The 56,355-nt window shown below is 64.8% G+C and carries 49 protein-coding genes and 1 pseudogene; 27 read left to right on the forward strand and 23 right to left on the reverse strand.

The features are described from left to right. Positions 1-133: 133 nt before the first annotated feature. From lepB (QZY67_RS02400) to QZY67_RS02425, 6 genes are all read right to left on the reverse strand, one after another. Positions 134-712, reverse strand: coding sequence for a signal peptidase I (gene lepB, locus QZY67_RS02400; RefSeq protein WP_295368367.1), 579 nt, complete (start codon positions 710-712; stop codon positions 134-136). Positions 713-724: 12 nt separating this feature from the next. Next, the gene (gene lepB, locus QZY67_RS02405) at positions 725-1,309 is read right to left on the reverse strand and encodes a signal peptidase I (protein ID WP_295368368.1); all 585 of its coding nucleotides are present in this window, start codon (positions 1,307-1,309) and stop codon (positions 725-727) included. A 156-nt stretch (positions 1,310-1,465) separates the two neighbouring features. Next, entirely contained in the window at positions 1,466-3,727 is a 2,262-nt protein-coding gene (locus QZY67_RS02410) for an AAA family ATPase (RefSeq protein ID WP_295368369.1), read from the reverse strand. Continuing rightward, positions 3,724-4,824 carry a DNA repair exonuclease gene (locus QZY67_RS02415; RefSeq protein ID WP_295368370.1) on the reverse strand — a complete coding sequence of 367 codons (1,101 nt, stop codon included), beginning with the start codon at positions 4,822-4,824 and terminating at the stop codon, positions 3,724-3,726. Before QZY67_RS02415 ends, QZY67_RS02410 begins: the two co-directional genes overlap by 4 nt. Before the next feature lie 28 nt (positions 4,825-4,852). Next, on the reverse strand, positions 4,853-5,632 hold the full coding sequence (locus QZY67_RS02420) for a TIGR00282 family metallophosphoesterase (RefSeq protein ID WP_295368371.1): 780 nt from the start codon (positions 5,630-5,632) through the stop codon (positions 4,853-4,855). After that, the gene (locus tag QZY67_RS02425; RefSeq protein WP_295368372.1) at positions 5,629-6,033 is read right to left on the reverse strand and encodes a PPC domain-containing DNA-binding protein; all 405 of its coding nucleotides are present in this window, start codon (positions 6,031-6,033) and stop codon (positions 5,629-5,631) included. The genes QZY67_RS02420 and QZY67_RS02425 overlap by 4 nt, the downstream gene beginning before the upstream one ends. 251 nt (positions 6,034-6,284) lie before the next feature. Between QZY67_RS02425 and QZY67_RS02430 the strand changes: the two genes are divergently transcribed. The 3 genes from QZY67_RS02430 (at position 6,285) to trxB (ending at position 10,200) form a co-directional block, all read left to right on the forward strand. Then, positions 6,285-6,977 (forward strand): response regulator transcription factor, encoded by a 693-nt coding sequence (locus QZY67_RS02430; protein WP_294533049.1) that lies wholly within the window; start codon positions 6,285-6,287, stop codon positions 6,975-6,977. A 43-nt stretch (positions 6,978-7,020) separates the two neighbouring features. Further along, on the forward strand, positions 7,021-9,165 hold the full coding sequence (locus QZY67_RS02435; protein WP_295368373.1) for a HAMP domain-containing sensor histidine kinase: 2,145 nt from the start codon (positions 7,021-7,023) through the stop codon (positions 9,163-9,165). 129 nt (positions 9,166-9,294) lie between these two features. Then, on the forward strand, positions 9,295-10,200 hold the full coding sequence (gene trxB, locus QZY67_RS02440) for a thioredoxin-disulfide reductase (RefSeq protein ID WP_295368374.1): 906 nt from the start codon (positions 9,295-9,297) through the stop codon (positions 10,198-10,200). 50 nt (positions 10,201-10,250) lie between these two features. Here the strand turns inward: trxB and QZY67_RS02445 are convergent, their stop codons facing one another. Next, a complete protein-coding gene (locus QZY67_RS02445; RefSeq protein WP_295368375.1) occupies positions 10,251-11,069 on the reverse strand; it encodes an SH3 domain-containing C40 family peptidase in 819 nt (272 codons plus the stop codon). Positions 11,070-11,301: 232 nt separating this feature from the next. Between QZY67_RS02445 and QZY67_RS02450 the strand changes: the two genes are divergently transcribed. Both QZY67_RS02450 and QZY67_RS02455 read left to right on the forward strand, forming a co-directional pair. Next, on the forward strand, positions 11,302-12,318 hold the full coding sequence (locus tag QZY67_RS02450; RefSeq protein ID WP_294533062.1) for a WYL domain-containing protein: 1,017 nt from the start codon (positions 11,302-11,304) through the stop codon (positions 12,316-12,318). Between the two features lie 62 nt (positions 12,319-12,380). After that, positions 12,381-13,073, forward strand: coding sequence for a response regulator transcription factor (locus QZY67_RS02455; RefSeq protein WP_295368376.1), 693 nt, complete (start codon positions 12,381-12,383; stop codon positions 13,071-13,073). Between the two features lie 63 nt (positions 13,074-13,136). On the opposite strand, the gene QZY67_RS02460 is transcribed toward QZY67_RS02455, so the two are convergent. Next, on the reverse strand, positions 13,137-13,916 hold the full coding sequence (locus tag QZY67_RS02460) for a helix-turn-helix transcriptional regulator (protein ID WP_295368377.1): 780 nt from the start codon (positions 13,914-13,916) through the stop codon (positions 13,137-13,139). Between the two features lie 182 nt (positions 13,917-14,098). On the opposite strand from QZY67_RS02460, the gene QZY67_RS02465 reads away from it, so the two are divergent. Beyond that, complete coding sequence (locus QZY67_RS02465; protein ID WP_295368378.1) at positions 14,099-16,813, forward strand: glycoside hydrolase family 3 N-terminal domain-containing protein; 2,715 nt, start codon at positions 14,099-14,101, stop codon at positions 16,811-16,813. A 52-nt stretch (positions 16,814-16,865) separates the two neighbouring features. On the opposite strand, the gene QZY67_RS02470 is transcribed toward QZY67_RS02465, so the two are convergent. Further along, on the reverse strand, positions 16,866-17,858 hold the full coding sequence (locus tag QZY67_RS02470; protein WP_295368379.1) for a biotin--[acetyl-CoA-carboxylase] ligase: 993 nt from the start codon (positions 17,856-17,858) through the stop codon (positions 16,866-16,868). A gap of 173 nt (positions 17,859-18,031) precedes the next feature. Here QZY67_RS02470 and QZY67_RS02475 point away from each other — a divergent pair, with 173 nt between their 5' ends. The 8 genes and pseudogenes from QZY67_RS02475 to raiA all read left to right on the forward strand — a co-directional run bounded on the left by QZY67_RS02475 (position 18,032) and on the right by raiA (position 23,118). After that, on the forward strand, positions 18,032-18,571 hold the full coding sequence (locus QZY67_RS02475) for a biotin transporter BioY (protein ID WP_295368380.1): 540 nt from the start codon (positions 18,032-18,034) through the stop codon (positions 18,569-18,571). A 64-nt stretch (positions 18,572-18,635) separates the two neighbouring features. Next, positions 18,636-18,923 (forward strand): sporulation protein YabP, encoded by a 288-nt coding sequence (yabP, locus tag QZY67_RS02480; RefSeq protein WP_148319769.1) that lies wholly within the window; start codon positions 18,636-18,638, stop codon positions 18,921-18,923. Between the two features lie 11 nt (positions 18,924-18,934). Continuing rightward, positions 18,935-19,195, forward strand: a pseudogene (yabQ, locus tag QZY67_RS11915) (spore cortex biosynthesis protein YabQ); the annotation flags it as partial. 232 nt (positions 19,196-19,427) lie between these two features. Further along, on the forward strand, positions 19,428-19,703 hold the full coding sequence (locus QZY67_RS02485) for a septum formation initiator family protein (RefSeq protein WP_006571067.1): 276 nt from the start codon (positions 19,428-19,430) through the stop codon (positions 19,701-19,703). 42 nt (positions 19,704-19,745) lie between these two features. Next, a complete protein-coding gene (locus QZY67_RS02490) occupies positions 19,746-20,198 on the forward strand; it encodes a S1 RNA-binding domain-containing protein (RefSeq protein ID WP_006571068.1) in 453 nt (150 codons plus the stop codon). A gap of 232 nt (positions 20,199-20,430) precedes the next feature. Continuing rightward, positions 20,431-21,588 carry an amidohydrolase gene (locus QZY67_RS02495; protein WP_295368381.1) on the forward strand — a complete coding sequence of 386 codons (1,158 nt, stop codon included), beginning with the start codon at positions 20,431-20,433 and terminating at the stop codon, positions 21,586-21,588. Positions 21,589-21,600: 12 nt separating this feature from the next. Continuing rightward, positions 21,601-22,443 (forward strand): fumarate hydratase, encoded by an 843-nt coding sequence (locus QZY67_RS02500; RefSeq protein WP_295368382.1) that lies wholly within the window; start codon positions 21,601-21,603, stop codon positions 22,441-22,443. A gap of 129 nt (positions 22,444-22,572) precedes the next feature. After that, positions 22,573-23,118 carry a ribosome-associated translation inhibitor RaiA gene (gene raiA, locus QZY67_RS02505; RefSeq protein ID WP_295368383.1) on the forward strand — a complete coding sequence of 182 codons (546 nt, stop codon included), beginning with the start codon at positions 22,573-22,575 and terminating at the stop codon, positions 23,116-23,118. A 50-nt stretch (positions 23,119-23,168) separates the two neighbouring features. On the opposite strand, the gene QZY67_RS02510 is transcribed toward raiA, so the two are convergent. Both QZY67_RS02510 and QZY67_RS02515 read right to left on the reverse strand, forming a co-directional pair. After that, complete coding sequence (locus QZY67_RS02510) at positions 23,169-24,620, reverse strand: hypothetical protein (RefSeq protein ID WP_295368384.1); 1,452 nt, start codon at positions 24,618-24,620, stop codon at positions 23,169-23,171. Positions 24,621-24,632: 12 nt separating this feature from the next. Next, entirely contained in the window at positions 24,633-25,097 is a 465-nt protein-coding gene (locus QZY67_RS02515; RefSeq protein ID WP_295368385.1) for an RNA polymerase sigma factor, read from the reverse strand. A 177-nt stretch (positions 25,098-25,274) separates the two neighbouring features. On the opposite strand from QZY67_RS02515, the gene QZY67_RS02520 reads away from it, so the two are divergent. Further along, the gene (locus QZY67_RS02520) at positions 25,275-26,141 is read left to right on the forward strand and encodes an NYN domain-containing protein (RefSeq protein WP_295368386.1); all 867 of its coding nucleotides are present in this window, start codon (positions 25,275-25,277) and stop codon (positions 26,139-26,141) included. A 336-nt stretch (positions 26,142-26,477) separates the two neighbouring features. Here the strand turns inward: QZY67_RS02520 and rny are convergent, their stop codons facing one another. From rny to hemW, 3 genes are all read right to left on the reverse strand, one after another. Continuing rightward, positions 26,478-28,034 (reverse strand): ribonuclease Y, encoded by a 1,557-nt coding sequence (rny, locus tag QZY67_RS02525; RefSeq protein WP_295368387.1) that lies wholly within the window; start codon positions 28,032-28,034, stop codon positions 26,478-26,480. Positions 28,035-28,364: 330 nt separating this feature from the next. Next, positions 28,365-31,553: a phosphodiester glycosidase family protein gene (locus QZY67_RS02530; protein WP_295368388.1), complete on the reverse strand. Its 3,189-nt coding sequence runs from the start codon at positions 31,551-31,553 to the stop codon at positions 28,365-28,367. A 118-nt stretch (positions 31,554-31,671) separates the two neighbouring features. After that, positions 31,672-32,901, reverse strand: a complete 1,230-nt coding sequence (gene hemW / locus QZY67_RS02535; protein ID WP_295368389.1) for a radical SAM family heme chaperone HemW — start codon at positions 32,899-32,901, stop codon at positions 31,672-31,674. Between the two features lie 188 nt (positions 32,902-33,089). Between hemW and QZY67_RS02540 the strand changes: the two genes are divergently transcribed. The 3 genes from QZY67_RS02540 to QZY67_RS02550 all read left to right on the forward strand — a co-directional run bounded on the left by QZY67_RS02540 (position 33,090) and on the right by QZY67_RS02550 (position 34,889). After that, positions 33,090-33,293 (forward strand): helix-turn-helix transcriptional regulator, encoded by a 204-nt coding sequence (locus tag QZY67_RS02540; protein WP_294535885.1) that lies wholly within the window; start codon positions 33,090-33,092, stop codon positions 33,291-33,293. A 217-nt stretch (positions 33,294-33,510) separates the two neighbouring features. Next, a complete protein-coding gene (locus tag QZY67_RS02545; protein WP_295368390.1) occupies positions 33,511-33,978 on the forward strand; it encodes a hypothetical protein in 468 nt (155 codons plus the stop codon). Positions 33,979-34,043: 65 nt separating this feature from the next. Continuing rightward, positions 34,044-34,889 (forward strand): RluA family pseudouridine synthase, encoded by an 846-nt coding sequence (locus QZY67_RS02550; RefSeq protein WP_295368391.1) that lies wholly within the window; start codon positions 34,044-34,046, stop codon positions 34,887-34,889. A 110-nt stretch (positions 34,890-34,999) separates the two neighbouring features. Here the strand turns inward: QZY67_RS02550 and QZY67_RS02555 are convergent, their stop codons facing one another. The 5 genes from QZY67_RS02555 to mutY are packed head-to-tail and all read right to left on the reverse strand — an operon-like array spanning position 35,000 to position 40,434. After that, positions 35,000-36,451 (reverse strand): MATE family efflux transporter, encoded by a 1,452-nt coding sequence (locus tag QZY67_RS02555; protein ID WP_295368392.1) that lies wholly within the window; start codon positions 36,449-36,451, stop codon positions 35,000-35,002. Between the two features lie 35 nt (positions 36,452-36,486). Beyond that, a complete protein-coding gene (locus QZY67_RS02560; protein ID WP_295368393.1) occupies positions 36,487-37,362 on the reverse strand; it encodes a 4Fe-4S cluster-binding domain-containing protein in 876 nt (291 codons plus the stop codon). A 5-nt stretch (positions 37,363-37,367) separates the two neighbouring features. Beyond that, on the reverse strand, positions 37,368-37,967 hold the full coding sequence (locus QZY67_RS02565; RefSeq protein WP_295368394.1) for a thymidine kinase: 600 nt from the start codon (positions 37,965-37,967) through the stop codon (positions 37,368-37,370). A gap of 36 nt (positions 37,968-38,003) precedes the next feature. Beyond that, positions 38,004-39,368 carry an aldehyde dehydrogenase gene (locus tag QZY67_RS02570; RefSeq protein ID WP_295368395.1) on the reverse strand — a complete coding sequence of 455 codons (1,365 nt, stop codon included), beginning with the start codon at positions 39,366-39,368 and terminating at the stop codon, positions 38,004-38,006. Then, positions 39,358-40,434: an A/G-specific adenine glycosylase gene (mutY, locus tag QZY67_RS02575; RefSeq protein ID WP_295368396.1), complete on the reverse strand. Its 1,077-nt coding sequence runs from the start codon at positions 40,432-40,434 to the stop codon at positions 39,358-39,360. The genes QZY67_RS02570 and mutY overlap by 11 nt, the downstream gene beginning before the upstream one ends. A gap of 178 nt (positions 40,435-40,612) precedes the next feature. Between mutY and QZY67_RS02580 the strand changes: the two genes are divergently transcribed. Continuing rightward, entirely contained in the window at positions 40,613-41,083 is a 471-nt protein-coding gene (locus tag QZY67_RS02580) for a sigma-70 family RNA polymerase sigma factor (RefSeq protein WP_295368407.1), read from the forward strand. A gap of 2 nt (positions 41,084-41,085) precedes the next feature. Then, positions 41,086-42,522, forward strand: coding sequence for a DUF4179 domain-containing protein (locus tag QZY67_RS02585; protein ID WP_295368397.1), 1,437 nt, complete (start codon positions 41,086-41,088; stop codon positions 42,520-42,522). Between the two features lie 69 nt (positions 42,523-42,591). Here QZY67_RS02585 and QZY67_RS02590 read toward each other — a convergent pair whose 3' ends face one another. The 3 genes from QZY67_RS02590 to recG are packed head-to-tail and all read right to left on the reverse strand — an operon-like array spanning position 42,592 to position 45,557. Further along, positions 42,592-42,972: a C-GCAxxG-C-C family protein gene (locus QZY67_RS02590; RefSeq protein WP_295368398.1), complete on the reverse strand. Its 381-nt coding sequence runs from the start codon at positions 42,970-42,972 to the stop codon at positions 42,592-42,594. Between the two features lie 26 nt (positions 42,973-42,998). After that, the gene (locus QZY67_RS02595; protein WP_294535831.1) at positions 42,999-43,448 is read right to left on the reverse strand and encodes a GNAT family N-acetyltransferase; all 450 of its coding nucleotides are present in this window, start codon (positions 43,446-43,448) and stop codon (positions 42,999-43,001) included. Positions 43,449-43,472: 24 nt separating this feature from the next. After that, positions 43,473-45,557 (reverse strand): ATP-dependent DNA helicase RecG, encoded by a 2,085-nt coding sequence (gene recG, locus QZY67_RS02600; RefSeq protein WP_295368399.1) that lies wholly within the window; start codon positions 45,555-45,557, stop codon positions 43,473-43,475. Between the two features lie 420 nt (positions 45,558-45,977). On the opposite strand from recG, the gene QZY67_RS02605 reads away from it, so the two are divergent. Together QZY67_RS02605 and QZY67_RS02610 are read left to right on the forward strand one after the other, a co-directional pair. Next, positions 45,978-49,421, forward strand: a complete 3,444-nt coding sequence (locus QZY67_RS02605; protein WP_295368400.1) for a pyruvate carboxylase — start codon at positions 45,978-45,980, stop codon at positions 49,419-49,421. A gap of 71 nt (positions 49,422-49,492) precedes the next feature. Further along, positions 49,493-50,065, forward strand: a complete 573-nt coding sequence (locus QZY67_RS02610; RefSeq protein ID WP_295368401.1) for a GNAT family protein — start codon at positions 49,493-49,495, stop codon at positions 50,063-50,065. 313 nt (positions 50,066-50,378) lie between these two features. Here QZY67_RS02610 and QZY67_RS02615 read toward each other — a convergent pair whose 3' ends face one another. Then, positions 50,379-51,668 (reverse strand): hemolysin family protein, encoded by a 1,290-nt coding sequence (locus QZY67_RS02615; RefSeq protein ID WP_295368402.1) that lies wholly within the window; start codon positions 51,666-51,668, stop codon positions 50,379-50,381. A 392-nt stretch (positions 51,669-52,060) separates the two neighbouring features. Between QZY67_RS02615 and QZY67_RS02620 the strand changes: the two genes are divergently transcribed. The 5 genes from QZY67_RS02620 to QZY67_RS02640 form a co-directional block, all read left to right on the forward strand. Next, on the forward strand, positions 52,061-53,182 hold the full coding sequence (locus QZY67_RS02620; RefSeq protein WP_295368403.1) for a class I SAM-dependent RNA methyltransferase: 1,122 nt from the start codon (positions 52,061-52,063) through the stop codon (positions 53,180-53,182). 51 nt (positions 53,183-53,233) lie between these two features. Beyond that, the gene (locus QZY67_RS02625) at positions 53,234-54,415 is read left to right on the forward strand and encodes an S-layer homology domain-containing protein (RefSeq protein ID WP_295368404.1); all 1,182 of its coding nucleotides are present in this window, start codon (positions 53,234-53,236) and stop codon (positions 54,413-54,415) included. 9 nt (positions 54,416-54,424) lie between these two features. Then, positions 54,425-55,396, forward strand: a complete 972-nt coding sequence (locus QZY67_RS02630) for a YegS/Rv2252/BmrU family lipid kinase (protein ID WP_295368405.1) — start codon at positions 54,425-54,427, stop codon at positions 55,394-55,396. Positions 55,397-55,614: 218 nt separating this feature from the next. Next, entirely contained in the window at positions 55,615-55,899 is a 285-nt protein-coding gene (locus QZY67_RS02635; RefSeq protein ID WP_294536859.1) for a co-chaperone GroES, read from the forward strand. A 216-nt stretch (positions 55,900-56,115) separates the two neighbouring features. Continuing rightward, the coding region (locus tag QZY67_RS02640; protein WP_295368406.1) for a TCP-1/cpn60 chaperonin family protein at positions 56,116-56,355 on the forward strand (240 nt) is incomplete at its 3' end.

Here is a 56,355-nt window from a genome sequence, read left to right on the forward strand (position 1 = left end):
GGTGTATAGCGTTTGTTTGGTATTCCTTTCGGCATAATAAATCACCCCACTTGTTATTTTCAGTATATCATACTGTCTAACAAATGGGGTGCAGTTCAGTCCAGGTGCACACGGCTCTTTTTTGTTTTCTGATTTACTCGATGGCCCCGAAATTCTCAAAGGGCAGCACCACAAAGATGGCCCGTCCGATGACATACCGCTCGTCAATGACCCCCAGCCGCACATCCCGGCTGTCGTTGGAGTGGTTGCGGTTGTCGCCCATGACAAAGATGCAGCCCTCGGGCACCGTCACCGACGTGATGCTCATGTTGGGGTCGCCGGGCTGGCGCATGGGCTCGCCCAGATAGCTGTCGTCCACCTTCTCGCCGTCCACATAGACGCAGGACGCCTCATAGTCGATCTCCACGGTCTGGCCCTCGGTGGCGATGACCCGCTTCACGATGGGCCCGTCGGCAATCTCGGAGGGCTTGGTGAGCACCACCACATCCCCCTGTCTGGGCGTATACCCCAGCTCCTGGATGATCATCATGTCCTTGTCGTAGAGAGTGGGCTCCATGGAGTGGCCGGACACGTAGATGAACCGGCCCACAAAGGTAAAGACGAGGATAATGCACACCAGGGCCATGACCAGGGCCTGGAGCCAGTCGTACAGCGCCTGGGGCAGGGCGGGGCCCTGCTCCTCCTCTGTCTCAGGTTGCTTTTCTTCCGCCATTGGCTATGCCTCCTAATGGATTGTTTTCATGCGCCCCAGGGGCAGCAGCACCGCTTTGGCCTCTCCCAGCACACAGCGCAGGTCCACTGTGCCCAGGCCGGGATGGCGGCTGTCCGAGGAGTGGTTCCGGTTGTCCCCCATGACAAAGATGCAGCCCTCGGGCACCGTCACGGTCTCAACCGGGCCGGAGAAGTAGGGCTGAGCCATAACCTCCACCACATAGGGCTCCTTCAGCCGCTCGCCGTCCACGGTGACGCTGTTCGCCGTATAGTCGATGACCACGGTCTGGCCCTCCGTGGCGATCACCCGCTTTACAATGGGCTCGTCAAGAAAGTCCTCCCGGGTCAGCACCACAACATCCCCCTGCTCCACGCCGCCCGCGCCGCTGCGCAGCAGCAGCATGTCGCCGTTGCGGAGCGTGGGCTCCATGGAACTGCCCGACACGGTGACCACCCGCCCCAGATAGGTAAAGCAGAGCACCACCGCCACCGAGATGAGCACAAAGGCCTGGAGCCAGATGTAGAGGTCGCCCTTGACGGCGTCCATCCCCTTCAGGCTCTGAATTTCGGGTTTCAGCTCCCGCTTTCCCCGGGCCATGCCCTCATCTCCCGTTCCACAGATAGTTTATTATACCGCGCCCACCCCCGCATTGCAAGAAACAGCCTGCCGAAAAACTTGTTTCGGCAGGCCGCTGTCTGTTTTTGGGTTGTAAATGCACGGGATGCGCGGCGCAGAGCGCCCTCCGTCCGCCGTTCACGAGAGGGAGAGCACCTTTACGTCTTCCGCGCCCCTGAGGCACGCCGCCTCCCGGCTGTGGCAGGTGAAGAGGAGGATCTGCCGCTCCTCCGCCAGCTCCCGCAGCACCTCCAGGGCCAGGGCCATGCGGCTGTCGTCGAAGGCGTCCAGCGCGTCGTCCAGCACCAGGGGCGCCGGGTCCTCGGCGGGCAGGGCCAGGCGGCACACCGCCAGCCGCACCGCCAGATAGACCTGCTCCGCCGTGCCCTGGGACAGCAGCAGGGTCCGCCGGGGCAGAGGGCTGTCCGCCTCCTCGGCGGAGGCCTCCAGCTCCCGGGTCAGGGTCACCCTGCTGTATTTGCCGCCGGTGAGGCGGGCGAGCAGCTCCCCCGCCCTGGCGTTCAGGGCCGGAGAGAACCGGGCCCGGAGCTGGCCGTTGGCCTCATCCAGCCCCTCCAGAGCCAGGGTAAGGGCGGCGTACTCCTCCCGGCGGCGGGACAGCTCCTCGGTCAGCTCCTCCCGCCGGGACTGGAACAGCACCGGGTCTCCCAGGGTGTTCATCTCTCCCTGGGCCATGGCCCGTAGGCTGCGCAGCCGGGTCAGCTCCCCCTCGGCGGAGGAGAGGGCCGCGGCGGCCTCCTGGGGGTCAAAGTGTTCGGGGAGGGCCCCATCCGGGTCCCCCTCCGGCTCAACGGCCTGGGGCCTGGGCAGGCTGGCGGACAGCTTCTCCGCCCCGTCCAGCCGCACCCGGGCGGTGGACAGCCGCTCCTCCAGGTTCAGCGCCCGGGAGATGGCGGCGGACACGCCGAAAAAGTCCCGGACGGCGGGTTCAAAGGTGTGCACCAGGTCCATCAGCGCGCCCGTCAGCTCATCCCGCTGGGCCGTCAGGCGGCGGCGGGAGTCCTCCACCGCCTCGGCGCTCCGCCGGGCCTCCTGGGCGGCCACCCACTTCTCCCGGAAGGCGTTGGCCCGGGCCATGATGTCGTCGGGGTACTCGGCGGAGTACCGGCCCAGCAGCTCCTCCGCCTCGGCGGTCAGCCTGCCCGCCCTGCCCCGGCTCACCGCCAGGGACACCGCCGCGCCAATGACCAGCACCGCCGCGCCGGCGATGGGCAGGATGTACCCGGTCTGAGGCAGCAGGAACCAGCCGGCGGCGGCCAGGGCCGCGCCCGCCACGGCGGAAATCGCCGCCCCCGCCCAGCCGGCCCGGGATGCCCGGGCGGCCTGAACGCGGCACTCGGTGACCCGGGCGCTGTGGCCCGAGGCCTGTTGCCAGGCCTGGTCGGCGGTCATGTCCGGGAAGAGGTCGTCCGCCGTCTCCGCCTGGGCCGCCCGGGCCCTGTCCTCCGCCTCCTGGACCTGGCTCTCGGCCAGCTTCAGGTTGGCGTTCACGGTCTTCAGGTAGGCCAGGTCCTCCTGGGCCCGGCGGAGGGTCTCCCGGTCGGGGGGCGCGCCGTGGCGGTTCTGCTCCGCCTCCAGGGCGGCCACCTCCGCCCGGGCCTTCTCCAGGGCGGCGGCGGCCTCCTCCCACATGCGCCGCCGCTCCTGGTTCTCCCGGCTCTGCCAGGTGGCCAGGGCGGCCTTCAGGCTGTCCCGCCAGGCGGTCAGCTGCTCCAGGTCCCGGCGGGCCTCCTCGGCCTGCCGGGCGGCCTGCTCCTGCCGGGCCAGGGTGTCGTCCAGCACGGCCAGCTCGCTCTCCAGCCGGGGGATCTGGCCGCTCTTGTTGTACTTTCTCCGCCTGAGCCACTCCTTCAGGGTGCTCTCCACCTGGGAGTAGGACACATCCTCCTCACCCGAGGACACCAGGGCGGCGATGCGCCGCTCCAGCTCGGCGTCGGCCGAGATGGCCGCGCCCCCCTGGCCCACAAAGGCGGACTTCTCAAACACGGACCGGGACACGCCCAGAATGGTCTCCCCGCAGTTGGCGGCGGTGAGGCCGGGGACCGGCTCTCCCGTGTCGCTGTACACGGCGGAGAAGGCGCCGAAGGGGGTGCTCCCCCTGGGGCCCCGCCGGATGGTAATCCGTTCCCCCTTCCACTCCAGCTCCAGGGCTCCCTCCATGGCGCTGCCCGACCAGGGCTGGTAGCGGTTCTTTTCAGCAATGTAGTCCTGCCGGTCCCGCTCCCGGGTGGGGATGCCGTAGAGCATGGAGCGCAGGAAGGCGCACCAGGTGGACTTCCCGCTCTCATTGGGGGCCTCAATCAGGTTCAGGCCGGGTCCGGGCTCCAGCACGGCGTGGTTCAGGCGGCCGAAGGTGGCCGTCATCTTGATGATTCTCATGGGCAGCAGTCCTCCCCGTTCTCCAGCGCCGCCAGGCCGAAGCGGACGGCTTTTTCCACTAGGGCCCTGTCCTCGTCGGTGTCCGCCTGGGCCAGCCTGGCCTGCATCTGCCGCAGAAACAGTCCGGTGAGGGTGTCCTCCTCGGCCCGGCTCCACAGGTCCCGGCGGACCCGGGTCCGGTCCCGGAGGGTGACGCTGTAAAAATAGGGCTGGGCCACCGCCTCCAGCGCCTCCAGGTCCAGGCCCTCCACGCCGCTCTCGCCGGTGAGGAGGATGCGGCAGATGTCGTTCTCCCCGTCCCCGGGCAGGGCGGCGGCCAGGGCTTCCGCCGGGTTTTCTCCGCCGGACAGGTCCACGGTGAGCATCCGGTAGCGCCGGCGGCACAGGGGCACGAACCGGGCGGAGACGTTCCCCTTCTCCGCCTCCACCACCAGCACGCCCTTGTCCCCCAGCTCGTCAAAGCCCCGGCCCTCGGGGCAGCCGGGATAGGCCCACCAGGTGTTCCCCTCCCGCTGGAGGCCGGAGCAGGCGTGGATGTGGCCCAGGGCCAGGTAGTCCAGGCCGCTCCCGGCAATGTCCGCCCGGTCAATGGAGCCGTACCGCCCCCTGCCGTCCACATCGCCGTGGAGGACCATCAGATGGAGCCTGCCGTCCTCCGGGGCGGCGAAGCCCTTCAGGGGGGACTGGTCACAGGCCGGGGCGGTGAAAGCCGCGCCGTATACCGTGCAGCCCAGCCCGGGCAGCTCCACCGCCTCCAGGCTGGAGCGGGAAAAGATGTGTACATTCTCCGGCCACGCCCCGGCGCTCCAGGGGGAGCGGGCGGACCAGAAGTCGTGGTTGCCCGGGGCGATGAACACGGGGACCTTCATCTCCCCCAGGGCCCGGGCCAGGGCCTGGACGGTCTCATAACGGGCCTGGTCGCTGTCCAGCAGGTCGCCGGACAGCAGCACCAGGCCGGCCCGCTCCGCCTCGGTCAGCTCGGCCAGGCGGGTGAGGAGCTGCCGCTGCTCCTCCCGCCGCTCTGCCGCCCTCTCGGGGGGCAGGGCGGCAAAGGGCGCGTCCAGATGAAAATCAGCGGCATGGATCAGCTTCAGCATGTCAGTTTCCTCCGGTTTTTTCTTCCGGTCAGTCCCGGATGTCCACCCGTTCCGCGGCCACGCACCGCCTGGTCTCCGTGTCGATGGAGAAGAGCACGCTCTCCAGCTTGCACGCTCCCCCCGCCGACTCGTACCGCTGGGGCAGGCCGCCCAGGAAGCGGTTGATGGACTGCTCGGGGCGGATACCCAGCACCGAGCGGACCGGGCCGGTCATGCCCAGGTCGGTGACAAAGCCGGCGCCCCCGGGCAGAATCTGGGCGTCGGCGGTGGGCACGTGGGTGTGGGTGCCCCACACCGCCTGGACCCGGCCGTCCAGGTAGTAGCCCATGGCCCCCTTCTCGCTGGTGGCCTCGGCGTGGAAGTCCACCACCGCGATGTCGGCGCCGCCCTCCTTCAGGATGCGGTCGGCCACGGTGAAGGGGTTGTCGAAATTGGAGTCCATCTCGCACCGGCCGATGAGGTTCATCACCCCGATGCGGATGCCCCTGGGCCCCTCGTACACCCCCCAGCCCCGGCCGGGTACCCGGCTGGTGTAGTTGGCAGGGCGGAGAATGTACCGGTTCTCGTCCAGAAACGGGGCGATCTGGATGCGGTTCCAGGTGTGGTTGCCCAGGGTGATGACGTCGGCCCCGGCGTCGAAGATCTCCTGGGCCTGCCGGGGCAGGATGCCCACGCCGGAGGCGTTCTCCCCGTTGACCACGGTGAAGTGGACGTCGTGGAGGCGCTTGACCTGGCGCAGGTGTTTGGCGAGGTAGTTCAGGCCGTCGTCGGACACAACGTCCCCCACGGCCAGCAGATTGAGTATCATGGCAGTTCCTCCTGCCGGATGACCAGCTCGTCATAGCCGGTCTCCGGGTCAAATTCCGTGTCAAAGCGGACGCCGGGCAGCTCCAGCACCACGATTTCCGCCGTCGTGTTGACGATGCACCCCGCCATCAGGTGGCCCCCCAGGGTGGTGAGGTCCTCCCGGGACAGGGAGATGTGCAGATGGGTCCGCTTCTCCGACAGGGTGCCCATCAGGGAGACGATCTCCAGCGGTTCGTCCAGCTCTCGCACCGTGACGCCCGAGGCGTCCCGCACCCGGGCCCGGCTGACGCAGCCCACCCCGGAGACCACCGCGGCCGCCGGGATATGGTTCTCTCCGGCGAATTCCTCCAGCTTTTCCAGCAGGTCGTCCCCCCGCCGGAGCCGGAAGCAGTGGGTTTTCATAAAACAGGCCTCCCTTCCGTCCGCCTCTCCGCCGTGGAGATGCTAGGTTTATATTATATGCGATTTTCCCGGCCAGGGCAATGCACTTTCTCCCACCGGCGGCGTTTTTCATTTGCCAGAGGGGACGGAATGGGGTAGAATATTGGGCAGGCGTCCGGCCCTGCCGCGCTTCTTAAAAAGTTCTTAAACCTTTCCGTTCTTGCGGCTTAAAGTTTTCGTGCTAGGATTATTTCAGACATGAGGTGAACGAGTTGTACAACATTCTCATCTGTGACGACGACAAGGACATTGTCTCCGCCCTGGACATCTACCTCACCAGCGAGGGGTACAAGACCTACAAGGCCTACGACGGCCTGGAAGCCCTGAAGATGGTGGACCAGCATGACATCCAGCTGGTGCTGCTGGACGTGATGATGCCCGGGCTGGACGGCATCCGCACCACCGCCAAGCTGCGGGAGAGCAAGAACATCCCCATCATTCTGCTCACCGCCAAGAGCGAGGACTCGGACAAGATTCTGGGCCTGAACATCGGCGCCGACGACTATATCACCAAGCCCTTCAACCCCATTGAGGTCATCGCCCGGGTAAAGAGCCAGCTGCGGCGGTACACCACCCTGGGCGGCCGGGAGAAAATTGAGGACAACGTCATCCGCAACGGCGGCATCGCCCTGGACGACGGCGCCAAGTCGGTGACGGTGGACGGGGAGAGCGTGTCCCTCACCCCCATTGAGTACAACATCCTCAAGCTGCTGCTCAGGAGCCCGGGCCGGGTGTACTCCACCAGCCAGATCTACGAGCAGGTGTGGAACGACCCCTCCCTGGGCTCGGAGAACACGGTGGCGGTGCACATCCGCCACCTGCGGGAGAAAATCGAGATCGACCCGGCCAACCCCCGGTACATCAAGGTGGTGTGGGGCCTGGGCTATAAGATGGAGAAGCTGTGAGCGGCGGCTTCTCCGGCAAATCAACGGACAGGAGCTGATTTCTGTGAGAAGCCTCAATTTCAATCCGGTGTCCCGGGTGGGGGTCTTTCTCCTGACCATGGTGGTGCTGGCGGCGGCCCTCCTCTCCGGCCTGGTCACCGCCGCCAACTGGGACGACCTGTGGACCGGCGGCGACTACTACAACAGCGCCACCGCCCATGAGGACATGTACGCCGACCTGAACCAGGTGGAGCAGCTGGTGGATCTCCTGCTGCGGGAGCGCTGGACCGGAGACCTGTCCTACCTGGAGGAGCAGCAGCTCAGCGGCCTTCAGGAGCGGCTGTCCGCCGGAAACACCAACTTCCGCTACCAGGTCCACGACCAGTCCGGCGCTCTGCTGGCCAGCAACCTGAATGGGGCCTCCCTGGAGGACAGCGCCGGCGCACAGATCACCACCGCCGCCACCCTCACCTATGGTGACGACCTGGCCTATGACGACTACACTTATTACGCCGAGGATCTGGACCGATATGTCCGCATGGTGCGTACGGAGGATGGCTATGTGACCTGCGACCCGGCGGACAGCGCGGGATACTACAACGCCTACGGCTACTACTCTGACGGCTACGATTTCGAGGGCTATGACAGCAGCTTTGACACCCGCATCAAGCGGGAGGAGCTGGTCATCCAGGCGGGCATCGCCAGCCCCATGGCCGTCTCGGACCGCTACTCTCAGAGCCGCGTTGCTTACACCCAGCTCCAGGGCCGTCTGCCCTATGTGGCCCTGGCCGCCCTGGTGTTCAGCCTGCTGAGCCTGGCGGGCATCCGCAGCCTGCTGCTGGACTGCTGCCGCCGGCGGGAGGACGGCTCCGTGCCTCTCACCTGGCAGGAGCGCATCCCCTACGACGTGTACCTGCTGGCGGACTTCTTCCTGGCCGCCGCCCTGCTCTCCGCCGGAGATCAGGTGTCCTATGTGTACAACCAGGGCAACACCCGCCTCTATGTGATGGCGGGCCTGGCCGTGTTCGTCATGGCGGGGGCCGCCCTTATCCTGGGGCTGCTGATGACCACCGCCGTCCGCCTGAAAAACCACACCCTGCTGCGGTCCATGCTGCTCTGGCGGCTTCTCTCCGGTCTGGTGCACGGCCTGTCCAAAATGGTGCACGGCTGGTCCATGAGCCGCCGGACCGTGACCCTCTTTCTCCTCTACCTGCTGGGTACCCTGCTCACCGGCCTGACCGTGGTGCTCATTCCGGTGTATCAGGGCTTTGTGCTCTGGTGCCTGTGCCGCTGGGCCAGGCAGTGGCGGGCCATCCGGGCGGGCACGGCGGAGATTGTGGGCGGCAGTCCGGAGACCAAAATCGACACCAGGGGCATGTACCGGGACCTGCGGGAGCACGCCGAGCAGCTCAACGACCTTGGCGCGGCGGTGAGCGCGGCGGTGGACCAGCGGATGCAGTCGGAGCGCTTCAAGGCCGAGCTCATCACCAACGTGTCCCACGACCTGAAGACCCCCCTCACCTCCATCATCAACTATGTGGACCTGCTGAAAAAGGAGCCTTTGGACAACCCCAAGGCGGTGGAGTACCTGGAGGTGCTGGACCGGAAGAGCCAGCGGCTGAAAAAGCTGACCGAGGACCTGGTGGAGGCCAGCAAGGCCTCCACGGGCAATCTGCCCGTCAGCCTGGAGCGGCTGGGCATTGTCCAGTTTGTGGGCCAGGCGCTGGGCGAGTACGAGGAGCGGTTCCAGGCCCACAACCTCACAGCGGTGCCCACCCTGCCCCAAGATGAGCTGTTCATCTGGGCCGACGGCCGCCACCTGTGGCGGGTCATCGACAATCTCTTCTCCAACTGCTGCAAGTACGCCCTGGAGGGCACCCGCATCTACCTGGACGTGACACGCTGGGAGGGCATGGTGACCCTGTCGGTGAAGAACATCTCCCGCCAGCAGCTCAACATTCCCCCTGAGCGTCTGATGGAGCGGTTTGTCCGGGGCGAGGAGTCCCGCACCACCGAGGGCTCCGGCCTGGGCCTGTCCATCGCCCGCAGCCTGACCGAGCTCCAGGGCGGCACCTTCCGGCTGGACATCGACGGGGATCTCTTCAAGGCCGCCGTCTCCTTCCCCGAGGCGGTGGCTCTGCCCGAGCCCGTCCCCGACCTGCCCTCTGAGCCGGAAAACGGCCCCGGCTCCCTGGACCACAGCGCATAAACCATCTCCGGCACGGGACAATATCCCGTGCCGGAATTTTTTTGCTTTTTGGGGCCTTTCCCTCTTTTCAAATTTCCTGTTATATGGTATGATTTAAACAGGAATTATTCTTGTTAATGAGGTGAGCATATGTACGACATCATTATCATCGGCGCCGGCCCGGCGGGCCTGACCGCCGCCATCTACGCCAAGCGGGCCGGGTACTCCGCCCTGCTTCTGGAGGGGGGCACCCCCGGCGGCCAGGCGGCCACCACGCCGGACATTGAGAACTGGCCGGGCAGCAAGCAGGTCTCCGGGCCGGACTTCGCCATGAATCTCTACGAGCAGGCCCAGTCCCTGGGCACGGACATCCGCTTTGAGCGGGTGGCCGCCCTGGCCGACCAGGGCGCATACAAGACCGTGACCACCGGCGGAAACACCTATGAGGGCCGGACGGTGATCATCGCCAACGGCGTCCGCCGCCGGAAGCTGGAGGTGCCCGGCGAGGAACGGCTGGCCGGCCGGGGCGTGAGCTACTGCGCCACCTGCGACGGCAACTTCTTCCGGGGCAGGGACACGGCGGTGGTGGGCGGGGGCAACACCGCCCTGGAGGACGCCCTCTTCCTGGCCAACATCTGCCCCAACGTGTACCTGATCCACCGGCGGGATACCTTTAAGGCGGAGCGGCATCTCATCGACGCCCTGGCCGCCGCGCCCAACATCCACGTGCTCCTCTCCCACAGGGTGGTGGAGGTTCAGGGGGAGCAGTCTGTGACCTCCCTGCTGGTGGAGGGGCCGGAGGGCAGGCGCTCCCTGCCGGTGGCGGGGGTGTTCGCCGCCGTGGGTCTGGTCCCGGACAACCAGGTCTTCTCCCCGCCCCTGGAGCTGGACGGCGCGGGCTATATTGTGGCGGGGGAGGACACCTGCACCAACGTGCCCGGCGTCTTTGCCGCCGGGGACACCCGGGTGAAGGACCTGCGCCAGCTGGTCACCGCCGCGGCGGACGGCGCTTCCGCCGCCTCCCAGGCGGGCCGCTACCTCCAGTCCGCCCAATAAACAGCAAATATGCGCCCTGGAAACAGCTGTTCCCAGGGCGCACTGTCTGCCTAGAATATGGAGCCCACTGCCGTCAGGCTGCCGGCCAGATCGGCCCGGTAGCCGGCCCGGCCTGGGTGAAGGCTGTTGATGACAACGCCGTCGTCCCCCGCCCGGGCGGTGGCGTGGATGTACCGCCCGTCCCCCAGATACATGGCCACATGGCCGGGGAAGAAGAGCAGATCTCCGGGACCCATCTTCTCCCTGGGGATGGGCCGGATGGGGTAGCCCTCCCTGATGGCCGCGTCCCGCCAGATGATCACCCCGCAGAGCAGATAGGCCATGGAGCACAGACCGGAGCAGTCGATGCCCATGGGGGTCTTGCCGCCCCAGCGGTAAGATACGCCCCGGTAGGCCAGGGCGGCATCCACCAGGGCGGCGCGCATGGCCGCCTCGTCCTTATGGACGGGCGCGGTGTGGAGCTGCCCCAGAACGCTGCTGCGGAGATACCCCTCCTGCCCGCCGGGGAGCAGCACCCGCTGCCAGCCCTCCCGCTCTTCCCCGCTCGGGGCCACGATATCCCCCCGGACCAGGGACGCCGCCGGCCAGGCCGCCACGTCGGGAAAGGCCAGCACGTCGCAGGTCCCCCGGAGCACCACCTTCTTCTCCCGGCCCGCCCATCGCTCCGCTGTCTCCTCGCCGAAGAGGAGGCACTCCTCCGGAGCATAGCCAGTGTAGCCGTAGTGGGTGCGCACCAGCTTCCAGGCGGTCCCCGTGTCCTCCAGCACCTCCACGATCATGCCCCCCAGGGCCTCGTCCGCCCGCCCGCACCGGCAGGACGGCCCGCTCATCAGCGGGCAGATAGGTGCTGTCACAACCGCTCTCATCATTCGCCCTCCCCTCTCCGGGCCGCCGCCCGGGGTCCTTCCCTCTATGGATACGAGGGTAGCACAGATTCCATGCCCTGTAAAGCTGCACAAATCAGGACCAAAATGATTCAGAATTTTCCTTTTTATTATCCTGTGTTACTTGGCAGAGACGTAAAAATATGGTATGCTTCTGAAAAGTCCGCTTTATCGTACATATTTTGCGCTATAATGGTATGGAAAGGGGGGATGCGCCATGGCGAGAGGCGCGAATCAAAAGCTCAAGCTGCCGCTGCTGGAGCGGGCCCTGCTCCGTGAGACCGACGAGGACCACCCCATGACCGTCCAGCAGCTCATCAGCACTCTGGAGGCCCATGAGGTGGGGGCGGAGCGCAAGAGCATCTATGACGACATGGACGCCCTGCGGGAGCTGGGGCTGGACGTCCAGAGCCGGAAGGGGAAGTCCCCCGGCTGGTTTATCGGCGGAAGGCTCTTCGAGCTGGCCGAGCTGAAGCTGCTGGTGGACGCGGTGCAGTCCTGCAAATTCATCACCCGGCGCAAATCGGACGCGCTGATCCACAAGCTGGAGAGCCTGACCAGCCGCCATCAGGCCCGCTCGCTCCAGCGGCAGGTCTATGTGTCGGGCCGGGTGAAGGCCATGAACGAGAGCGTATATTACAACATCGACAAGCTCCACAGCGCCATTGCCACCGGCAAGTCGGTGACCTTCCGGTACTTTGAGTACAATGTCCGAAAGGAGAAGGTCTTCCGGCGGGAGGGGCGCCGCTATCAGGTGAGCCCCTACGGGCTGATCTGGGACAATGAGAACTACTATCTGGCCGGGTTCGACCACCTGCACCGGGAGATGCGGCATTACCGGGTGGACAAGATGGCCGAGCTGGCGGTGACCTGCCTGCCCCGGCTGGGGGACGAGAGCTGCCTGGACTTCGACCTGTCCACCTACGCCCAGAAGCATTTCGGCATGTTCCGCGGCCGGGAGGCTCAGGTGACGCTGCGCTGCCGGAACCAGCTGGTGGGCGTGGTATTGGACCGGTTCGGCCAGGATGTGATTCTGGTCCCCGACGGGGACGACCACTTCACTGTTACAGTGCGCGCGGTAGTGAGCCCCCAGTTCCTGGGCTGGCTCTTCGGCCTCGGCTCCGGCGCGGAGCTGCTCTCCCCCGACTGGGCGGTGGATGCCTTCCGCGACCAGCTGCACAGCCTGGAGTACGCCCTCCCTCCGCTCCGGCCGGCGGAGGCCATGGGCCGGTAAGCCGCCCCCTTCTCTTTCCCGGTCCTGTCCCAACCGACTTCTCACGGAAAGGAGATATTCCCATGGCAGAACGGATTTTGATTGTGGATGATGAAGACAAGCTGCGGGCCCTTGTGGCAAAGCATGCCCGCCACGCGGGCTATGAGATCGCCGAGTGCGCCGACGGGTGTGCCGCGGTGGAACGCTGCCGGGAGGGCGGCATTGATTTGGTCGTCCTGGATATCATGCTCCCCGGCCTGGACGGCTACGAGGTCCTTCGGGCCATCCGCACCTTCTCCGACGTACCTGTGCTCATGCTCTCCGTCCACGGAGAGGAACAGGATAAGGTGCGGGGCTTTAAGCTGGGAGCGGACGACTACATGGTCAAGCCCTTCTCGCCCCGGGAGCTGATTTACCGGCTGGCCGCCCTGCTCAAGCGGCGGCGCGCCGCCTCCGTCCCCGCCGCCCCTGTCCTGGGTACCGGCGGCCTGGTGGTGGATCCGGCGGCCCGCCGGGTCTTGGTGGACGGCCGGCCTGTGGAGCTCTCCCCCAAGGAGTTCGACCTGCTCCTTCAGCTGGTCTCCCACCCGGGCACCGCCATGCCCCGGCATACTCTGCTGGAGGCGGTCTGGGGCCCCGACCGCCCCAAGGGCGAGCGCACCCTGGACACCCACATCAAGCAGGTCCGCCGTGCCATCGGCCCCTACGCCGAGCGGATTGTCACCCTCCGGGGTGTGGGGTACCGCTTCGACAACACGCCCGGCCGCTTCCCCTGAATCCGGGCCATAACACCGCCGCAATCAGCCTGCCGTCTCTCCCGGCAGGCTGATTTTTTTGGGTCAGTCGATGATGTCCCAGGCCACGCTGTGGGGCTGGGAGCGGTATTTTGCCGGCGGCTGGCCGTAGTGCTTCTGAAAATCCCGTGCAAAGCTGCTGTGGGAGGGAAAGGCGAACTGCACCGCCGCCTCGGCCACGGTGATATCGGTGGTCAGCAGCATATACCGGGCGGCCCGCAGCTTCTCCCGCAGGATGTACTCCTTCAGAGTCATGCCTGTCTGGCGGTGGAAGAGGGCGGAGAGGTAGTTGGGGGACAGTCCGCAGTGCCGGGCCAGCTCGGCCACGGTGATTTTGAAGTGCAGGTGCTTGGAGACATAGTCCCGGCAGGCCACCACCGCTGGAACCTGGGACAGCCGGCTGTCCCTCACCCGGGAGGCAAAGTCCACCCCGGCCCGGTGGAACAGCTCATACACCGCCCTGGGGTCATCCATCCGGTGGACCACGCAGAGGTAGGCGTCGGAGAGGCTGTACGCGATCTCCTGGTCCAGGCCGCCCTCAATGGCAAAGCGGGTATAGAGGGTTATCGCCACAATAAAGGCACAGCGCCACTGGTCCAGCTCGCTCTGGGCCATCATGCCCATGGAGGCGCTGCACCCATAGCTCTGGCCGCTGTAGAGCTGGGCCAGCTGCTCCGGCCTTCCCTCTTTTACATAGAGAAACTGCAGCGTCTCCTCCTGGTAGTTCTGGTGGAACTCCAGATTCTCCCGCCGCTGTGCCACCAGCCGGTCCATAATGGCCTCCACTTCCGGCGGCGTAATGGGGCTCTTTTCCGGTTCGCTCACGGTATTCCCTCCATTTTCACCAATTTCGCATGCTTAAATTTATTATATATGGACATTTTTATATGTAAAGTAGATTTTTTGTATTAAGAGTAGAAATCGTGTATCTATTTTTCCTTTCTGTCGGTATTCTTTTTCTGCAATGTGTACGGACACATGGCAGAAAAAAGGAAGGAGAAATGAAAATGGAGCAATCGAAAGCAAAAAAGCCCCTGAGTAAGGGCGCTAAAATCGGCATCGGTGTGGCCATTGCCGTGGTGGTGCTGCTGGCGGCCGTTCTGGTCTACGCCTTTGTCATCACCAATTCCGGCTACTGGTTCCTGTCCAAGTTCAAGGCGGACACCCCCGAGCAGCAGATGTCCTACACCTCCGCCAGCGATACCTCCCAGACCATCGCCGACGAGGGCTTTGTCCTCATGCAGAACAATGAGGACCTGATGCCTCTGGCCACCTCTGCCGAGAACAAGACCAAGATCAACGTGTTCGGCATGCGTGCCGTGCAGCTGGCGTACAACGCCGGCGGCTCCGCCGCCTCCGTGGTTGACAAGTGCGTCCGTCTGGAGGACGCCATGGCCGAGGGCAACTACGAGCTCAACCCCGACCTGCTCAACCTCTACTATAACTACTACAAGACCGGCAAGGCCTCCATCGCTCCCACCGAGGCCCCCGGCAACAGCAGCGCCTCTGAGTTCATCACCGAGCCCAGCAACATCACCGTCCCCGATGTGCCCGGCGATATCCTCACCGACACCTCCCTCTATGACGACGGTCGCTCCATCCTGGACCATGCCTACGACTACTCCGACGTGGCCATGATCTTCATCGGCCGTGGCGGCAGCGAGGTCTTTGACTTCACTCCCTCCCTGCTTCAGCTCTCCGAGGACGAGGCCTCCATGGTGGACGCCGTGTGCTCCAAGTTCGACAAGGTCATCCTGGTGCTCAACACCGCCAACGCCATGGAGCTGGATTTCCTGCGGGATTATCCCCAGATCAAGAGCGTCCTGTGGATTGGCTACCCCGGTGAGGCCGGCATCCACTCCCTGGTGCGCATCCTCAGCGGCGAGGTGAACCCCTCCGGCCGCCTGGCTGACACCTGGCTTGTGGATAACCTGGCCACCCCCGCCGCCAACAACTACCTCCAGCTGGAGTCCGACGGCACCTGGAACGCCAACAGCTACCACTACACCAACGCCCCCGACGACGCCGGCTACTTCACCCAGTACAGCGAGGGCATCTACGTGGGCTACAAGTACTTTGAGACCCGCCACGACACCGACGAGAGCTATGACTACGACAGCGAGGTCATGTTCCCCTTCGGCTCCGGCCTGTCCTACACCACCTTTGACAAGGATATCATGGCCATCAACGAGGAGAACGGCGTGATCACCGTCCGGGTGGAGGTCACCAACACCGGCGACGTGGCCGGCAAGGACGTGCTGGAGATCTACTACAATCCCCCCTACACCGGCGCCATTGAGAAGTCCACCGTGAATCTGGTGGCCTTCAAGAAGACCAACCTGATTGAGCCCGGCGCCACCGAGTACTACTCCATCGAGTTCAACGTGGAGGACATGGCCTCCTACGACTACAAGACCAACCAGGCCTGGACCCTGGAGGCCGGCGACTACATCATCTCCCTGCGCAACAACGCCCACGACGTGGTGGATGAGGAGACCTGGACCCTGGCCAACGACATCATCTACAACGATGCCAACGACGGCAAGCGCTCCTGTGATCTGGTGTCCGTCACCAACCTGTTTGACGACGCCATGGGTCCCGACGACTTCCTGACCCGTGAGTGGAACCAGGACAGCCGCGCCTTCACCGGCCCCAAGGAGGAGGATTTCACCGCTTCCCAGGCCGTTCTGGACGCCATTTCCGGCTACTCCGCCCCCACCGACGCTGAGCTGGGCCTGACCGAGGCCGACATGCCCGCTGTGGGCGTGACTCTGGACACCCCCATCATGCTCTCCGACATGAAGGGCGTGGCCAAGGACGACCCCAAGTGGGACGAGTTCGTCTCCCAGCTGACCCTGGACGAAATGGCCCTGCTCTCCGGCAACGGCGCCTGGCACATTGAGGGCCTGGAGCGTCTGGGCGTGCCCTTCACCCGCACCCCCGACGGCTCCGTCTGCGTGGGCGCCTCCACCTACTCCGGCGCCATCATGGGCACCGACGCCGCCGGCATCACCTACCCCTGCCCCGTGGTCACTGCCTCCTCCTGGAATGAGGACATCGCCTACATGATGGGCACCAGCGCCGGCAGCGAGGCCCAGGTCAACGGCTATGCCGGCTGGTATGCCCCCGCCATGGACACCCACCGCACCGCCTTCAACGGCCGCAACTTTGAGTACTACTCCGAGGACAGCCTGCTCTCCGGCACCATCGCCTCTAACGTGGTCCGGGGCGCCACCGACAAGGGCGTCATCTGCTTCGTCAAGCACTTCGCCCTCAACGAGCGCGAGTCCAACGACCGCAACCAGCTCTTCTCCTGGTGCAACGAGCAGGCCATGCGGGAGATCTATCTGAAGCCCTTTGAGATGGCCATCAAGGAAGGCGGCTCCCTGGGCGTCATGTCCTCCTTCAACTACATCGGTACCGAGTGGGCGGGCGCCAACTCCACCCTGCTCACCGACCTGCTCCGCGACGAGTGGGGCTTTGAGGGTCTGGTCATCACTGACGCCCATGTCTACCCCTACATGGACACCATCCTCATGTCCTACGCCGGCGGCGACCTGTCTCTGGACGCCGTGGGCGCCTGGGCTCCCTTCGATTCCCACGCCGGTCAGCTGCTGGATGCCGCCAAGAACCCCGACACCCAGATCGGCATGACCCGGAACCTGTTCCGCGCCAGCAAGAACATTCTCTACGCCGTCTGCCAGACCTGGGCGGTGGAGTAATTCCCCTCTATCCACGCAAAAGCGCGGCCCCATATGGGGCCGCGCTTTTTTGTTATTCCGTGTATCCGAACAGTCCCCGGACCGACACGTCTCCGGCGTTGACAATCTCCCGGCTTCCGTCGGCCCGGCGGACGATGAGGGAGAAGTCCCCGGCCAGGTCCTCGGCCACGCCGGTGAAGCTGTCGTTGCCCCGAAATACCCGCACCTGCCTGCCCAGGGTGAGGCAGTCCCTGCGGTAGCGCTCATACCAGCTGTCCCGCCGGGCGGGAAAGTCCCGGTACATGTCGTCCAGCGCGGCCAGCAGGGCGGCGGCCAGGTCGGTGCGGCGGGGCGCCTTCCCCAGGACCTGGGCCAGGGAGACGGCCACCGGCGCGGCCACAGGGCCGAAATCGGCCGCCTGCTGGCTCACATTGATTCCAATGCCCACCGCCGCGTACTGGAGGCTGGCGCTCTCCCCCTCCAGGCCCAGCTCGGTGAGGATGCCGCACAGCTTCCGCCCCTGGAGCACCAGGTCGTTGGTCCACTTGATGCCCGGCCGGACGCCGCACACCTCCTCCACCGCGTCACACGCCGCCACCGCCGTCCAGGCTGTCAGCTGGGGCAGCTGGTCCAGGGCGCACGAGGGACGCAGCAGCACGGAGCAGTACAGCCCCTTCCCCGCCGGGGACTCAAACTGCCGCCCCCGGCAGCCCCGGCCGCCGGTCTGCCCGTCGGCCAGCACCGCCAGGCCCTCCTCCCGGCCCGCCAGGGCCTGCCGCTTGACCTCGCTGTTGGTGGAGTCCACGGTGGGCAGGCAGATGAGCGCCCGCCCAATCAGCCGCCCCGCCAGGGTGCCGGACAGCTCGCCGGCGCTGAGCAGATCGGGGGATGTCTCCAGCCGGTAGCCCCGGTTGGGGGCGGAGGAGATGACATACCCCTCCTGCCGGAGGGCCTCCACCGCCTTCCATACCGCCGCCCGGGACACCCCCAGGCGTTTGCTCATGGTCTCCCCCGACAGGGGCCCCTCCCTCTGCTTCAGCAGCGCCAGCACCTCGTCCCGCAGCACAGCCCTCTCTCCTTTTCCTGTTTTGTGTTCCATTGTATCCCCATGCCCCGCCCCCGTCAACCGCAATTGTAACCTGTTTCGAAAAATTAGTTGACAATTCCCCAATTGTAAACTATTCTATTTTATAGGTTTACAATCGTCCCGGCTCCTCCGCCGGGAGAGAGGAGCGCGCTATGAAGACAAGAAATCTGGTCCTCACCGGGGTGATGGCCGCCCTGCTGGCCGTCTGCGCCTGGATTTCCATCCCCACGGCGGTGCCCTTCACCCTCCAGACCATGGGGGTGTTCCTGGCGGTTGGACTGCTGGGCGGAAAGCTGGGCTCCCTGTCCGTGGGGGTGTATCTGCTGCTGGGGGCGGTGGGGCTGCCCGTATTCTCCCACTTCACCGGCGGCATCGGGGCCCTTGTGGGCACCACCGGCGGCTATCTGCTGGGCTTCCTGCTCATCGCCCTGGTGATGTGGGCCGCCGAGGCCCTGCTGGGCAAGGGGCCCATGGTCTACCTGGGCTCCGCTGTTGTGGGTCTGGCGGTGTGCTACCTGTTCGGCTCGGTGTGGTACCTGTACCTCTACTCCGCCGGCGGCGCTTCGGCGGACATGCTGACCGTGCTGGGCTGGTGCGTGTTCCCCTTCATTGTGCCCGACCTCATCAAGCTGGCCCTGGCCTTTGTCCTCTCCCGGCGGCTGGCTCCGGCCCTGTCCAGACAGCGAACCTGACCGGGCATATCCTGTCCCCCTCCCCCATATAGATAGTGCAGAGACTGAAAGGGAGGGACCTGCCATGCCCTATGATGAAAAATCCATCCGTACCGACGCGCCCCACCACCTGATTCTGGAGGGCCGGGAGCAGCTCTCGGTCTCCGGCGTGGAGGAGGTGGAGAGCTTTGATGAGACCCAGATTGTCATGTACACCACCAAGGGGACGCTGATTGTCCGGGGTGGGGACCTGCACATTGAGAAGCTGAGCCTGGACGGCGGCGACCTGAAGGTGGAGGGGGAGATCGACTCTCTCACCTATGAGGACAGCGGCCGGGACAAGGGCGGACTGTTCTCCCGGCTGTTCCGCTGAGGGGGCGGCCTATGGAGATCTCGGTGGCCGGGCAGGCCTTCTCTCTGGCGGCCGCCCTGGTGCTGGGGGCCCTGGTGGGCGTGCTCTACGACCTGTTCCGGGTGCTCCGGGTCCGGGTGCGCCTGCCCCTGCTGGGGGGCGCGCTGGACCTGCTGTTCTGGCTGGCGGTGACCGTCTCCCTCTTCGTGTTCACCATCGCTGTGGGAGACGGCCGGGTCCGGCTCTTCCACATCGGCGCCATCTTCCTGGGCGCGGTTGGGTATTTCCTCCTGCTCAGCCGCTGGGCCCTGAAGCTGGGCTATCTGCTGGCCGATCTGGCGGGCCTTTTGTGGCGTTTTGTCCTTCTGCCGGTGACACTGCTGACCGCTCTGGGTAAAAAATTTAAAAAACTTGCGAAAAATCACTTTCATTATAAGCGGAGATGGTATAAAATAAAGCAGATACCCGAAGAGATGGCGCAAGCTGCCCGCAGACGGGCGGCACGCGGAGAAGGAGGAGCCGGATATGAAGGTCAAACGTGCAGGACTGCTCACCAAGATCGTCGTACTGGCGCTCCTCATCGGCCTGTCCATCGCCCTGCTGGATCTGCGGAGCCGGCTGGAGGATGCCCAGGCCCAGAAGGCCGCGCTGACCGCTCAGGTGGACGCCCAGACTCAGGTCAACGCCGACCTGTCCGACGCCGTGGAAAACAGCGATGACCCCAAGCGTCAGCAGGATATTGCGCGGGATTCCCTGGGCCTTGTGCTCCCCGGCGAAAAGATTCTGCGGATTACTGAGTAGCCCATCTCCGGGTGAATTTTTAAGGAGGATATATCGGTCAGTATGGAGTTTGGTGTTGGTTCTATCCTGGAGGGTAAGGTTACAGGTCTTACAAAATTCGGCGCGTTCGTCTCGCTGCCCGAGGGCAAGTCCGGCCTCGTGCACATTTCCGAGATCGCCTATTCCTATGTGAATGACGTCAAGGACTACTTAAAAGAGGGTCAGGAGGTCAAGGTCAAGGTCATCGGCATTGACGAGAACGGCCGCATCAACCTCTCCATTAAGAAGGCAATGGATCCTCCTCCCCGCCCCGCCGGTCAGGGCCGGCCCATGGGCGGCGCCCGTCCCGCCGGCGGCGGACGGCCCGGCGGCTTCAGCCGGGGTCCCGCGGCTCCCCGCGAGCCCGCCAGCTTTGAGGACAAGCTCAAGCAGTTTATGCAGGCCTCGGACAGCAAGCTCTCCGAGCTCCATTACACGGAGAAGCGGAGCAGCAACCGCCGCGGCGGCCGGAAATAAGGTTTTATCACCCCGCAGCCTGCCGGACCCCTCGGTCCGGCAGGCTGCTTCCATTTCTCCCCCAGGGCAAAAAAAGAACGCCCGGTAACGGGCGTCCAAGGTGCGCGGGAGAATGGAATGAGTTCCCTTGCTGGAATTGAGATGGATTGCATATTGGATGAGCTGCAAGCATAATATAACTCTTTTTCCTATATTTGTCAAACACTACTTTTGTCGAAAGGACGGGATTTCCTTGCTGATCATCAACGGAATTCTGCACACCATGGACGGCCCCATCATTGAAAACGGCTTTGTCCACGTGGAGGAGGGCAAGATTGCGGCCGTGGGCCCCATGTCCGCCCTGCCCGACGGCGTGGACCAGGACGTGGTGGACGCCGCCGGCGGCCACGTCTACCCCGGTCTGGTGGACGCCCACTGCCACCTGGGCATGTTCGGCGATTCTCTCGGCTTTGAGGGAGACGACGGCAACGAGTCCACCGACCCCTGCACCCCCCACCTGCGGGCCATCGACGCGGTCAACGCCCTGGACCGCTGCTTTTCTGACGCCCGTGCCGGCGGCGTCACCTGCGTGCTCACCGGCCCCGGCAGCGCCAACCCCATCGCCGGCCAGTTCGCCGCCCTCAAGACCAACGGCCGCTGGGTGGACCAGATGATTATCACCGCCCCTGTAGCCATGAAATTCGCCCTGGGCGAGAACCCCAAGAATGTGTACAACGACCGGAAGGAGACCCCGGTCACCCGTATGGCCACCGCCGCCATCATCCGGGAGAACCTGTCCAAGGCCCTGGAGTACATGGACAAGCAGAACAAGGCCGACGAGGACCCGGACACCGACATGCCCGATTTTGACGCCAAGATGGAGGCCCTGGTGCCCGTGCTCAAGGGCACTCTGCCCGTCCACTGCCACGCCCACCGGGCGGACGACGTGGCCACCGCCGTGCGTCTGGCCAAGGAGTTCGGCCTGCATCTGGTGGTGGTCCACGGCACCGAGGCCTATCTCATCTCCGACCTGCTGGCCCAGGAGGGCATCCCCGTCATCACCGGCCCCTGCCTCACCGACCGCAGCAAGCCCGAGCTGGGCGGCCAGAACCAGGAGAACCCGGTGATTCTGGCCAAGGCCGGTGTGAAGGTGGCCATCTGCACCGACCACCCGGTCATCCCCATCCAGTACCTGCCCATCTGCGCCGCCATGGCGGTGCGTGCCGGCATGGACGAGGAGGACGCTCTGGCCGCCATCACCATCAACCCGGCGGTCATCGCCGGTATCGACAGCCGGGTGGGCTCCCTGACCCCCGGCAAGGACGCGGATATCGTCCTCTCCACCGGCCACCCCCTGGACTGGAAGAGCAAGGTGGAGCAGGTGTACATCGGCGGCGTCCGGGTCCGCTGAGGAGGTGCCGCCATGCGTGAAATCCGGTTTGACGACATTGTAACCGCCGTACGGGACGCCTGCATCCGGGCCAACACCGTGCTGCCCGACGACCTGTGCGGCGCCATTCGCTCCGCCGCAGAGACCGAGGAGTCCCCGGTGGGCCGTGCCATCCTGGGCGACCTGGAGGAGAACTTCACCTTTGCCGCCCAGCGGGGCCTGCCCATCTGCCAGGACACGGGCATGGCGGTGGTCTTTCTGGAGCTGGGCCAGGAAGCCCACATCACCGGCGGTCTGCTGGAGGACGCGGTGAACGAGGGCGTCCGCCGGGGCTATCTGGAGGGTTCCCTCCGGTGCTCGGTGGTGCGGGACCCCCTCCGCCGGGAGAACACCGGGGACAACACCCCCGCCGTCCAGTACCTGCGCCTCACCGAGGGCGACCGGCTCACCATCACCGTGGCCCCCAAGGGCTTCGGCAGCGAGAACATGACCAAGCTGAAGATGTTCACTCCCGCCGCCGGACGGCAGGAGATTGTGGACTTTATCGTGGAGTCGGTGTCCCTGGCCGGTTCCAACCCCTGCCCGCCTGTGGTGGTGGGCGTGGGTCTGGGCGGCACCTCCGACCGGGCAGCCCTGCTGGCCAAGCGGGCTCTGCTCCGCAGCGTGGACACCCACAGCTCTGACCCCTTCTACGCGGAGATGGAGGCGGAGGCCCTGGAGCGCATCAACGCCCTGGGCATCGGCCCTCAGGGTCTGGGCGGCCGCACCACCGCCCTGTCGGTGGCCATCCTGCCCGCCCCCACCCACATCGCCGGTCTGCCCTGCTGCGTTAACCTGGGCTGCCACGTCACCCGCCACGCCGGCGTAACACTTTGATTGTTTTTGTCCGTTGTTCACAAATTGTTGTAGCTTTTTCTTTGTAGTGTGGTATAATTAAGACAAGGAAGCCGGACCACTCCGCTTCCAACGAGTGCCCTCCCCAAAGGGCGGAAGGAGCTGACAACTATGAAGTTCGTGTTCACAGACAAGAAGGTCAACCTGCCCCGCAAGGTGCATGCCTATGCCGAGAAGAAGGTGGGCAAGCTGGACCGTTATTTTAAGGCGGACGCGGAGGCCGCCATCGTCTTCAGTGTTGAAAAGGACCGGAACAACGTAGAGCTGACCATTCGCTCCGCCGGTACCATCATCCGCGTGGCGGAGAGCACCTCCGATATGTTTGCCACCATCGACGCCGCCGTGGCCTCTGTGGAGCGCCAGCTGCGTAAGAATAAGGCCCGCCTGGAGAAGCGCCTGCGTCAGGACGCCTTTGTCCGCTCCGTGGACGAGGAGGAGATCTCCTCCTTTGTCCCTGACACCGAGGAAGAGGAGTTCCGCATTGTCCGCACCAAGAAGTTCCCCATCCGGCCCATGAGCGTGGAGGAGGCCATTCTCCAGATGAATCTGGTGGACCACACCTTCTTCGCCTTCCGGGACGCCGACGCCGACGGCACCTTCGCCGTGGTGTACAAGCGCAACGACGGCGGCTACGGCCTCATCGTGGACGAGCCGTAACAACAGCATACAGCGAGGCGGCCGCCCTTTCGGGCGGCCGCCTCTTTTTACTATGGTTTCTGCGGTGCGATGCTGGCGGTATCATATTGCTTCAGAATCAGGTCATAGGCCTCCTGGGGGGTGACCCCGTCCAGGTCATACTGCACCACCACGTTTTCGCTCTCATAGTAGACCGAGAAGTCTCCACGCCAGCTGTCCACGTCGCCGCTGTCGTCGTCCACGTAGCGCATCCGGGCGGCGACCACCTCGGGGGTCACGTCCTCAATGGCGAACACCGGGCGGCCAAACTCCTGCCAGTATTCCTCGGGCACCGAGTCGGCGTAGGGGATGGTGTACAGGCTCACGTCGTATTTCTCCCGATCCGCCGGGTCGGTGATGGGGAAGTCCCCCCAGGTGCTGGCATCCCAGATGTCGATGGAGATATTGGTGTAATATCCGGTCCATCTCAGGAACAGGTAATTCCGGTTCTGGCCCCACTCCCGCCAGGCATTCTCAAAGGTAAAGCCGTCGGGCACATCCGCGGGGACATAGTCTCCGAATTTCTCGTCGGCCATGGCCTCCTCCCAGGTGGGCTGCTCGCTGCCCCAGTCGGGGATCTCGCCGCCGTAGACCAGCAGGCTGTCCAGGTGCAGCGCTGTCCTTGCAAAGGTGTTGGCCGCCTGAGTGCACAGGTCCTCGGCGTCCTCCTCCTCCATCTGCCGGACCTCAAAGTTCAGCCCCGCGTCCCCCGACATCATGGTAATCTCGTAGATATAGCCCATCTCCCCGCTGCCGTCCCAGCCGTACCGGCCGCCCTTGGTGCCGTAGACCGTGACGCCGTTGAGCTGAGTGGAGGTCTGATTGGGGTCGATGACGTCGGTCAGGGGGTAATCCCCCGGCCGGACCGTGAGGGTAAAGCCGTTGCGGCTGTCGCTCCGGCTGACGCCGTTGAGCCAAAGCTGCCACAGGTTCCCCTCCCCGTCGTAGACGGCCTTTCCGGTGACGTCGTACCCCGTCCAGTACAGGGACCAGGGGGCGTCCTCCGCCCCGGGACCGGCCAGCAGCTCCACCATCTCCGTCCGGGTCAGCTGCTCCTCAAACCAGCCGTCCGGGTAGGCGATGGAGGCGCAGACTTCAGGAGCATCTCCGTACTCCACACCCTGGATGTTAAAGCTGCTGTGGGGCTGGCCGTCAAAGGGGTCCTCCGGCGAGAGGACATATTCGCTGTCCAGCTCCGGCGGAACGGATTCCGTGCTTCCCACGTCGGGGGACAGGGTCCCGGTTGTACCGGGGACATCCTCCAGCAGCCGGTCTGGGTCGGTATCCCCACCGGGAAGCCCCGCCAGCCGCCACATCCCAAAGGCAGCCGCGCACACCAGCGCCAGGCAGGCCGCCGCGGTCACCCACCGGGCGGGAGAGGGCCGCCGGGCAGGCCGCCGTTCTCCCTCCAGGGCGTCCATCAGGGCCCGATGCTCCTCCGGGCTCAGCTTCACCCGGTCCATATAAGAACGGTAGTGTTCCATGCTCTGCTCCTTTCACTCGGTATCCGCCAGAAGGGCCCTGAGCTTCTGCCTGGCCCGGGCGAGCCGGGACCGGACGGTGCCCTCGCTCTGGCCGGTCATAGCGGCGATCTCCGGCGTGCTGTACCCCTCGTAGTAGTAGAGGTGGACCGCCGCCCGGTCCCTGGGCGGCAGGGCCAGCACCGCCTCCAGCACGGCCTTCTCCTCCGGCTCGGGGGCGGGCAGGCCCTCGCTGAGGGCCGTGCGCCGCTTCCGCCAGGGCGAGCGGAGCCGGCCCCTGCAGCCGTTCACCGTCACCCGGATGAGCCATGCCTTTTCGTGCTCCGGGCCGTCAAACGCCGGCGCCTTCTCCAGATACTTGACAAATGTGTCCTGCACCGCGTCCTGGGCCTCGTGGGCGTCCCCCAGGATGGCCAGGGCGGAGCGGTACAGGGTGTTCTCGTACTTCCTCACTGTCTCTTCCAACCGGTTGGGGTTCATTCCCGTCCCCCCTTTCACCTTGTATACGCTTCGGAAGGGCCAAACGCTGCACCCCTCCTGCCATTTTTCCGCCGGAATTCTGTTCCGCCGCCGGCGGCTTTGTGCTATACTGGAGCTGTAAGCTCTGACATGTCCCGGTTTCCGGGCTTTTATACTGATACGAGGAGATTATTATCCATGGACAATCAGGATCTGCGCCTTGCCGTGCTCATCGACGCGGACAACGCCCCCCGCTCCGCCCTGCGGGACATCATGGCCGAGGCGGCGGTGTACGGCACGCCCACGGTCAAGCGCATCTACGGCGACTGGACCACCCCCAACATGGCCTCCTGGAAGCCCCTGCTGCTGGAGCACGCCATCACCCCCATCCAGCAGTACAGCTACACCACCGGCAAGAACGCCACCGACTCGGCCATGATCATCGACGCCATGGACCTGCTCTACTCGGGCCGGTGCGACGGGTTTGTGCTGGTGTCCAGCGACAGCGATTTCACCCGCCTGGCCACCCGGCTGCGGGAGGCGGGGATGAAGGTGTACGGCATGGGGGAGAAAAAGACCCCCCTGCCCTTTATCGTGGCCTGCGACAAGTTCATCTACATCGAGGTCATCCGGGCCGCCGGGGAAAAGGCCCGGCAGGAGGCGCTGGCGGCGTCCATGCCGGAGCCCGAGCCCGGCCCGGAGCCGGAGAAGGACAGCCCGGCCCAGCCAGCCAAGCGCCCGGCCAAAAAGGCGGCCAAAAAGAAGGCCGCCCCCGCCCAGCCCGCGCCCCCCGAGCCGGAGGAGATCGCCGGGGTTCCCAGGGCGGTGGTGGACCTCATCGCCGACTCCCTGGAGAGCATCGCCGACGAGGACGGCTACGGCTTCATGGGCAAGCTGGGCAATCTGCTGCTGAAAAAGCAGCCCGACTTTGACCCCCGGAATTACGGCTACTCCAAGCTGACCCAGCTGGTGAAGGCCCTGGACCGGTTTGAGGTGGTCTCCCGCCAGACCAGCGCCGACGATCCCACCAAGCACGTATACCTGCGGGATAAGCGCCGGAAATAATTACAGTTTGTATCCTCTATCTGAAGCAAAGGAGGAGCGCGGCAGACGCCGCGCTCCTCCTTTGCTTTGAAAAGGTCTTACGCAGAAGGGAACAGCCCTCGGCAGAGTTTCGCCGCCCCAGGCGGCGAAATAAAGTCCAACCGTTTTTTCCGGGGACATGCGCCTCGGAAAAAACACTGCTCAGCCCACAAACGTGCGCGCTCCGCGCGTGCGCTGCGGCGGGCTGCGTCCCCGCTCAAAAATGCCCGCATTTTTGAGCGGCTTGGCGGCAATGCCGCCAAGCCGAAAGGAGCGCGGCAGACGCCGCGCTCCTCCTTTGTCTTTTGTTTGGGGGACTTACTTGGCGTACTCCACAACCTTGGTCTCCCGGATCATATTCACCTTGATCTGGCCGGGGTACTCCAGCTCTTCCTCGATCTTCTTGGCGATATCCCGGGCCAGGAGCACCATCTGGTCCTCGCTGACCTTCTCGGGGGCCACCATGATGCGGACCTCCCGGCCCGCCTGGATGGCGAAGGACTTCTCCACGCCGGGGAAGGAGGAGGTGACCTCCTCCAGCTTCTCCAGGCGCTTGATATAGTTCTCCAGGTTCTCACGCCGGGCGCCGGGCCGGGCGGCGGACACCGCGTCGGCCGCCTGAACCAGGCAGGCCACAATGGTGCGGGGCTCCACGTCGTTGTGGTGGGCCTCAATGGCGTGGACCACGTCCTCGTTCTCCTTGTACTTCCGGGCCAGCTCCACGCCGATCTGGACGTGGGAGCCCTCCACCTCGTGGTCAATGGACTTGCCCAGGTCGTGGAGCAGGCCGGCCCGCTTGGCCTGGGCCACGTCGGCGCCGATCTCGGCGGCCAGCAGGCCCGCCAGGTGGGAGACCTCGATGGAGTGGTTGAGTACGTTCTGGCCGTAGCTGGTGCGGTACTTCATGCGGCCCAGCAGCTTGACCAGCTCGGGGTGGAGGCCGTGGACGTTGGTCTCGAACACGGCCCGCTCGCCCTCGGCCTTGATGGTGGCGTCCACCTCCCGCTTGGCCTTCTCCACCATCTCCTCAATGCGGGCGGGGTGGATGCGGCCGTCCTGGATCAGCTTCTCCAGGGCGATGCGGGCGATCTCGCGGCGGACGGGGTCAAAACAGGAGACCGTGATGGCCTCGGGGGTATCGTCGATGATCAGATCCACGCCGGTCATGGTCTCCAGCGTGCGGATATTGCGGCCCTCGCGGCCGATGATGCGGCCCTTCATCTCATCATTGGGCAGGGGAACGACCGACACAGTGGCTTCAGCCACGTGGTCAGCCGCGCAGCGCTGGATGGCAAGGGACAGAATTTCCTTGGCTTTGGCGTCGGCCTCTTCCTTGAACTGGGCCTCAATCTCCCGAATCTTCATGGCGGATTCGTGGGTGACGTCGGCCTCCAGCTGGTGGATCAGGTAGGCCTTGGCCTCCTCGGCGGTAAAGCCGGAGAGCCGCTCCAGGACCTCCATCTGGGTCTTTTTGACGGTGGCGACCTCCTCACGGGCTTCTTCCAGCTCGGTGAGCCTGGTCTGGAGCATTTCTTCCTTCTTCTCGATGTTCTCGGTCTTGCGGTCCAGGGTCTCTTCCTTCTGCTGGAGCCGGCGCTCCTGCTTCTGCAGGTCGGCCCGGCGCTCCTTCTGATCCCGCTCAAAGTCGTTGCGGGCCTTGAGGATCTCCTCCTTGGCCTCCACCAGCGCCTCCCGCTTCTTGCTCTCGGCGCTCTTGATGGACTCGTTAATAATCCGCTTGGCCTCCTCCTCGGCGCTGGAGATCTCCTTCTCGGCGACCTGCTTGCGCCACTTGACGCCAAGGGCGAAACCTATCAGCACGCCGACCAGCAGCGCGACGATAATTCCCACAATTAACATCCAAATGGGTACCATAAGGGCTGAACACACCTCCTACTTTCTTGGTTTTGATAACGTCAGTTATTTCATGGCATCGGCGGAGCTGGCGCTGCTTGTCCATTCCGCACAAAAATTGAAAAGCGCCCCCTGCTGCTTTTCAAAACTATACCTAGTCTATTTTAGTGCCGCCGCCCATTCCTGTCAAGAAAATTCGTATTCGATAAAAAGCGAAACAGGTGGAAAAACACGGCAGGGAGGCGGCTTCGCCTTCCTGCCGCGCAGTCTTCCGAAAAAGCCCCGGGGCTTTTTGACCCGCGAAAAATCCCTGCCGCAGTTCACAGGCGGCAGGGATTTTTTGCTTTACGCTCAGGTCATGGTGAAGAGCATTTTGGCCACCTCGCCCCGGCGGAGGGGGTCGGAGGGCATAATCTTGTTTTCATAGCCGCTGACGACCTCCTGGGCCACCAGGGTCTTGACATAGGCCAGGGACCAGTCGGGCACGCTGGCGGCGTCGTCAAAGGTCAGCTCGGCCTGGGCATACCCCTGGGCCTGTACCCGGCCCAGAATGGTCATGGCCTCGGCCCGGCTGATGGTGGCGGAGGCGTTGGCGCTCAGGTTGCCCGCGCCGTCGCTGCTCCCCTTCAGGTATCCCAGGGCGTACATGGCTCTGACGCCGGGCAGGGCCCAGTCGGGAATCTGGGCGGCGTCCACAAAGGGCAGCTCCACGTCGCTGTACTGGTTCATGTCCACCCCCAGCCAGCGGGCTACCATGGCGAAGAACTCTCCTCTGGTGATGGTCCGGTCGGGCTGGAACTGGAGGGTGCCGTCGGCCTCATTGGGCACGCCGGTGGTGATGCCCTGCTGATAGAGATAGTCGGCGTAACCGGCGGCCCAGTGGCCCTGGGTATCCGTAAAGATGGCGGCGGTCTCGCCGGTGTCCGCCGCGCTCTGGGTAGCGCTGCCCCGGCCGATGTTGCCGGAGGCGTCGGTCACGGTGACGGTCACCCGGTGGAGGCCGCTGTCCGCTGCGGGCAGGGCGGCGGTCAGCTTGGAGGACGCGGCGTCCCAGGTGAAGCTCAGGGGTTCTCCGTCATAGGTCAGGGCAATCTGGCTCTTGTCGAACTGCTTGTCCACGTCGTCGGATACCACGGCGGTGATGCCGCCGGACAGGCTCACCGACACGGTGGGGCAGACGCTGTCCTGAAGGGCCTCGTTGGAGGTGGTAATCTGGTCCAGCCAGACGGTACCGCCGGTGCTCTCCCCGCCGCCGTAGATAAAGTTGATGGACCGGATGGAGGCGGCATTGGCGGGCAGCTGGGCGGAGACATACCTCCAGCCGGTGAAGTTCAGGCTGGTGAGGGCCACCTCGCTGGTGGCGCCCTGTAGGTCGGCGATGGTGGCGGTGAGGCTGTTGCCCGATCCGTCGCCGTAAATCCACAGGTTCACCCACTTCTCCCCCTCGGCAATGGCGAGGGTGGTGGTCAGGCTGGCGGTGCCGGCGGTCTGGGCGTCGTACTCCGCCCGGAGGCTGCCGGCGCCGTAGCGCACATGGTCGGCGGCGGTCTCCTGGCTGAGCTGGACGGCCTCTGTGCCGCCCACGGAGTCAATGCCGTCCTCAAAGTCCTCCACCGCCTTCACATGGCCGGCCACGGTGACCGGGATGGTGACGGCGGTGCCCCCGGCCGAGACGGTCAGGGTGCCGCTGGCAGTCTTGTCGCCGGCGGTGATCACGCCGTTTTCGTCCACCGTGCCCACCGCCGGGTCCAGCGTCCAGGTGAAGCAGGTGTCCTGGGCGGTCAGGGCCAGCTTGCGGTAGACGGCGCCGGCCTTCAGATCCATAGTGCCGCCCGGCTCCAGATTGAGGGAGGTAACGGCCGCGCCGCTGGCCTCGCTGGAGAGGGTGATGCTGTCCGGCTTCTTGACCACGGTCATGGTGGTATAGCCGCTGGCCGTGCCGCTGGTGGCGGTAACCTGGGTGGCGCCGCTCTCGCTGCCGGCGGTAAAGAGGCCGCTGGTGTCCACCGTTCCGTCCCCGTTGCGGATGGACCAGGTGACGGGCGGCGTCCCCTCCATGGCGTAATAGGCGGTATCCAGCGGGGTGGCGGTGAGCTGCACCTGGGCCCCCGAGAGCACCAGGGACTCGCTGGGCGTCACATAGAGGCTGCCCAGCTCGCCGGTGGGCTGCAGATCGGTGGTCAGGAAGAGGGCCACGCTGTTGGCCCTCTCTCTGCCGTCGGAGGGCTTGTTGAGAACGGAGAGGCTGTCCCCGTCGGGGTAGGTGGCGCCGATGGTGGTGGAGCCGCCGCCGTCCAGGCTGATGGCGTCCACACAGCCCAGCTCCACCAGGCGCATGGCCACCTGGGTCAGGGTGGCGCCCACGCTGTACCCGGGCTGCTTGCCGTCAATGGTGTAGAAGATCACGGTTCCGTCGGCCTTCACGCCCACAGCGGTGTAGGCCGTCCGCTCAGAGGGCAGGCCGCTCTCCACCTTGCCGGCGGTGACCAGCTTGTAAAGGCCGCCCATGGCCTGTTCGGCCTCCTGCCAGATGGCGTCGGTGGTGGTCACGTCGATGTCGATAAGGTCCCCCGGCTGGAGGCTCTTCACGTTGGACAGCCAGTAGGAGTTGGCCTGGTTGTTGATGGACAAGACCGCCTTGCCAGCGGGGATGGCGATGGCTCCGGTGGACTCCAGCACCTGCTCCACCTTGTAGGTCACCCGGCTGCCGATCATGAGCTCGCCGCTCTGGGTCAGGGTGCCCTTGACCTCCTTGGCCGGGTCGGCCTCGCTGCCGGTCTGGGCGCCGCTGGTCAGGTCCTCGGAGCCGGTGATGTCCCCGTCCGCGGCGGAGGAGCCGCCGCTCTCCGCCGCCTCCTGGCTCTCCTCGGACACGTCCAGGTCCACGTCCACGCTCTCCCCCACGTCGTCCAGCACAGGGATGAGAATCACGTCGATGCCGGGCTGGGTGTTCTGAGTGGTGGCGCCGAAATCCTCGGTGAAGAGCACCATGCCGTCGCTGAGGCGGACCTTGTTGATGCCGCCGGTGACCTGGAAGGTGGTGTCATGGAAGGTGGCGGTCACCGTCAGGTCCGGCTTGCCGATGAAGGCGGTGCCGTCCCCCCGGAAGCCCACGGCGTAGTAGCCCTGGTTGTTGGTGCCGGGCACGGATCGGAGCACCCCGCCGGTGATGACGGTGCCAAGAGGCTCGCCGGTGGCCATCACATACAGGTCGCCGTTGATGCCGCCCACCAGCCGCCTGCCCTCGCCCTCCAGCCGCTGGGCCATGGCGGTGAGGGTCTCCCGGCTGGTGACCTTGTCGCCGTAGGCCACCACGGGGGTCACATTTTTGTTGGGCGTATAGGTAAAGTACCGCTCCGTCCGCAGATCTGAGTATGTATCACTCCAGAAAATCTGGTGTGTCAGCTCAGTGCCTGCGGACAGGCTGACCGTTCCGGTCTGTATATCGTGTCCCAGCGCCTCGGAGGCCCACGCCGCCGGGGCGAGTCCCAGGGCGGCGGCCAGTACCAGGGCGATGGTGCGTGTGCGAATTGACTTCATGCTCTCCTCCTGTCATGCGTGGCTGCGCGCTGCGTTTGTCGGCCTTATGCCTCATTATGTTAACATAATCTTTTCCTATTGTAAACAGCTTATCTCCTGGTAATACCAGAATTTTTCGTCAGTTCTCCGGCTTTTTCCCCATATCTTCCGCTTTTTTCTTCCCAAATGCCTCTCTGGCCTTGGGCAGCAGCTCAGACAGCGCCGACTTCTCCTGAACCTCCAGCAGCTCGCCGATGAGCTGGTTGGAGAGGAGGAAGCCCTGGGGGGTGAAATGCCAGCGGGTGTCCTGCCGGGCGGCCCAGCCGTGGTGCTCAAACTCGGCCAGCTTCTGCTCAATGGGCTCGAAATTCATATAGTACTGCCTGCGGTACTCCCACTCCTCAATGCCCCGGGTGGTGCGCATGCGGAGCATCAGGTACTCGCCGCCCCGCTCCCGCTTGGGGATGAGCTCGGACTCGTCAATGACCGTGCCGCCCTCCAGCACGCCGGAGATATAGCCGTCCAGATCCTTGACGAAGGAGTACCGCCGGCCGCCGAAGTCGGAGTGGGCGCCGGGGCCCAGGCCCAGGTAGGGCTTGCCCATCCAGTATTTCAGGTTGTGGCGGGACTGGCAGCCGGGCCTGGCGAAATTCGAAATTTCATACTGCCGGTAGCCCTCCTGCTCCAGCCGCTCCACCATCCACAGGTACATGTCCGCCTGGGCGTCGTCGTCGGGCAGCGCTTCTCCCCGGGTCACCCGCTGCCAGAGCGGGGTGCCCTCCTCCACCTTCAGCCCGTAGCAGGACAGATGCTCCGGCTTCAGCGCCAGGATCTGCTCCACGCTCTTCTGCCAGGAGGCCATGTCCTGGCCGGGCAGGCCGTAAATGAGATCCAGGGACAGGTTCTTTATCTTGGCCTCCCGGGCAGCGGCCACCGCCTGGCAGGTCTGCTCAAAGGTGTGGGGCCGGTGGATGGCCCGCAGCTCCTGGTCGCAGGCGGTCTGAGCCCCCAGGGAGAGCCGGTTCACCCCCGCCCGGCGGAGCCGCCGGAGCATCTTTACGTCCACGCTGTCCGGGTTGGCCTCCATGGTCACCTCAGCCTCCCGGCTCACGTCAAACCGCTTTTTTACCGCCCGCACCAGCTCTGCGATCCGTTTTTCCCCGTAAAAGCTGGGGGTGCCGCCGCCGAAATAGATGGTGTCCACCTGATACCCCTTGGCAAAAGGCGCCGTCTCCTTGATATGGGCCAGCAGGGCCTTCTGATAGTCGTCCATCCGGTCCTCCCGCCCCGCCAGGGAGTAGAAGTCGCAGTAGTCGCACTTGCTGCGGCAGAAGGGGATGTGGATGTAAATACCCAGCTTTTCCGTCATAGAGGGGCACCTCGTTCCTTGGTTTCTAAAGTAGACATTATACCCTCTTGTCCCCCCTCACTCAAGGCTGGAAATGTGAATTTTCCGGGCAGCGGAATTTTTTCCGTTTCCTCTTGACTTCTATGTAAAGTGTGCTATACTTTTATCGTAAAGCAAGCTTTACTTTTTCACAAGGAGGGATGTCTGACTTGAAAAACCGCATCGCCCAGCTGAGGAAGGCGGGCCGCATCACCCAGGAGGAGCTGGCCGAGGCCGTGGGAGTCACCCGGCAGACCATCATCTCCCTGGAGAACGGGCGGTACAACGCCTCCCTCCTGCTGGCCCACAGGCTGGCCCAGTATTTCCACCTGACCATTGAGGAGCTGTTTGTGTTTGAGGAGGATGAAACGTGAATCGATGCAGATATCCTCTGTCCCCTCTGTTCCGGTTAGGCGTTCTGCTGTTCTGCGCCGGAACTGCCGGTGAACGCCTCTCCCTGCTGCCCGGCGCGGTCTGCGCCTTTCTGTGCGGCGCGGGGGCAGCCCTGGGCCTTTGGGGGCTTTTCCTGCACACTCCCCTGGCCCGTCCGCTCCGTGCCTGGAAAGACAACATTTTAAGGAGGTTTTGACCATGATCCTTCGTCTCTTTTCCGCCGGTCACGGCGATTATCTTGCGGTGCTCCGCCGCCGCTGCTGGCTCTTCGGGCTGTGCATCGTCCTGGGTCTGGCCGCCGCCTGCGCGGGCTTTGTCCTGGCCGCTGCCGGCGCGCCTCTGCCCGACATGGCCATGGGCTTTTACTCCGGCTTCGGCACCGGCGTGGCCATCTGCGGCGTGGCAGGCCTCGCCGGTACCCGCCGCACCATGAAAGACCCCAAGAAGCTGCGGGCCTCCGAGATCAAGGAGACTGACGAGCGGCGCCACGAGGTGACCCGCCGGGCCGTCTCCCTCACCGCCCTGGTGCTCATCGTGCTGATCTACGTGGCCATGATGGTGTCCATCGCGGTGAACTTCACCGTGTTCCTCACCCTCATCGCCGCCGCCGCGGTGTTCTTCGCGGTGTTCCTCTCCTCCGTGGCCTACTACAACCATAAGCTGTGAGCGGAGACACGCGCGCGCCCCGGCGGCTCACCCTCGCCGTGTCCCCTGCCCAGGCGGGCCGGAAGGTGGACGCCCTCCTCCGTGGCCCGCTGGCCCTGTCGGGGACGGCCGTCAAACGGGCAAGGCGGCTGGAGGACGGCATTCTGCTGGACGGCGTCCGGGCCGCAGCGGGGGACCGGGTTCAGGCCGGGCAGGTGCTGTCCGTGGTGGTGGGGGACACAGAGGTGTCCGGGGCCATTGTCCCCGCCCCCGGCCCCCTGAACATTGTGTACCGGGACCAGGACGTGCTGGTGCTCAACAAGGCCCCCGGCGTGGCCGTCCACCCCGGCCCGGGCCATCATACGGATACAATCGGTAATTTCCTGATGGATTATTACAGAAAAGAGGGGATTTTGGCGGACTTCCACCCGGTCCACCGGCTGGATCGGGGCACCTCCGGCCTGCTGCTGGTGGCCCTCCACGGCCACGCCCAGGAGGTGCTCAAGGAGCAGCTCCACACGCCTTCCTTCCGGCGGGTGTACCTGGCGGTGTGCGAAGGCGTCCCGGAGCCCCTCTCCGGCGTCATTGACGCCCCCATCGGCCGGCTGGAGGGCTCCGTGCTGGCCCGGACCGTGCGGCCCGACGGCCAGCGGGCCGTCACCCGTTACCGGACCCTTGGGACCGGGCATGGCCGGGCCCTGGTGCGGCTGGAGCTGGAGACCGGCCGCACCCACCAGATCCGGGTCCACATGGCCCATATAGGCCACCCCCTCACCGGGGACTTCCTCTACGGCACCGAGGCCCCCGCTCTCATCCCCCGCCCGGCCCTCCATGCGGCGGAGCTGGTCTTCAACCACCCCATCACCGGCAGGCCCATGGCCTTTACGGCCCCGCTGCCCCAGGATATGGCGGCCCTGGCGCCGGAAGAATAGCGAAAAACAGCGTCCCGGGAGAGACCAAGCTCTCCCGGGACGCTGTTTATGCTCAGGCTGTCGAAAAAGTGGCTTCCGCCACTTTTTCGAAGGAGCTTCATTTGATTCCGTCATCTGCGGATGACGGAACTCTGCGAGGCTTCCTTTTCTGGGAGGTTTTTCGACACGCTGTATGCTGCAAGTCCGCAGTATTTCCGCCAGCGGCCGCTGCGCCACCGGAGGGTACACAGCACGCCCCGGAGGATGAGGTCCACAGCCATGGCGATCCATACCGCCTCCAGGCCCATGCCGAACTGGAACACCAGCAGGGGCGCCAGGGCGATGCGCACCCCCCACATGCACACCAGGCTGACCACCATGGGGAAGCGGACGTCCTGTCCGCCCCGGAGGGCGCCGGTAAACACGATGGAGGCGGCGAAGAAGGGTTCGGCCACCGACACGATGCGCAGCGCCATGGCGGCCTGGGCCACCACTTCCTGATCTGTGTTGAACAGCCCGGCCAGGGGCGCGGCCAGCAGGAAGAGGAGCACGCCGGTTCCCACGCACAATCCGAAGCCCAGCAGGCCGGACAGGGTGCCGTAGGCCTCGGCGTCCTCCCGGCTGCCCTCCCCCACCGACTGGCCCACCAGGGCGGTGGCGGCGTAGGAGATGCCGTAGGCCGGCAGATAGCACAGCCCCTCGGCGGTGGTGGCGATCTGGTTGGCCGCCAGGGCCACGGTGCCCAGGTGGGCCACCAGCGCGGTCATGGCGATCTGGCCCAGGTTTACGGTGGCCCGCTCGGCGGCGGAGGGCAGGCCCAGCATGGCCGCCCGGCGGAGAATGGGCCCGTCAGGCCGCAGGCCCTCCCGGAGATTCACCCGGTACCGTTCCCCCTGGCGCAGCGCCACCCACACCATGGCCGCTCCCGAGGCTGTGAGGGCGATGGCAGAGGCGATGGCCGCCCCGGCGGCCCCCAGCCCGGCGCCGGGGATGGTAACCGTCCAGCCCAGGATATCCGCCTGGCGGGTGGGGTAGATGAAGAAGAAGTTGAGCACAATGTTGAGCAGGTTGGCCATGGTATTGAGGATGAGCGGGGCCTTGCTGTTGCCCATGCACCGCAGCACCGCGGAGAACACAATGCCCGCCGAGGCAAACGGCAGGGCGGCAGTGTAGCACCGCAGGTAGGCCACGGCGGCAGGGTACACGTCCGGCTTTGCCCCCAGCCACAGGGGAATCAGCCCGGCCAGCAGCTGGTACACCGCCAGAGCGGCCAAGCCGCAGGCAAAGGCGCCCAGCACGCTCTGCCGCAGCACCTGCCGAACCCGGTTGTCGTCTCCGGCCCCTACCGCGTGGGAGATCTGAACCGAGAAGCCCACGCCTACGCCGGCCAGGATGCCGTTGATGAGCCAGATGGACGCCGCGTTCACCGACACCGCCGCCGTGCCCCCCGCGCCCAGAACACCCACCATGGCGGTGTCCACGTAGCTGACCATGGTGGCCAGAATCTGTTCCATAATCGCGGGCCAGGACAGCCGCCACATGGTGCCCATGCGGTGGCTCCCGGCCCGTTTCTTCCATTTCAAACTTTATATCTTCCTTTCCTTCGGGGCAGACACGCTTACACGCCGGTCAGGTCAAAATCGGGGATAAAGCCCTCGGTGGCCGAGAGCAGCTCCTGGGTAAAGCCGTCCAGATTCAGGGCGGAGAAGTACTCCTCCGCCGCACGGATCTCTGAGCTTCTGGCCCGGCGGTTGATCTCCGGGTACTCCGGGGCGCGGCCGCAGGGCACATACTGGCTCATGAGGGAGAAGAGGACCGTGTGGGGCGGGAACTGCTCCGAGACAAAGTCCATCACCGCCTTGGCCTCCTTCACCCGGCCGGGGAGAATCAGGTGCCGGATGAGTACGCCCTTCTTCAGCAGGCCGTCCCCATCCAGCTCATAGGGGCCGGTCTGGCGCACCATCTCCTTGATGGCGGCCACCGCCTTCTCCGGGTAGTCGGGCGCGCCGGAGTACCGCGCCGCGGCGGCGGAATCCAGGTACTTCAGGTCGGGCATGTAGATCTGCACTTTCCCCTCCAGAGCGCGGAGGGTGCTCACCTCATCGTACCCCCCCGAGTTCCATACCACCGGCACCGGCAGGGGCTCGGCCAGGGCCCTGGCGACGGCGTGGGAGAAGTGGGTGGGGTTGACCAGGTTGATATTGTGGGCCCCCTGGGCGATGAGCTCAAAGAAGATCTCCCGCAGCCGCTCCACGGAGATGGGCTTGCCGAAATTGCCGTGGCTGATGGCGTCGTTCTGGCAGAACACGCACTTGAGGGAGCAGCCGGAGAAAAACACGGTGCCCGACCCCCGGGTGCCCGAGATGGGGGGCTCCTCCCACATGTGGAGGGCGGCCCGGGCCACCACCGGCAGCTCTGGCATGGCGCACACGCCGCCGCCGGAGGTCCCGGTCCGCTCCGCGCCGCACCTGCGGGGGCAAAGACTGCACTTCATGGCCCTCACGCCTCTCCGCCCGGCAGGGTCTTGCGCCAGTCGGGCCCCAGGTCGCCCTCCTTCCAGTGCTTGCGGCACAGGCCGATGTACTGGTCGTTGGCCCCCAGCACCACCTGCTCGCCCTCCTTGAGGACGTGGCCCTGGGCGTCGAATCGCGCGTTGCAGGTGGCCTTCTTGCCGCACCAGCAGATGGTCTTGATCTCCTCGATGATGTCGGCGCAGGCCAGGAGCTCCTGGGAGCCGGGGAACAGGTCCCCCCGGAAGTCGGCCCGCAGGCCGTAACAGATGACGGGCAGGCTCAGGTCGTCCACCAGGTGGGTCAGGTACTGGACCTCCTCCCGGCTGAGAAACTGGGCCTCGTCCACGATGACGCAGGCGTAGGGCTTCAGCTCCTCGGGGGACATGGCCCTCAAGTCGGAAAAGTAGATGCAGGGGTTGCTCAGCCCGGCCCGGGAGGCCACAAAGCGGGCGCCGTCCCGCTGGTCAATGGCGGGCTTCACCAGCAGGGCCTCCTGGCCCCGCTCCTCGTAGTTGTACCGCACCATCAGGGCGTTGGCCGTCTTGCTGGAGCCCATGACCCCGTAGCGGAAATAGAGCTTTGCCATCCTTCTCTCCTCTTTCTCTCTCAATTTGGCCCAATATTACATGAGCTTCTTCACCATGTTCAGGTTCTTGCCCTCATAGGGGGCGTACCGCAGGGGCAGGTCCAGCTTCCCGCGGCGCACGATGGTGCGGTAGTGGGTGAAGGTGTCGAAGCCGGCCCGGCCGTGGCAGGCGCCCATGCCGCTGTTGCCCACGCCGCCGAAGGGCACGTGGGGATTGGCCAGGTGGATGACCGTGTCGTTGACGCACACGCCCCCCGAGGGCAGGGCGGAGAGGACGCGCCTCTCCAGGGTCTTGTCCCCGGTGAAGAGATAGAGGGCCAGGGGGCTGGCCTTCTGCTGCTGCCGGGCAATGAGGTCGTCCAGGCTGTCGTAGGTGAGCACGGGCAGCACCGGGCCGAAGATCTCCTCCTGCATGACCGGGTCCGTCTCCGCCACATCCACCAGCACCGTGGGCTCGATGCGCCGGGCCGCCGGGTCGGTGCGGCCGCCCACGGCGGTCCTCCCGCTTCCCATCAGACCGGAGACCCGGTTGAAGTGCTTCTCGTTGATGATTTTGGGCAAATCCGGCCCGGCCAGCGGGTCAGCGCCGTAGAGCTGGTGGATCTGCCCCTCCAGTTCCTTCACAAAGGCGTCCCGCAGACGGGTGGGGATATACACATGGTCGGGGGCCACGCAGGTCTGGCCCCCATTGAGAAACTTGCCCCAGGCGATGCGTCGGGCGGCCAGGTGGATATTGGCGTCGGGGGCGATGATCACCGGGGACTTGCCCCCCAGCTCCAGGGTGACGGGGGTCAGGTGCTTCGCCGCCGCGGCCATCACCGTCCTGCCCACGGCGGGGGACCCGGTGAAGAAAATATAGTCAAAGTTCTGCCCCAGCAGGGCGGCGTTTTCCTCCCTGCCCCCCTGGACCACGGACACATATTCAGGCGGGAAGATGTCCCCCAGCAGCTCCGCCACCGCCCGGGCCACGCTGGGCGCGTAGGCCGACGGCTTCACCACGGCGCAGTTGCCCGCCGCCAGAGCGGAGATGAGGGGCACCAGGGTGAGCTGCACCGGGTAGTTCCAGGGGGACATGATGAGGACCGTGCCGTATGGCTCCGGCGCCACCCGGCTGCTGGCCGGGAAGAGGGGCATGGCCGAGGGCCGGCGTTTGGCCGCCGCCCACTTCTTCAGGTGCTTGCGGGCAAAGCGCAGCTCGGCCAGGGTCATGCCGATCTCGCTGAGCCAGGACTCGTAGGCCGCCTTGCCCAGATCGGCCTTCAGGGCGGCGCACAACGCCCCCTCCCGCTCCTCCAGAGCCTGCTCCAGCTTTTTCAGCTGGATGAGCCGCCACTCCGTGCTGCGGGTGGCTCCGGTATTCCAAAATTCCCGCTGCCGGGACACCATGGCCTCAAATTCCATCCAGTACCTCCTGTATATTTCCCGCTCCGGCCAGCCCCTCCTCCACTAGGGGAGCGAAGGACTGGAAGGCGTTGGGCACGGCGTAGATCTGCCGCAGGTCGGAGCCGCCGGCCCACACCCAGCCCTCGGGCAGCTCCTCCGTCTCCGCCTGTACCAGCCGGGCGGTCATGTGCCATTCGATGTGGGTGAAGATGTGCTTCCCCGCGCCGCCCCACCGCTGAGACGCCGGGACGATGCCCCACGCTTCCAGTATACCCGTTTTTTCCGCCGGCTCATTGGGGTACTCCCACAGCCCGGCCAGCAGGCCCTTCTCCGGCCTGCGGCGGAGGGCCACCCGGCCCTCATGGAAGATGAGGTACACCGTCCGCTCCTCCACCCGCCGGGCCTTCTTGGGGGCCTTGACGGGGAGAACGTCGATTTTGTCCTGGGCCAGGGCGGCGCAGAAACCTGCCGCCGGGCATCTGTCGCACAGAGGCGCGCCGTTGGGCAGGCATACGGTTGCCCCCAGCTCCATCATGGCCTGGTTAAAGGCGCCCGGCATGGCGGTGGGGATGATCTCCTGCAGGGCCTGTCCCATCCGCTTCTTGGTGGCGGGAAGGGTGATATCCTCCTCGTCCCCGGCGACGCGGGAGACCACCCGGAGCACGTTGCCGTCCACCGCCGGAACGGGGATGCCGAAGGCGATGGAGGCGATGGCCCCCGCCGTATACTCCCCCACTCCGGCCAGGGTGAGCAGCTCCTCATAGCTGGCGGGCAGGGCCCCGCCGTACCGCTCCATCACCTGCCCGGCGGCCTTTTTCAGGTTGCGGGCCCGGCTGTAATACCCCAGCCCCTGCCAGAGCTTCATCAGGGTGTCGTCCTCCACCGCCGCCAGGGCGGCCACGTCGGGCAGGGCCGCCATGAAGCGGCTGTAATAGCCCATCACGGCGGCCACCCGGGTCTGCTGGAGCATAATCTCGCTGACCCAGACGTGATAGGGAGTGGGATCGCTCCGCCAGGGCAGCACCCGGGCGTTCTCATGGTACCAGGCCAGCAGGGGGATGGGCAGTTGTTCCAGTTCTCTCAAGGGTGACCTCCGCAGATATATTTTCTCTCAGAAAATGGGCGGACAAACCGCGTTGCGGCTTGTCCAGCAGACATTATATAATGAAGAAAAACTTTTTTCAACAGGCCAATCAAACCCATGCCCAAGTCCGTCTAATGGGTGAATGGAGCTCCAATTCAACTGAGAGGAGGGATCCCCTCTGGACGCCAACGAGTACGCCCACCGGGCGCATGAATACCGCGCCGCCCTGTACCGCACGGCCCTGCTCTATCTCCACAGCCCGTCCATGGCCCTGGACGCGGTGGACGAGGCGGTGTACAAGGGCCTGACCGCCTGCCGCAAGCTGCGCCAGCCCCAGTTCTTCCGCACCTGGCTGACCCGGATTCTCATCAACGTCTGCAACGACGAGCTGCGCCGCCGCGCCCGGGAGACCGGTATGGCCCAGCTGCCCGAGACGGCGGCCGAGGCCTTTGACAGCCTGCCCCTGAAGGAGGCCATTGCCCGCCTGCCCAAGGATCTGCGGGCGGTGGTCATTCTGCGGTACTTCACCGGCCTGACCCTGGCCGAGACCGCCCAGGCCCTGGACATCCCCCAGGGCACGGTGGTCACCCGGCAGCGCCGGGCCCTGGCCCTGCTGAAACTGGAATTAACCGACCCTGAGGAGGTGTGACCATGAACCGAACTGAGGAATTCAACGCCCTGCTCCACGAGCTGGAGCAGGCTCCCCCCCAGCTGGACGGCACGGTGGACCGGGCCAGAGCCAGGCTCCGCCGCAGGCGCGCCGGCCGCCGGTGGGGCATTCCGGCGGCCAGTTTGGCGGGCGTGGCCGCGGCCTTTGTGCTGCTGGTGAACTACTCCATGCCCTTTGCACAGGCCTGCTCCACAGTCCCCGTGCTGCGGGAGCTGATGGCCGCCGTGGCCTTCTCCCCCAGCCTGAAGCTGGCGGTGGAGCACAATTACGCCCAGTATATCGGCGCGGAACAGACACAAAACGGCGTCACCCTGCGCCTGGAATACCTGATTCTGGACCAGGGACAGCTTCAGTTCTTCCTGAAGGCCTCCGGACCCTGGGATTCCTACCAGGCCCATCCCACCCTGACCGACGGGGACGGCGTCCCCGTGGAGGGCAATGTCATCTCCTCCACCATCTTTGACCCTGACGAACTTGTGGGCGCCGCATCTGTTCACGTTTTGGGCGACAGCTTCCGCTTCCCCAACGTGCTGCGGATTACCTTCCACCTGACGGGCGAAAGTCACTCCGGTCAGGCCCCTGCCAGCGCCCTGGGGGATGAGGAGGAGACGGCCCCCGCCTACGAGGGCGACTTCTCCTTCGAAATTCCCCTGGACGCCTCCCACCTGAACGAGGTCATGTCCATCCCCATGGGGGACTGGGTGGAGGTGGACGGCCAGCGGCTCCGCTTCGCTCTGGACAGCTACCCCACCCACGGCCGCCTGACCGTGGAGGAGCACCCGGACAACACCGCCTCCCTGGCGGGCCTGGACTTCTACCTGGAGGACGAGAAGGGCAACAAGTACGAGGACAATCCCTCCGGTTCCATCGGCGGCCTGGGCAATGCCCGGATGTGCGACACCACCTTCTTTGCAGACCCCGCCCACCTGACCCTCTATATCACCCGTCTGGACTGGCTGGAGCCGGAGAAGGAGTGGGTGACGGTGGACCTGGAGCGGGGCGTGGCCCTGGACTCCCTGCCCGAGGGCGTGAATCTTGCGGTGAACCGGACGGGGGATTCCGCCCTGGAGCTGGCCCTGCTTGCCCCCTTCTCTCCGTCGGTCAATGAGAGCGCCACTTCGCAGTACCAGATGGACAGTGCCGTGCTGAGCCTGGAATCCACTTCTAAAATGGTGTTCTATCAGGTAGGCAGCGGTAATTACCGCTCCCCTGACGGCAAAGAGCACGATTTCGGCGGCCACAGCGTCATGCATGTGGGAGCGCTGTGGTGCGGCACGGATGGGGAACTGGCCGTGCCCGAGGGTTACTTTGTGGAGCTCTACCATCTGGTGGGCTATGAGGAGAACACCATAGACATCGGCCTCCACTTCACCCAGCGCAAGGACCTGGACACCCCTATTCCTGTCATTCTCAAGTAAGATGCAAAAAGCCCAGGGGGTGTGGAGTTTTCCACACCCCCTGGGCTTTTTGTGGACAAATATAAGAGATTATTTTTCCAGCTCCTCCAGCAGCGCCACCGCCTCGTGGACCATGCGGTCGCAGTGGGGCTTGCGCTCCTCGCCCCGCTGGGCAGCGGCGGCCAGAAGCTGGGCGCAGTCCAGGCAGCCGTTCTTTTCCTTAAAAGCGTCGGTCAGGGCCTTGGCCGCGGCGGCGTCCCTGCCGGTCATGCCCAGCACCATCAGCGCGCCGGTGACCGCGCCGCAGGTGGCGCCCCGGCGCATGCCCGCGCCGAAGTTGCTGCCCAGGGCGTTGGCCGCCTCGTGGCTCAGGCCGCACTCCCGGGCAAAGGGGATGAGCACCGACTGGCAGCAGTTGTAGTGTACCGTGGTGTCCGCCCGGAGGGCGCTTACGTGTTCCTGTTTCGTCATGGGTAATCCCCCGTTTTCTCTGTGGTTTATTCCGCATCCAGCACCATCTGGTTGTACTGCAGAAAGCGGAACCCCAGCCGCTCATAGAGCCGGGCGGCGCCTTCGTTGGCGCCGGTGACCTCCAGCCGGAAGCGGCGGCACTCCGGGTGCTCGGCCATCACCCGGCGGAACACCTGACTGCCGTACCCCTTGCCCCGGCAGCTGTCCTTAAAGTACAGCTCGTCAAAAATGAGCACCTTTCCGCCCATCTCCGAGGCGTAGCCCCAGGTCAGATAGCAGTAGCCCACCGGCGCGTCCTCCTCCAGCAGCAGCAGGCCCTCAATGAGGGGCTGCGCCGGGTCCACCGCGTCCCAGAAGGCCCGCTCCAGGATGGCCGGGTCCACCTGATGCTCCACGGCGGGGCTGTGGTAGAAGTCCGTCACCATGGCCATAACGGCGTCCCGGTCTCCGGACGCCATAGGTCTGATTGTCAGCATCTTACTCTTCCTTTCCATTGTATCTCAGTTGAAAATATCCGGATTGTCGCTGAACATCTGCTTCACCCGCTCCAGCAGGGGGCGGTGCTTGGGCCGCGTCAGCCCCGGGTCGGCCTCCAGCAGGTCATGGGCGGCCTGCTGGGCCTCCTTGAGCACGCGCACGTCCCCGGCCAGGTCGGCGATGTGGAGCTGGGGCAGGCCGTGCTGCCGGGAGCCGAAGAAGTCGCCGGGGCCCCGGAGCTTCAGGTCCTCCTCGGCGATTTTGAAGCCGTCGGTGGTGGAGGCGAGCGCCTTCAGCCGCGCCCGGCTGTCCTGGCTGCGGGTGGCGGTCATGAGCACGCAGTAGGACTTGTGCTTCCCCCGGCCCACCCGGCCCCGGAGCTGGTGGAGCTGGCTCAGGCCGAAGCGCTCCGCGTTCTCCACAATCATCAGCGCCGCGTTGGGCACGTCCACCCCCACCTCGATGACGGTGGTGGACACCAGCACGTCCACGTCCCCGGCGGAGAAGGCGGACATGACCGCGTCCTTGTCCTTCGGCTTCATCTTTCCGTGGACAAAGGCCACCCGCAGGTCGGGGAACACCTGGGTTTTCAGCGTCTCGGCGTAGGTGGTCACCGCCTTCAGGTCGGCCAGGCCGCCGGAGGCATCCTCCCCCTCCGGGTTCTCCTCCACGGCGGGGCAGACAATGTAGGCCTGCCGGCCCTCGGCCACCAGCCTGCGCACAAAGCCGTACATCCGCTGCCGCTTGTCCTCCCCCACCACAAAGGTCTCCACCGGCGTGCGGCCCGGGGGCAGCTCGTCGATGACCGACACGTCCAGATCGCCGTACACAATGAGGGCCAGGGTGCGGGGGATGGGGGTGGCGGACATGACCAGCACATGGGGCCGCAGCCCCCCCTCCGCCTTGGCGGCCAGAGCGGCCCGCTGGGCCACGCCGAAGCGGTGCTGCTCGTCGGTGATGACCAGCCCCAGCTTTTGAAATTCCACGCCCTCACTCAGCAGGGCGTGGGTGCCCACCATCAGGTCCACCTCCCCCGCCGCCAGGGCGGCCCTTGCCTTCCGCTTTTCGGCGGCCCTCATGCTGCCGGTGAGCAGCCCCACCTTCATCCCGGCGGGGGACAGCAGGGCGGACAGGGAGCGGAAGTGCTGCTCGGCCAGAATCTCGGTGGGGGCCATCATGGCGCTCTGCCAGCCGCCCCGCCAGGCCAGCCAGGCGCAGGCGGCGGCCACCGCCGTCTTGCCCGAGCCCACGTCCCCCTGGACCAGCCGGTTCATGGGCCGGCCGGAGGACATGTCCGCCGCCGCCTCGTCCACGGCGCGGCGCTGGGCCCCGGTGAAGGAGAAGGGCAGCAGGGACAAAAACGGCGTCAAATCCCGATGCTCCACCGCCGGGCCGGCGCCCCGGTCCCGGCCGGTGCGCAGCAGGGACATGCCGCAGGAGAGAAGGAAAAACTCCTCAAAAATCAGCCGCCTCCGGGCTATCTCCAGGGCCTCCCAGCTCTCGGGGAAGTGGATGTTCCGGCAGGAGAACTCCACCTGGGCCAGGCTGTGGGCCAGGCGCACCTCCTCGGGCAGCAGCTCGGGCGCCTGCGCGGCGCAAGCGTCCACGCACCGCCGGGTCAGCCCGGCCAGCAGGTTGTTGGAGATGCCCGCCGTCAGGGGGTAGACCGGCATGATGCAGCCGGTGAACCGGGCGGCGCCCTCCCGCTCGAACACCGGGTTGGTCATCTGCCGCTGTCTGCCCTGCCGCTCCACCTTGCCGTAGAAAATGTAGCTCTCCCCCTGGCGCAGGGCGTCCCGCACGTAGGCCTGGTTGAAGAAGGTGACGGTCATCACCGCCGTCTCGTCGGCCGCCTTCACCTTGACCAGCTCCAGGCCCTTGCGGATGTGGGACACCCGGGGTGTCTCGGCCACAAAGGCCGCCACGCACACCGGCTGTTCCTCGGGCGCGGCGTCAATGGTGGAGATTTTGGTCCGGTCCTCGTAGCTGCGGGGGTAGTACCCCAGCAGATTCTCCACAGTGGCCAGACCCAGCTTGGCCAGCCTGGCGGCTCTGGCGTCGCCGATACCCGGCAGCTCCTTCAGGCCGCTCTCCAGCGTCAGCGCCACGGTACTCCCCCCTTTCTCAGTCTTTGAGGCCTAGTCTACCATAAAACAGGCAGGCAAACAAGCGTTCTCCGTCGTCCGGTATTAAGGTCCGTCTTAATCCCGCCCTTTTCCTCTCTTTTTTCCGCTTTCTTCCCTAGTTTCCCGCCAAAGCGGGTTAAGTCCCCTCTTCTCTCCGGCTGTATTCCCCGTTCCCTTTTACGGTTTCCCTTAGCAGTTTTGCAGAAGAAATATATTGTTCTTTCATTTTTTCATGTTTTTCCCTCTGTCTTTGGTCTTTCTTTTCTTTTTTTGCAGAGCACAATAAAATTTATTGCAAAATCAGATTGCAGTCTGTATAATATTCTTTAACACATCAGTTTGACCGGAGTAAGGGCGGCACCGTCCCCCTCCGGACCGCGTCCGCCGCAGCGGGAAGAAAGGATGAATCAAGTGACAGAGCGTATATTCAATAAGGTACTGGTGGCCAACCGGGGCGAGATCGCCATCCGGGTGTTCCGCGCCTGCTACGACCTGGGGCTCCACACCGTGGCCATGTACTCCCACGAGGATATCAACAGCCTGTTCCGTACCCGTGCCGACGAGGCCTACCTCATCGGCCACAACAAGTCCCCTCTGGGGGCCTATCTGGACATTCCCGCCATCATCGACCTGGCCAAGCGGCGGAAAGTGGACGCCATCCACCCGGGCTACGGCTTCCTGTCCGAGAACCCGGACTTCGCCCGGGCCTGTGAGGAGGCTGGTATCAAGTTCATCGGCCCCTCTTCCGAGGTGCTGGCCCGCATGGGCGACAAGCTGGCCGCCAAGGCCACAGCCATCGCCTGCGGCGTGCCCACCATCCCCGGCTCCGACCGCCCCCTGAAGGACGCGGACGAGGCCCTGGAGAAGGCCATTTCCTACGGCTTCCCCATCATCCTCAAGGCGGCTGCCGGCGGCGGCGGCCGTGGCATGCGCCGGTGCGACAAGCCCGAGGAGGTGGCCCCCGCCTTTGAGCTGGTGCGCAACGAGGCCCGGAAGGCCTTCGGCAGCGAGGACATCTTCATTGAAAAATACCTGGTGGAGCCCAAGCACATTGAGGTGCAGATTCTGGGCGACCAGTACGGCAACGTGATGCACCTGGGCGAGCGCGACTGCTCCCTCCAGCGCCGTTACCAGAAGGTGGTGGAGTACGCCCCCGCCTGGAGCGTGCCCCAGGAGATCCGGGACAAGCTCCACGCCGACGCGGTGAAGGTGGCCAAGCACGTGGGCTACGTCAACGCGGGCACCGTGGAGTTCCTGGTGGACAAGGACGGCAACCACTACTTCATTGAGATGAACCCCCGGATTCAGGTTGAGCACACCGTCACCGAGATGGTCACCGGCGTGGATCTGGTGCGTGCTCAGATCCTCATCTCCGAGGGCTGCCCCCTGTCCGACCCCCGCATTGGCCTGACCAAGCAGGAGGATGTGCACATCAGCGGCTACGCCATCCAGTGCCGCGTCACCACCGAGGACCCGGCCAACAACTTCGCCCCCGACACCGGTAAAATCACCGCCTACCGCTCCAGCGGCGGCTTCGGCGTCCGTCTGGACGGCGGCAACGCCTACACCGGCGCGGTCATCTCCCCCTATTACGACTCCCTGCTGGTCAAGGTCACCGCCTGGGACAACACCTTTGTGGGCACCTGCCACAAGGCGGTGCGCGCCGTCAGCGAGGAGCACGTCCGGGGCGTCAAGACCAACATCCCCTTTGTCACCAACATCCTCACCCACCCCGCCTTCCAGGCGGGCAAGTGCCACACCAAGTTCATCGACGAGACCCCCGAGCTCTTTGACATCAACACCGGACGTGACCGTGCCACCAAGGTGCTCAAGTACATCGCCCAGATCCAGGTGGACAACCCCTCTGCCGAGCGCAAGCAGTACGATATCCCCCGGTTCCCGCCCGTCACCGGCAACCGGCCCGAGGGCCTCAAGCAGCTGCTGGACCGGGAAGGCCCCGAGGCGGTGAAGAAGTGGGTGCTGGACCAGAAGAAGCTGCTCATCACCGACACCACCATGCGTGACGCCCACCAGTCCCTGCTGTCCACCCGGGTGCGCACCCGCGACCTGCGTCTGGCGGCCGACGGCACCAGCGAGATTCTCTCCGACTGCTTCTCCCTGGAGATGTGGGGCGGCGCCACCTTCGACGTGGCCTACCGGTTCCTTCACGAGTCCCCCTGGGAGCGGCTGGACACCCTGCGGAAGAAGATCCCCAACATCCCCTTCCAGATGCTCCTCCGGGGCGCCAACGCGGTGGGCTACACCAACTACCCCGACAACCTGATCCGGGAGTTTGTGAAGGAGGCAGCCCGCAGCGGCATCGACGTGTTCCGCATCTTCGACTCCCTCAACTGGGTGCCCGGCATGGAGGTGGCCATGGAGGAGGTGCTCAAGGAGAACAAGCTCTGTGAGGCCTCCATCTGCTACACCGGCGACATTCTGGACCCCAAGCGGGACAAGTACACCCTGCAGTACTATGTAAATCTGGCCAAGGAGCTGGAGCGCCGGGGCGCCCACCTGCTGGCCATCAAGGACATGTCCGGCCTGCTCAAGCCCTATGCGGCCAAGAAACTGGTGTCCACCCTCAAGCAGGAGGTGGGCCTGCCCATCCACCTCCACACCCACGACACCACCGCCAACCAGGTGGCCGCCTACCTGATGGCCGCCGAGGCGGGGGTGGACATTGTGGACTGCGCCATCGCCTCCATGTCCAGCCTGACCAGCCAGCCCTCCATGAACGCGGTGGTGGCCGCCCTCCAGGGCACGGAGCGGGACACCGGCCTGGACCTGCAGCGGCTGCAGAAGCTGGACGACTACTGGGCCGACGTGCGCCTGCGGTACGACCACTTTGACCACGGCCTGAAAAACCCCACCACCGACATCTACCGCTATGAGATCCCCGGCGGGCAGTACACCAACCTCTACCCCCAGGTGGTCTCTCTGGGCCTGGGCCACCGGTTTGAGGAGGTCAAGGAGATGTACAAGACCGTCAACGACATGCTGGGGGACATCGTGAAGGTGACCCCCTCCTCCAAGATGGTGGGCGACCTGGCCATCTTCATGGTGCAGAACAACCTGACGCCGGAGAACATTGTGGAGCGGGGCGAGGCCCTCACCTTCCCCGACAGCGTGGTGAGCTACTTCAAGGGCATGATGGGCCAGCCTGCCTGGGGCTTCCCCGAGGACCTGCAGCGGGTGGTGCTCAAGGGCGAGAAGCCCATCACCTGCCGTCCCGGCGAGCTGCTGCCTCCCGTGGACTTCGACGCCGTGCGGGAGACCATGCGTCCCTTCATGTGCGGCGATGAGATCAACATGCGGGCCATGCTGTCCTACTGCCTCTACCCCAAGGTGTACGAGGAGTACCGCCAGCACCGCAACGAGTACGGCTACATCGCCCGCATGGGCAGCCATGTGTTCTTCCACGGCATGGCCCTGGGCGAGACCAACCAGATCAACATTGAAGAGGGCAAGACTCTGGTCATCAAGTACCTGGGTCTGGGCGACCTGAACGAGGACGGCACCCGTACCGTCCAGTTTGAGCTCAACGGCCAGCGCCGCGAGGTGGCGGTGCCCGACCGGACCGCCGAGGTCAAGGGCGTCCAGGTCACTCTGGCCGACCCGGCGGACAAGAGCCAGGTGGGCGCGTCCATCCCCGGCATGGTGTCCAAGGTGAGCGTCCAGCCCGGCGACAGGGTGGAGGCCAACCAGGTGCTGGGCATCATCGAGGCCATGAAGATGGAGACCAGCGTGGTGGCCCGTCTGGCGGGCACCGTGGAGGCCATCCATGTCCAGGAGGGCGACAACGTCAAGGCCGGCCAGCTGCTCTTCACCGTCAGGCCCGACTGATATTCCGTCTCACAGACATACTCTTTCAGCGGCACGGACGCCGGAAAAAAACATTTTATGGGAGAAACCGTATGGTGGATGTATATCAGCATTGTCCCAGATACGAGGACGGGCGCTATATTTTGAGACTGGTGTGCCCGGAGGACAAAAAGGACCTGTTAAAAGTATATTCCGACAAAGAAGCAGTGCCGTTTTTCAACAGCGACAACTGCGGCGGAGACGATTTCCACTACACGACGGAAAGCAGAATGGAACAGGCCATTGCATACTGGCTCTGGGAGTATGGCAGGCAGGGGTTTGTCCGCTGGGCGATTCTGTCGAAAGCCGCCGGGGAGGCGGTGGGAACCATAGAGCTGTTCCACAGAGACGCCGCCGACTACTTTACAAACTGTGGTTTGCTCCGGCTGGACCTTCGGAGCGACTACGAGCGCGCAGGCGAGATCGCCAGGATCCTGGGGTTGATCCTGGAACCTGCCTATGTGCTGTTCCACTGTGACAAAATCGCTACAAAAGCGGTCCCATCCGCCGCAGAGCGCATTGCCGCGCTGAAACACCTGGGCTTTCAGCCCTCGGCGGAGCATTTGGCAGGGCATGACGGAACTGCGTATGACTCCTATTTTGTATTGACCCGGCCGGCGGTCTGACACCCGGTCTTATCACAAAGAGAGCGCGCGCCGCTGTGCGGTGCGCGCTCTCAGGCTGTCGAAAAAGTCCTTGGACTTTTTCGACAGCCTTCAAAAACGCCATTACTTTCGCGCCGCACAGCGGCGCAAAAGTCCTCGCTCCGCTCGCCGGAAACCTTGCACAGCAAGGCTTCCGGGACATTCGATCCCACGCGAGGCGGGCGGCTGCCCCCTCGCGCTCCCCCGCCCCGACACAGCCCAAATTCTGTTCAACCGAGGTTTTTCGACACGCTGAGAGCGCGCGCCGCGGGGGGGCGCGCGCAGGGGGAGTCCGTCAGCCCTCCCGGTCCTTCTTATCCTTCTTGTCCTTTTTCCCCTCTTCGCCCTCCTCGGGCAGCACCACCACTTTGATCTCCATGACCCGGCGGTGGTCCACCCTGGTGACGGTCACGTCCAGGCCGTCGGCCTGGAACCGGTCCCCCTCCGCGGGGATGCGGCCAATCTGCTCCATGACCCAGCCGGACACCGTGTTGGCGTCGCAGCTGCCCTTGATGGAGAACAGGTCGTACAGGTCGGTCAGATCGGCGGAGCAGGAGATGAGGTAGCTGCCGTCTGCCTGCTTCTGGAACTGCTCAATGACCTCGTCGTGCTCGTCCCAGATCTCGCCCACCAGCTCCTCCACAATGTCCTCCATGGTGACCAGGCCCTCGGTTCCGCCGTACTCGTCCACCACAATGACCATGTGGGCCTTCTCCCGCTGGAGAATGCGGAGCATCTGAGAGATTTTGGTGTTTCCGGTGGTGTAGAGTACCGTGCCCATAATGGCGGAGAGATCGCTGATGCCGTGGTAGCGGGCGGCGTGGAAGTCCTTCTCGTGGATGACGCCCACAATGTCGTCAATGTCCTCGTGGTACACGGGCAGACGGGAGAAGCCGCTCTCGGCAAATACCTTGGCCACCTCGTCCATGGCGGCCGTGTCCTCCACCGCCACAATGTCCACCCGGGGGGTGAGAATTTCCTCCACCTCCATGTCGCCGAACTCAATGGCGGAGCGGATAAGCTCGCTCTCGTGCTGATCCAGGCCGCCCTCGTCCTCGGCCTGGTCCACCATGGTGATGAGCTCCTCCTCTGTGATGCCCTCGTCCTCCTTTTTGTGGAAGACAAGGCTGAGCAGCTTTTTCCACTGGGTAAAGAGAAAGTTGAGGGGCCGCAGCAGGGTGATGAAAAACTTCAATATGGGCGCGGAGAACATGGCGAAGGTCTCGGGGGACTCCTTGGCCAGGCTCTTGGGGGAGATCTCGCCGAAAATCAGGATGACCGCCGTGAGCACCACCGTGGACACCGTGGGGCCGTAGGCCCCCAGCAGCTTGGTGAAGAGGACCGTGCCGATGGTGGTGGCGGTGATATTGACAATATTGTTGCCTATCAGGATAGTGGAGAGCAGGCGGTCAAAGTCCTCCTCCAGCTCCAGAACCAAGGCCGCGCGGCTGTCGCCCGCATCGGCCCGGCTCTTCATCCGTACCCGGTTGAGGGAGGAAAAGGCGGTCTCCGTGGCCGAGAAGTAGGACGACATGGCCACCAGGAAGATGAGGATAACTATCATGATAATACTGGCACTGTCCATAATGGAACTGATCACTCCTAAGTAATATGTATTTGCAGGAACTGCCCCGGTATTTTCCCGTTTTTGTGCGCAAAAGGACAGCCTTATCCCACAGGGATAACGCTGTCCTCAACGGATGCAACTATGCAGTTGGGTAAGGGGGGCTCGTCCACGAGGGCTCACCGGATCCTTTCCTGTTTGATTAGTACAGATGATATCACAGCCCGGTATAAAATGCAAGAGGCGCGTTTTCCCCGCTCGGGCCGAAAACTTTTTCCTATGCAGCAAAATGGTTTGCCATCCCCTATAATTTAAGCTATACTAGCCTTATACAGCCTGCCGGGGCGGCGCGTATCCCTCCCTCTCAGGCTCTGATTCACACACGCGCCCCGCCGGGGCCCACGGAGGTTTCTATGGACCAGCTGCAATTTTTTGTTCCCACCCTGTTCGGCCTGGAGGGGCTGGCCGCGGACGAGCTGCGCCGCCTGTCTCTGGCCGGCGTGCGGGCGGAAAACGGCCATGTGCTGTGTACCGGCCGGCCCGGGGACATCCCCCGCCTCAACCTGAACCTGCGCACCGGTGAGCGGGTCCTGCTGGTGCTGGGCTCCTTCCCCGCCCCCGACTTTGAGGCCCTGTTCGAGGGAGTGCGGGCCATCCCCTGGGAGGACTATCTCCCCAAAAACGCTGCCTTCCCCGTGAAGGGGCACAGCCTCAACTCCGCCCTCCACTCGGTGCCCGCCTGCCAGTCCATCGTGAAAAAGGCGGCCGCCGCCCGGCTGGGCAGGGCCTACGGGCTGGAGACCCTGCCGGAGAGCGGCCCCCTGTTCCAGATCCAGTTTTCCGTTATGCGGGACACCGCCACCATCCTGCTGGACACCAGCGGCGCCGGGCTCCACAAGCGGGGTTACCGGGCTGTGGGCGTGGCGGCGCCCCTGCGGGAGACCCTGGCCGCCGCCATGGTCATGCTGTCCCAGTACCGGGGGAGGGATCCCTTCTGCGACCCCTTCTGCGGCTCGGGCACCATCGCCATTGAGGCCGCCCTCATCGCCAAAAACCGCGCCCCCGGCCTGGACCGGTCCTTTTCCGCCCAGAAGTGGCCCTGGCTGCCCGCCCAGGCCTGGATGGACGCCGCCGGCGAGGCCATGGACAAGGAGTTTGACGGCCAGTACGACATCTGGGGCGGCGACATCGACCCCAGGGCGGTGGCGCTGGCCCGCTCCAACGCGGAAAAGGCCGGGGTGGACGATCTGGTCCGCTTCGAGGTGGCCGACGCCACCCGGTTCCACCGCAGCGAGCCCTACGGCCGGGTGGTCACCAATCCCCCCTACGGCGAGCGCATCATGGAGAAGAAGGAGGCCGAGGGCCTGTACGCCGCCTTTGGGCAGGCGGTCCGCGGCCTGCCCGCCGGGTGGCGGGTGTCCGTCCTGTCCTCCCACACGGAGTTCGAGCGCACCTTCGGCCGCACCGCAGACAAAAAGCGGAAGCTGTACAACGGCATGATCAAGTGCGACCTGTTCCAGTACCACAAGCGGTAACGTCCCTCCGTCCCCGGCGGGAGATGCCGCACACTGTCAAAGGAGTCTGAAATGAAACGAACCATCCGCAACCTGTCCCTGATTCTGTCTCTGGCGCTGGTCCTCTCCCTGGCCGCCCCCGCCGCCCTGGCGTGGGAGGTCAGGGGCAGCTACACCGAGGGCATGGCCACCGCCACCGACGGCTCCGCCTGGGGCTATGTCAATGCCTCGGGCATTGTATCCATCCCCATCCGGTTTGAGGAGGCCTCCGACTTCTCCCTGGGCGTGGCCCTGGTGAAGGAGGACGGCAAGTACGGCCTGCTGCGGCAGGACGGGCTGTGGCTGCTGGAGCCCCTGTATGACAGCCTGACCGCCGTGGACTGCGGGGTGTATATCGCCCAGCGGGAGGGAGCGTGGGAGCTGCTGACCGTGGTGCCTGTGCCCGGCGAGGACGGCGCCTCCCACCAGCTGTATACCGGCGCCAGCTCCATCACCGTGGAGCAGGGGAGCCAGGGCAGGGAGATTGTCATCCAGTGGGCCGGCCGGGACAGCGTCCACATCGCCGTCTCCTCCCTGCCCATGGTGCTCACCGGCCTGGGCGTACCCTTCGCCGCCTTCTCCCTCCGCTCCGACCGCGCCGCCGCCTTCTCCGACGTGTCCGGCAGGGACTGGTTTGATCTGTGGGTGGATCTGGCCTATAACCTGGGCCTGATGGAGGGCCCGGGGGACGGCACCTTCCTGCCCTACAGCACCCTTACCGTGGGCGAGGCCCTGAAGATGGCCGCCGTGCTGGACAGCACCTACTCCGGCAGGGCCTTCTCCAGCGGCGGCGACCCCTGGTATACCAACGCGGTGAACTACTGCCTGACCAACGGCATTATCTCCGGCAGCACCTTTGACAGCTACACCCGGCCCATCACCCGGGCCGAGCTGGCCCTGGTGCTCTCCGCCACCGCCCCTGTCCGGGATTCGGAGGACATCAACGATGCCAGCCGCGTCGCCTCCTCCATCCCCGACGTGTCCGGCGGCGACTTTGCCGCCGGCTCCATCTACGCCCTGTACGCCAAGGGCATTGTCAGCGGCAGCGACAAGCAGCTGACCTTCCGGCCCGAGGCTGTCATCACCCGCAGCGAGGTGGCCGCCATGGTGGCCCGCATCGCCCGGCCGGAGCAGCGGATCCTCCTCTGGCCCTCCGCCGACTCCCCCGCCTATTACTACGCCGCCGGAATTCAGCTTTCCGCCCCCACTTCCTGATAAGGAGCTGTGCCTGCTTTGAAGCACCTGTTCATCATCAACCCCGCTGCCGGAAAAAACGGCAGCACCGACGCCCTTGCCGCCCAGATTCGGGATATTTTCGGCGGCCGGGGACTGGAGTATGAAATTGCCTTTACCAGCGGCGCGGGCACCGGGGAGACCCTGGCCCGGGCCGCCGCCCAGTCCGGGGCGCCGGTGCGCATCTATGCCTGCGGCGGGGACGGCACCCTCAACGAGGTGGTCAACGGCGCCGCCGGGTACGACAACGCCGCCGTCACCAACGTGCCCAAGGGCACGGGCAATGATTTTCTGAAAATCTTTGGGAAGAACTACCGCGCCCGGTTCTCCGATCTGGCCGCCCTGGCGGACGGTCCCCAGGCGGCTCTCGACCTGATGGACTGCAACGGCAAGCTGGGTCTGGGGGTCATCTGCGCCGGGGTGGACGCCCGGGTGGCCGCCGACGTACATAAATACAAGGCCCTGCCCCTGGTGTCCGGCGTGGGGGCCTACATTCTCTCCCTGGTGGTCAACGTGTTCAAAGGCCTCACCCGCCCCACCGAGATCCAGGTGGACGGCGAGACCCTGGACGGCCCCAGCACCATCATCTGCATCTGCAACGGGCGGTACTATGGCGGCGGCTTTATGCCCGTAAAGGATGCCCAGCCGGACGACGGTATCCTGGATATGCTGGTGGTGCCCAGGGTGAGCCGCTTCACCTTCTTCCGCCTGGTGGGCAAGTACGCCAGGGGTCTCTACCGCCAATGTCCCCAGGTCATCCGGGACTTCCACTGTCAGAAGATCGCCTTCACCTCCCCGGAGGAGCTGGTCGCTGTTGTGGACGGCGAGGTTATGCGCTCCCGCAGCTTTACCGTCCGGCTGTCCGAAAAGAAAATCAACTTTTTCTATCCCTCCGATGTGTTTTGGCGTGAAAGTTTACAGACTGCTAACAATTATGAAAGCCATTTTTCTACAATTTCGTGATATCAGGAGAAAAACGGAGCTTCCAGTATTTTGAGTGAGCTGTTTTTAAAAACGCTGGATTTTCAACCAAATTTGGTTGAAAATCCAGCGTTTTTTTACTTGCACATTTTGCATTCCAAAGCTATTATTATAAGTACGTTAGCACTCCATTAAAATGAGTGCTAAGGCATGGACAGTTTACAAAACAAATGCTTCATATATGCAAGGAGGAACCAGCTATGAATCTCAAACCCCTGGCTGATCGCGTGATCATTAAGATGGTAGAGGCCGAGGAGACCACCAAGAGCGGCATCATCCTCACCGGCTCCGCCAAGGAGAAGCCCGAAGTGGCTGAAGTGATCGCCGTGGGCCCCGGCGGCATGGTGGACGGCAAGGAAGTCGTCATGACCGTGAAGGTGGGTGACAAGGTCATCACCAGCAAGTACTCCGGCACCCAGGTCAAGGTGGAGGGCGAGGAGTACACCATCGTCCGCCAGGGCGACATTCTCGCCATCGTCGAGTAATCAGAAGCGCTGAATGCCCGGGAGCAGGCGCACAGCGAACCGCGCAGACCGAAAAACAGGCCGGTGAAAGCCGGCGGTATTTTCGGCGGAGCGGTGAGCAGTGTGCCGTTGCGGAGGGCATGAAGCGTGACAATCAGAAGCGCTGAGCCGCCGCGAGCAGCGCGAATGGACGCACATTTACCCTGAACTCATCTCACAAATTGGAGGTTTTTCATTATGGCTAAGATTATCTGCTACGGCGAAGAGGCCCGTCATGCTCTGGAGCGGGGCGTGAACCAGCTGGCTGACACCGTGAAGATCACCATGGGCCCCAAGGGCCGCAACGTGGTGCTGGACAAGAAGTTCGGCGCTCCCCTGATCACCAACGACGGCGTGACCATCGCCAAGGAGATCGAGCTGGAGGACCCCTTTGAGAACATGGGCGCCCAGCTGGTGAAGGAGGTCTCCACCAAGACC

Source organism: uncultured Pseudoflavonifractor sp., from assembly GCA_904419835.1.
GTDB lineage: Bacteria > Bacillota > Clostridia > Oscillospirales > Oscillospiraceae > Pseudoflavonifractor.

What these genes read in the sequence shown, in the direction of transcription:
- QZY67_RS02590 (WP_295368398.1), bottom strand. Translation starts at nt 42,972, where the DNA reads ATGACGAAACAGGAACACGTAAGCGCCCTCCGGGCGGACACCACGGTA.
- QZY67_RS02500 (WP_295368382.1), top strand. Translation starts at nt 21,601, where the DNA reads ATGCGTGAAATCCGGTTTGACGACATTGTAACCGCCGTACGGGACGCC.
- QZY67_RS02545 (WP_295368390.1), top strand. Translation starts at nt 33,511, where the DNA reads ATGATCCTTCGTCTCTTTTCCGCCGGTCACGGCGATTATCTTGCGGTG.
- QZY67_RS02625 (WP_295368404.1), top strand. Translation starts at nt 53,234, where the DNA reads ATGAAACGAACCATCCGCAACCTGTCCCTGATTCTGTCTCTGGCGCTG.
- yabP (WP_148319769.1), top strand. Translation starts at nt 18,636, where the DNA reads ATGCCCTATGATGAAAAATCCATCCGTACCGACGCGCCCCACCACCTG.
- QZY67_RS02455 (WP_295368376.1), top strand. Translation starts at nt 12,381, where the DNA reads ATGGCAGAACGGATTTTGATTGTGGATGATGAAGACAAGCTGCGGGCC.
- raiA (WP_295368383.1), top strand. Translation starts at nt 22,573, where the DNA reads ATGAAGTTCGTGTTCACAGACAAGAAGGTCAACCTGCCCCGCAAGGTG.
- QZY67_RS02565 (WP_295368394.1), bottom strand. Translation starts at nt 37,967, where the DNA reads ATGGCAAAGCTCTATTTCCGCTACGGGGTCATGGGCTCCAGCAAGACG.
- QZY67_RS02585 (WP_295368397.1), top strand. Translation starts at nt 41,086, where the DNA reads ATGAACCGAACTGAGGAATTCAACGCCCTGCTCCACGAGCTGGAGCAG.
- QZY67_RS02605 (WP_295368400.1), top strand. Translation starts at nt 45,978, where the DNA reads ATGAATCAAGTGACAGAGCGTATATTCAATAAGGTACTGGTGGCCAAC.
- QZY67_RS02425 (WP_295368372.1), bottom strand. Translation starts at nt 6,033, where the DNA reads ATGAAAACCCACTGCTTCCGGCTCCGGCGGGGGGACGACCTGCTGGAA.
- QZY67_RS02610 (WP_295368401.1), top strand. Translation starts at nt 49,493, where the DNA reads ATGGTGGATGTATATCAGCATTGTCCCAGATACGAGGACGGGCGCTAT.
- QZY67_RS02510 (WP_295368384.1), bottom strand. Translation starts at nt 24,620, where the DNA reads ATGGAACACTACCGTTCTTATATGGACCGGGTGAAGCTGAGCCCGGAG.
- QZY67_RS02450 (WP_294533062.1), top strand. Translation starts at nt 11,302, where the DNA reads ATGGCGAGAGGCGCGAATCAAAAGCTCAAGCTGCCGCTGCTGGAGCGG.
- QZY67_RS02620 (WP_295368403.1), top strand. Translation starts at nt 52,061, where the DNA reads ATGGACCAGCTGCAATTTTTTGTTCCCACCCTGTTCGGCCTGGAGGGG.
- rny (WP_295368387.1), bottom strand. Translation starts at nt 28,034, where the DNA reads ATGGTACCCATTTGGATGTTAATTGTGGGAATTATCGTCGCGCTGCTG.
- QZY67_RS02530 (WP_295368388.1), bottom strand. Translation starts at nt 31,553, where the DNA reads ATGAAGTCAATTCGCACACGCACCATCGCCCTGGTACTGGCCGCCGCC.
- QZY67_RS02635 (WP_294536859.1), top strand. Translation starts at nt 55,615, where the DNA reads ATGAATCTCAAACCCCTGGCTGATCGCGTGATCATTAAGATGGTAGAG.
- QZY67_RS02410 (WP_295368369.1), bottom strand. Translation starts at nt 3,727, where the DNA reads ATGAGAATCATCAAGATGACGGCCACCTTCGGCCGCCTGAACCACGCC.
- QZY67_RS02475 (WP_295368380.1), top strand. Translation starts at nt 18,032, where the DNA reads ATGAAGACAAGAAATCTGGTCCTCACCGGGGTGATGGCCGCCCTGCTG.
- lepB (WP_295368367.1), bottom strand. Translation starts at nt 712, where the DNA reads ATGGCGGAAGAAAAGCAACCTGAGACAGAGGAGGAGCAGGGCCCCGCC.
- hemW (WP_295368389.1), bottom strand. Translation starts at nt 32,901, where the DNA reads ATGACGGAAAAGCTGGGTATTTACATCCACATCCCCTTCTGCCGCAGC.
- QZY67_RS02420 (WP_295368371.1), bottom strand. Translation starts at nt 5,632, where the DNA reads ATGATACTCAATCTGCTGGCCGTGGGGGACGTTGTGTCCGACGACGGC.
- QZY67_RS02515 (WP_295368385.1), bottom strand. Translation starts at nt 25,097, where the DNA reads ATGAACCCCAACCGGTTGGAAGAGACAGTGAGGAAGTACGAGAACACC.
- trxB (WP_295368374.1), top strand. Translation starts at nt 9,295, where the DNA reads ATGTACGACATCATTATCATCGGCGCCGGCCCGGCGGGCCTGACCGCC.
- lepB (WP_295368368.1), bottom strand. Translation starts at nt 1,309, where the DNA reads ATGGCCCGGGGAAAGCGGGAGCTGAAACCCGAAATTCAGAGCCTGAAG.
- QZY67_RS02560 (WP_295368393.1), bottom strand. Translation starts at nt 37,362, where the DNA reads ATGAAGTGCAGTCTTTGCCCCCGCAGGTGCGGCGCGGAGCGGACCGGG.
- QZY67_RS02415 (WP_295368370.1), bottom strand. Translation starts at nt 4,824, where the DNA reads ATGCTGAAGCTGATCCATGCCGCTGATTTTCATCTGGACGCGCCCTTT.
- QZY67_RS02570 (WP_295368395.1), bottom strand. Translation starts at nt 39,368, where the DNA reads ATGGAATTTGAGGCCATGGTGTCCCGGCAGCGGGAATTTTGGAATACC.
- QZY67_RS02490 (WP_006571068.1), top strand. Translation starts at nt 19,746, where the DNA reads ATGGAGTTTGGTGTTGGTTCTATCCTGGAGGGTAAGGTTACAGGTCTT.
- QZY67_RS02465 (WP_295368378.1), top strand. Translation starts at nt 14,099, where the DNA reads ATGGAGCAATCGAAAGCAAAAAAGCCCCTGAGTAAGGGCGCTAAAATC.
- QZY67_RS02615 (WP_295368402.1), bottom strand. Translation starts at nt 51,668, where the DNA reads ATGGACAGTGCCAGTATTATCATGATAGTTATCCTCATCTTCCTGGTG.
- QZY67_RS02445 (WP_295368375.1), bottom strand. Translation starts at nt 11,069, where the DNA reads ATGATGAGAGCGGTTGTGACAGCACCTATCTGCCCGCTGATGAGCGGG.
- QZY67_RS02595 (WP_294535831.1), bottom strand. Translation starts at nt 43,448, where the DNA reads ATGCTGACAATCAGACCTATGGCGTCCGGAGACCGGGACGCCGTTATG.
- QZY67_RS02485 (WP_006571067.1), top strand. Translation starts at nt 19,428, where the DNA reads ATGAAGGTCAAACGTGCAGGACTGCTCACCAAGATCGTCGTACTGGCG.
- QZY67_RS02520 (WP_295368386.1), top strand. Translation starts at nt 25,275, where the DNA reads ATGGACAATCAGGATCTGCGCCTTGCCGTGCTCATCGACGCGGACAAC.